The sequence below is a fragment of the Stenotrophomonas sp. KH_029 genome (assembly GCF_057839765.1).
In genome coordinates this window covers 3,711,677-3,765,215 of record NZ_CM174498.1, presented here as the reverse complement: position 1 = coordinate 3,765,215, position 53,539 = coordinate 3,711,677, and the positions used below count along the sequence as shown (strand labels likewise).

The window sequence follows — 53,539 nt, the reverse complement described above, 5'->3', positions numbered from 1 at the left end:
CCCCGTAGCCGGTCTGCACCAACACGGGCGCTACGAGCGCGGGGTCAGCCTTGGTGGTCATCGTGTAGAGCGGTTCGGCGCCGGAGCGCGGCTCCGACTGCCCGGCCCGGCCGCCGACCCCGGCGAGGATCGGGCTGACCACCGAGAAGTGGCCACCCTTGACCCCAGCGCAGACCGTGCGCAGCGGCTCGTCGCCGGCCATCGTGCGCTGATTGCTGGCATTGGCATGCTCGGCAATGAAGGCAGCGGCAGGTGCGCTGTTGTCCGCGCAGCGCGGCGGCACCGGCACCACGAAGGGATCAGCAGCCTGCAGCACGTGCCGCATCACGCCCTTGGCGACGCGGCGCATGGTGGCGTCCGCGAGGTCACGCTTGCGCCCGAAGATGGACGGGCAGGGGATGCTGAAGTCCAGGCAGTCGGCGGCGGACACGCGCGGCTTCTGGCCCGGCGCGGAGCCATGGCTGGCCGCCGGCCACACAATCGGCTCGCCGTCGCGGCGGCCGAGCAGGAACAGTCGCTCGCGGCTGGTGCCGGCGCCATAGTCGCTCGCGACCAGCTTGCGCCATTCGACCGCGTAGCCCAGCGCCCGCAGCGCGGCGACGAACTGACGCCAGGTGCGGCCGGTGTGCCTCTTGTCAGGCACCAATGCCTGGCGCTCGACGGGAACGCGCTCGCCCTTGTCGGCAATGCGATTGGTCAGTACCGGCTTGCCTTTACGGAACATCGGCTTTCCGGTGGCCTCATCGACGGCCTGAACCAAATCAAGGGTGACGACGCGGCCGGTCTTGCTGCACCGTTTGGCGACCAGCGGGCCCCAGGTCAGGATCTGCCACACGTTCTCCATCGAGAAGATGCGCGGCGCGGTGTTGGTGCCGTTGACCAGGTCAGCACGCAGCAGCATGCCAATCCACTTCAGCACCACCCATGACAGTGCGCGGGTCTTCCTGCTGCGCGGCTGGCCGCCCTTGGCCTGGCTGAAGTGCGTGCAGTCCGGCGAGGCGTGGAACCAGCCGATGGGGCGGCCGGCAACGTCTACGCGCGGGTCTGCATGCCAGATGTCCTCGCGGTGGTGGCTGGTGAGCGGGTGGTTCGCGGCGTGCATGCCGATCGCAAGCGCGTCGTGGTTGTAGGCCAGTGCCGGGTCTTGGCCGAGCGCCTGCTTGAGCGCCTCGCTCGCGCCGCCGCCGCCGGCGAACAGGTCGACCACGATCTCGCGCGGCCGCAGGCGGGAGCGCTGCGGCAGTGGGAAGTTGAAGGAATGGGAGCCGTCAGCCATGGTCGAAGCCCTCCTCGACGCAGCGCGCCGCCTCGGCCAAGTGCTCGACGGTGTCTTCATCGATCCGGTGAATTGCCTGCGCCATCGTGTAATCCATTTCCGTCAGCCAGTCGTGGCGGTTGAGCACCAGGGCAGCGGTCAGCGCCTCGCCGGTCGAGAGCGGGCCGGTGCGGCCCAGGCGCTTGGCGGCGAGCGCAACCTGAATAACGCGGTCGAGGTTCATGCGGCCATCCCCGTGCGACGCACGGCCATGGGGGTCCGGCGGCGCAGCTGCTGCGGGATCTGGCCCACGGCCAGGCCGCTGTGGCGCCGGCGAGCCGGGCGGGTGATCCACAGGTGGTGCAGAAATGCGCCGCCGGCGGCTGGGCCCAGCAGGATCATCAGCAGCTCAACCATGGCACACCGCCCCGGCGTTCGTGCCGATGCTGGCCAGTGCCTGTTCGATGTGAATGACCTGGGTGCCGAGCAGCGAGGCCGCGCGGTGGGCGTAGGGTTCGCTGCAGGACAGGTAAAGAAATCCATGCCGCTGCAGGCGCTCGCCCATCAGCTTCACGTCTTCCAGATCGATGACGCGGCTCAGGCCGAGCTTCCTGGCAATGGCGGCACCGTGGAGGGTCTTGCCGCTGCCCTGCGGGCCGTAGATCACGACGGACTTAACCATGGGCCACCTCCTGCGCTGCCTGCGCGACTGCGGCCGGCGTGGCTTTGTGGCCGGGCAGCATGTTGGCCACCTCGAAGGGGAAGGGCAGGCGGTCGGCCAGTTTGGCCAGTTCCGCCGAGATCCAATGCCCCTCATCGGCGAATTCATCGCGGCCCTTGACCAACACCCAGCCCGCCCGGCTGCTCTTTCGGCGCTCGAATACCCGCTGGGCCACCTTGTGGCCGCCCATGTTCAGGGTCGCGGTGGCGATCACCTGGTTGTGGGTGACGTGCAGCACCAGGGTGGCGCTGCACTCTTCCCCAGCCCCTCCATCAATCCCCACATTCCCCACACCCGTGGTAGCCTCCGCCCCGTGTCCGGTGCTGGAAACCTGCGGAAATGCGGGGGTGGTTGCGGCTTCGCCGTTCATCTTTTGCATTGCTCTCTCCTGGGCTTCTGTTGGTAGATGGCCTTGGGGTGGTGTTGGCGCACCGCCCGCCGGACCGTTTTGTTGCGTTTCGTCCTACTGCTTTTTGAATACCCAGCACTTCACCGTGAAGCTGCTGCCGAGCATGGTGTTGCGGATGTTGCTGTTGACGGCGGTGTTGGCGCTGATGAGCTTGTAGCGCCTCGAATCGGTCAGGTGCTTGCGCAGGTCGACCAGGTCAGGGACCGCCTGACCGTGCTTGCCGGCTTGCGCCACGAACTCGTTGAGGTTGATGGCGATCTTGTTGGGGTCGCGCGAGTGGTTGAGCAGCGGCCGCTCGCCGTTGGCCAGGCCTTCGAGGTACTCGTAGGTCTCCCAGAACTCGTTGACGATCTTGTGGTCGGCACTGATGGCCATCTGGCGTTCCATGGCCGCTTCCACCAGGGCATCGCGCGTGGCGACCACCATGTGTTCCGGGACATCGAGGACCAGGCGCAGGCAGTCCAGCAGGGCCAGCATCTGCGCGTGGTTCTTGATGACGCGCTCCAGCCGCAGATCCGTCTTCTCGCGCAGCCGGCCCTCGAAATAGGTCACGCGCTCTTTGAACTTCTCCAGCACCTGGCCCTCTGCGCGCACCGCCTTGATCAGGAAGTGGCTGAGGTCTTCCACCTGCAGGGCATTGAGGTTGTCGGCCGCGATGCGGCTCTCGGCGGTGACATTGGGCTTGCGGAAGTGCAGCTTGACGATACGCGTCAGGATCGCCTCGCTGGCATCCACGGCCGCGTTCTGGCTGATGACAATGGTCCCCCGGAAGGGCGGCTCGTACGTGTCATTGCCGCCGTTGCGCACGCCGCGCGTGGCCAGGGTGCCGCCGCCGAAGTAGTCCTTCAGCTCATCCCACTCAAACGATCTGGAATGCGCCTTGTCAGGCGCGTCGCGGTCGGCTTCCAGCAGCACCACCGGCATGCCCGAAATCTGGCCCATGGCGCGGGCGCGGCCGGCCTTGGACGACTTGGCCGGGTCGAAGCCTTCGTAATCGCTGCGTGCGAGCAGCTTCCACAGGAAGGTCAGTAGGGTGGTCTTACCCGCGCCGGCCTCGCCTGTGGCCTCAAGGAAGGGAAACGACTTGTGGGCGCTGCGGATCTGGTTGGCAAAGAGCGAACCGAACCAGAACGTGAGGGCGATCATCCCGTGGGTACCAAAGCACATCCAGAGCCACTGCATCCACTCGGTGCGGAACGCCTCGGCATCGCGCTGAATATCCATGCGGATGGACTTCTGCGTGGTCTTCAGGCGCAGCTTGTTGAACTCGAAGTAGTCCTCGGCATTGGCGAGGCTGATCTCGCCGTTGCGCACCGCGATGTCGCCGAAAATGTACGCGCCGTGGTCTGGGCTGTACCCGACGAAATCGACGGTGTCGACGGTTTTGATGTTGAACAACTGGTCTTCCATCATGCGGTCCAGCTGGTGCCCCGAGCCGCTGAACACCGCGCCTTGGGCCAGGCTGATGATCCGCTTCTTGAATTCGGTGGAGCTGGCGACCTGGGGGCCGGTGAAAGTGCCCTTGACCGAGGGGGCGTCGTGCGGGAAGTCAACCCGGAAGAAATACCAGCTTTCGTCAGTGGCCTCATGGCGCTGGAAGTACAGGGCTTCGGGATAGCAGTTGGCGATCTGCCGGACCGACGCGGCGGCGCGCTGGATCTTGGAGAGTTCCTCTTCCTCCAGTTCGTCCCCCTCGCTCAGGTCACGGTCAACGGCCCGCTCGCGGCACAGCTTTTCATAGCGCTGCGCGTCGAAATCGAACCAGTACAGCCGCGAGTGATGTTCCAGATGGAACTCGGTCTGCTTGTCGTGGCCGTAGACGATCAGGCCCTTGTCCATCGCGGTGCGCGCCATGAGCAGGTCGCCCTGGTAGCGAGCCTCGACCAGGTCGGCATCCCACTGTGCCTGCTGGTCATCGGCCGCCAACGCGCGCAGGTGCAGGTCATTCCAGTCGGTCTTCCTGCCGTCGCGCTGGACGATCTGGGCGGCCTTGGACTTGAAGCCGAGCTTCTCGGCGCGCTTGGCGTGTCGTTGGATGTAGGCGCGTGCGCCCGGCTCGTTGTCCAGCGCCCAGATTAGGGTTGGCAGGTTGCCCGGACGCAGCGCCTGCAGTTCACGCAGCGAGGCCTCCGGGTAGGCGTTGCTCGACATGGCCGATACGGCACAGTTGCCGCGTTGAAGATGGGCGATGGAGTCGAAGATGCCCTCCACGATCCACACCTCGCGCGCCTCGCGCATGGCGGTCAGCGCAGCGGGCGCCGCCCACCAGACGCCGGCGTAGCTTTGGCCCGGAGCGAACCGCGCTTTCTGCTTGCCGAACCGGTGCGGGCGGTCGATGAGGCGTTCCCACCAGCCGCCCTTGGCCAGCGGGAAGCGCACAGTGGCAGTGCCGGCGGAGATCCGGCGGTCGTAGTAGTTGTCCTGCGTGTAAAGGCCCTGCAGCGGCCGCAGGTCGAATCCCCGGGCGGTCTGTAGGTAGGCGTCGGCGGCGGCGTTCGGCTTGGCCTCGGTCTGCACATGGCGCTTGGAGTAGTCGTCGAAGAGATCGTCGTACAGGTCCTTGACGAACACTTCCTGGCCGCACTTGGCCTGTCGGCCACAGCGCAGCACCCACGGCTTTGAATAGCTGGTGTACAGCTCTTTCTTGCCGCAGTGAGGGCACTTGCCCCCCCGCATGTAGTCAGTGCTGCTGCGGTGTTTGAGGCCGTAGTCCCGCTCAACGCGCTGCAGGACTTGCTGGCGGATGTCTTCTTGCATGTCCAGGTCAGCCCTTGGCCGCGGTTGAGGCGGTGGTGTAGAGGTGGTGCATGGCTCTCTCCTGAGCGGGGTGTCCCGGGTTCCAGCGGCGTTGGCGCGCCGCTGGGCCGGGGCGGTGCGTCAGCTGTTCAGGGGCAGATGACCTTGCGGGGGATCAAAGCTGTCCAGCGGCAGGCCGATGGCGCGCATCTCCTCGTGCAACAAATTGGTGAAGGCAATGCGCTCGCGTTGGTCGCTCATGCCGTCCCGGGTTTTTGCCAGGGTCATGAGGTCGCGCAGTGCCATGTTTCGACCGCTCTTGAACGCGACTCCCTGCGTTTCGTAACGGTGCAGGACGCCAGCCCACTCGATCTGGAGGGCCAGTACCTGGTCGGCGGCGTCGATGTTGCCATTGGCGCGCATGCGGTCGGTGCTGATCCGGGCCAGATACATACGCGACCGGTCCAGGCGGAGGTACAAGACACCCTCAGGGGGGGACTTAAGTCCCCCCAAACCGGCGATTACGGGGGGATCAAGGCGGGTTGCGCCATAGAGAACGGCGCTATCGCCCTCTTGGAGGGTACGTCTTGCACCCCGCCAGTCGATGCCGGCGAGGTCTGTCAGCGGCTTTGCTTCGATGTATTCGATGCCGTTTTGTTCCACCACCATGAGCGTCAGCCCATGGAAGGTGATGAAGCTGACGGCACGGGTACTGCGGTCTTCAGTTTGCTGCATGGCTCTCTCCTGGTGGGTCGCATTGCCGATGGTGCGGCGTAGTGGGTGCATGGCTCTCTCCTGAGCGGGGTGTCCCGGGTCCTTGCGGCGTTGGCGCGCCGCAGGGCCGGGGCGGTACGGAGTTATTCGTCTGCGGGCCTGGAGCGGCTGAGAATTTGATACATGTCGTCGCGGATGTACTCGGAGACGGCAGCGGTGTGTTTCGGGTCTATGCCGTGTTCCCTGGCCACCTCTTCGGTGATGGTGGCCAGCAGGTCACACGCGTGGGCTGCGCGCCAAAGGCGCTGGTAGTCACCGCTGCCGATCAGCTGCGCGCCACGGTCGTCATCGCCACCCGGGGGCGGCGGTGGGTTGCGCGCCGGCGGGGTGTGGCTATTGGGGTTGGCCATCAGTGCACTCCCTTGGTGATGTCGCCACCGCTGTACAGCCATGCGAAGAAGCGCTCGGCTTCGCCAGGGGAGAGCAGGAAGATGGCCTGGCCGATCTGCAGGCTGTAGCCGGCTGCAGGGCGAATCAGATGGGAGTACGCCGCGACCATGGAGACGCACACATTCGACTCGGCATGTACGCAGGAGACGTACACGCAATTCTTGTCGGTGGAGGCGCGCACAACGATGCCGGGGCTGGGCGATGCCAGATCGATCACGGGGCGCAGGTTTGGGTGCTTGGTGGCAGACATCAGTGGCCACCCCGCTGGTCGGCAGCACGGGCATGCACTGCGGCGGTAGACGTGGCGATGTAGGCATCCAGTACGTCGCCGAGGGTGAGCGACAGGGCAGATTTGCCCGTACCGACAAGCCGGGCGATCAGCGCCTGGTAGTCGTCGTGGGACCATTCGAGGGTGTCGGCGATGAAGCCGAAGACGGCGGCAATCTGCCGCGAAGGGTTGCTGCTGGACGCAGTTGTGGCGTCTTTGCTCATGGTGCGCGTACTCCATGCGTTTAAGGAGTCCGCCACCGCCGAGTCCAATCGGAGGTGGTGGACGACGCGGAGTTGGACTACCGGGGAGACGCGCAACCCGGCGGGGCCGGGGCCCCCACCGCGCCGCCCACCATAGAAAGGCTGGGGGCACACGCGCCCGGCACGCTGGCCGGGCACAAAAAAAGCGCCAGCAGGTGTCATGGGCGCTTTCGCGCGCATCTCTGTCAGGAGTCCAATCCCGGTCGCCGAATTTGCGGCGACGGGTGAATAGTTGCTCCATCCGTGGGCGGGTGTCAAGGGGAATTGATGGGATTTGTGGAGAGTGTTCACAACGTTCACAGCGGTCATGCCTTCACCGGAGCGGGGAGGGGAGCGGTCAGCACCAGATAGGCACTGCCAGCGGCGATGTGCGCTGTGACAGCGGCGCGCAAGGCATCGGCATCGCGTTGTTTCTCAGCGAGCGACACGTGCTTATCGCGGGTGGGAGAGGTAACCAGGGCCGGCTCCATGGCCGTGGCCCAACCGTCACGATGTGTCTTCTGGCGAATCATTGGCAGCACTCCATCGCTGGCGACAGGGTCGCCAGTTCGTTTCCGTAGTTCATGAGCGCCTTACCTCAGGCGTTGGTGTGTTCAGTAGTGCTGCGCGCAGCGTCAATGGCGTCGAGCAGGTCCAGCTGGATGTAGCCCTTGCCTGCCTTCCACGCCAGGTGCATCTGAGTACGGAGAAAGCTGGGCGTCGGCGGCAGTTCACTCGGCAGGGCCGTAGGTACGCCGCTGGGGCTGGCGATGCCGGTAAGTTCAGAGTGGCCGCTGTAGCTCGCGCAGCACAGTGGGTTCTCGCACATGTAGATGTCGTTGCGCAGGTACTTATGCACCAGGGTGCTGGTGCGTTTGATGAGGCGCGAGCCACACGATTCGCATGAGAAGATCACTCGCCCACCAGCGACCGCGGTCATGCCGTCTTACCCCTCGCTGACTTCGCTGCGGGCTTCCGCGCGGGTTTGCTGGGTTTCGTGCAAGAATTGGGAACGTGCTTGATACCGAGTGCGACGGCAGCAGCGTGGGACTTTCCGAAATTCCCTTTGCCCAACCCGCGCAGCGCATCGTTCACAGCATGGCGGCAGAGGTCGTTTTGTTCGGCGAATGCGGTGACGGTAATACCGTTGTCGCGCAGCCACTGGCGGGCCTCCCCGGGAGTTCGCAGTTTTTGCCGAGTCGTGCGACGTGTTGCAGCCATTCCGTTTCCCCGTGTTAAGCGAATAGTGAAAAATGTTTCACTATCTTAGGTGAAAGATATTTCACCCGTCAAGGAGGTTTGAGCGTGAGTGTGGGTCTTAGGCTGAAGGAAGAAAGGAAGCGTCTGGGCCTTACCCAGGAGGCCATGGGCGTTGCCTGTGGTGTCAGCAAGCGCACACAGATCTTCTACGAGACAGACAGCGTGGGCGCCAGCGCGGCCTACCTGGCGGCGGCTCATGAACTTGGTGCGGACGTGGCATACCTACTCGTCGGGCAGCGCGAGCGACTGAGCGAAGCCGAAGCAGATCTGTTGGCCGTCTGGCGCAATGCGACAGCACCGGCACGCGTCGCGGCGATGGTAGCGCTGAACGGCGGCACATCCTCCGGCACCGGTTCGGCGCCGCGCACAAACTTCCCCAACGCCACGATAGGCCAGCAGTTCAGCGGTGACGTTGATCTGCGCGGGCAGAAGATCGTGGTCAAGGCGAAGAAGGCATCGAAGAAACCTATCGCGTAAGGCTCATCCCGCGCTCTATTCAGGCCGCTAAATCGCACGAACAAGGCGCCGGTGTGGCGTGCGACAGGGTGTGAAGGATTATGGGTTGCAGCGGTGGTGTTGAGCGTGGTGCGGTGGCGTGCGTCTGCAGTGGCCAGACCGTGTTTGAAGGGGCCGTGATCGGCCAGGTATTCACGGGTGACGTGCAGATGCAGTGCCCCCACGCGCAGCAGCACCATGCAGCGTGCCTTGAACGGCAAAGGGCGCCCGTCGAAACGGGGCGCCCCTTGTCCACCGCCCTGGTTGCCATTGCTATCTGGCAGGCCACATACCCAACGCCGGCTGTTGAATCCGTCTGCGGATCGTCGCTGTCGCACGCCGCCATGTTCCTTGTCGCTGGCGCCGTCACCCGCTATCTCAAGCCGAGGTTCCTGGGCTGGATTTGCCGCCGTGCTCAAGCTCTAACGCGGTCGTGAAACCGCTGCCGCCGTCGAGGGTGTGTGTGCCCCTGACCACAATCCAGTCGGTGCCGTCGATCTCGGGCTTGAAGCCGCTGACGTTCAGGGTCTGCCCGGGGTAGATGTCTGCGCGCCCCAGCGCCATCTTGTAAATCAGCTGGGCGGTACCGCGTCCTAGGCGCTTGAACTCCGCCTGGGCATGCTGTCTGGCCACGGCCTCAGTCGGGTAAGTGGCCTGCAGCTTCTTTTCGTTCTTGTCGCTGCCCACCAGCACGGACTTGCGCCGCGCTGCGCCTCGATCCCCCCAGTACGCGCGCACCCCTGTGACCTGGTCGCGGTCTGCAACGGTGTATCGGTGCGAATCACCTGAGGCGCGGGTGAGGCGCTGCACAGGCAGTTTCAGCCCGCTGGGAGTGGTGGTGCTGTCGATCGGGCTGAAGATCAGCGTTCCGGCCTTGATCGTTGCCACGGCATCGAACCGCCTGCCCAGCCGTGTGATGAGGTTCACATCGCTTTCGTTGGCCTGGTCCAGATGCGGAAGGGCCAAGGCATCCAGGGCAGGCGCCACGGCCAGCTTCAACGAATGGTCACCGGCCAGCGTGCGCAGCACCGCGCCCAGCGTGGTGTCGTGCCAGCTGCGTTCGCGCCGGGTGCGGATCGAATGGGTCAGGTCCGCGCTGCGGGCACGGATGGTGATGATGTCGGGCGGGCCGCTGTGTTCGGCCTCATCGACCTCGAAGGTGCCTTTGTTGATGATGCCGCTGTCGGCCCAGCCGAATGCCAGCGCCAGGCTGACGCCGCGCCGTGGCAGGGCCAGGCGGCCGTCGTGGTCGTGCAGGCGCAGGTCTACCTGGTCGGCTTCATCGCCCCGGTTCTCGGTGAGGGTCAGGTCGAGCAGGCGCGGGGCGATGCGGTCGGTGATGTCCTGGCCGTCCAGCGTGGCGCGCCAGATCGGGACCGGATAGGGCGCGCTCATGCCGCCTCGCCTACGTCGTCGTCGGGCGCGCGCCCCAGCTGCAGCTGGAAGTCGATGCGCCGAGGCGTGCCATCGGAGAAGAACTCTGTCCGGGTCTCGTTGATCGACAGGATCACATAGCCGCCGTAGACGGCGCCATTGCCCTCCACCAGCGCCAGCGGCCGGCCGGCGTCGGCCAGCTCGCGCAGCACGTCCAGGGTGAGCAGGTCGTCGGTCAGCTCGGCATGGATTACGCCGGACAGATCGATGGTTTCTTCGCCGGGGCCGACGTACTGTCGCGCGGCCCGCGCGCCGACGCGCTCGCTGGTGGGGTGGCGCCACGACATCTGGCGCTGCAGTTGCTGGTAGGCGGCGGTGGAGAGCGAAAACACGAACGTGCCAAGGGACATCATCATTGCGGGGGCCTCAGTCGGTCAGGCGGCTGTGGTGGCGCGAGGCGGTCTCGCGGTCGCGGCGGTCCAGTTCTGCGCGCACAGCCTGGGCGATGGCTTGGGCGTCGGCGCCGGCGCCGGCATGGATGGTGATTTGGTACGTGTTGCCGCCGGCAGCCGCGCCGCCGGCGCTGGCCGCCGATGGCGCCATGACCGGGCTGCTGCCGACCGGCACCACAGGCGCTGCAGCGGCCGCCATAGCGATACCGGCACCAACGCGCCTCATACGGTCGCCAAGGCCCGCCACGGACTGCAGGGCGCGATCCTGGCCCCTGTTCAAACCGCCGGCCAGGCCTTGCATGGTGTAATCGCCCAGCTGGGCGAACACGCGTGATGGGCTATGGATACCCAGCATGCCCTTGAACGAGTCGATGGCACCGCCGGCAACACCGGCGATGCTGTCGCGCACGGCGCCAGCCATCGAACTGATGCCGCTGACCAGGCCGCGCACCATGTCCACACCGGCCTGCATCATCCGCGCCGGCCAGCCGCCGAGCAGCGTGCTGATGCCGTTCCAGGTCTGGATGAAGCCTTCGCGCAGCTTGTCCCCGTTGCCGGTGAAGATGCCCACGATGATGGCCCACGCGCCTTGCAGGAACGTCCAGGCGCCGGTCATGGTGGCTTTGATCGCCGGCAGCAGGAACATGAAGGCGTCCACCAGCCAGCCGATGGCCTTGACTGCCGCGCGCAGGTTCATGGTCAGCACCGTGCCCAGGATCTGGCCGAATCCGCGGCCGGCGCTGGTGGCCCCGGCCAGCTGCTCAGTGGTTGCCTGGAACGGGGCGAACAGCTGCTTGACCCAGGCCCATGCCTTCCCCATCGCAGCGGCCACCTGATCCCATACCGGGCCCAGCGGCGCGAGCGCGGCGCTCAGTTCGTCAAGGATCGGCCCGACGACATCGCCGATGCCCTGCCACATGCCGATCATGAACGCCTTGATGGGGCCCCAGTATTTCCAGACCAGCACGGCGACCAGCGCCACGGCCGCGCCGATGGCAAGCACGGGCGCGCTGATCCCGCCCAGCAGCGGCAACAGCATGCGGCCGACGTTGAGCAACATCGGGAATGCGCGGCCGCCGAGGGACAGCACACGGGTGACCAGGCCGCCGATGCCGCCGGCCGAACTGAGCAGTGCGATGGCGCCATGGATCTGGGAAAACGCCATGGCGACCACACCGGCGCCCAGCAGCAGGCCACCCAGCACGGTGACCAGGGTGGTGCCGACGATGGCGGCCTTGGCGAGCGACTTCACCAGCTCCGGGTTGGCGCGGACCCAATCGATGATCCGCTTCACCACCTGCGATGTGCGCTCGGCCAGCACCTTGAAGTCCGGCAGCAGGGTCTCGCCGATGGCCTGCGCGGTCACCCCGGCCGCGTTCTTCAGCAGCTGCAAGGCGTTCTCGGAGGTAGCCACGCGCGAGGCGTACTCGGCGTTCATCGAGCCGCTGTACTTGGTGGCGTCGGTGACCTTGTCGAAGTTGGTCTTGAGCAGGTCCAGGTTGGTCAGCAGCGGGGCGATCGCGCCCACCGACTCGCGCCCGAATAGGGTGGTCATGGTAGCCGCCTGCTCATGCTTGGGCAGCTGCTTGAGCTTTTCCAGGACCGACAGGATCGCCCCACCGGCATCGTCCTGCATCGCCTTGGCCATGGTGGTGGCCTTGATGCCGAGGGTGTCGAACGCGGCCAGCTGGCGCTTGGTTGCTGCCGTGCCGGAGCCGAGCGTCAGCAGCATGTTCTTGATGCCGGTGGCCGATACCTCCGACTCGATACCCATGCCGGCCACGGTCGCGCCCAGCGCGGCCAGCGGCCCACTGCCGAGGCCGGCCACCTCGCCCAAGGCGCCGATGCGGTTCACCACCTCGCTGATCTTCTGCACACTGGCCGGGCCGGTGTTGCCCAGATAGTTGATCTTGTCGGCCAGCACCACCACGTCGTCCTGGCCCATGCGGAAGGCAGTGCGCCAGGTCGCCATCGTCTGGCCGGCGTCCTCGGCGGTGGAGTCGAACGCCACGCCCATCTTCGCCGCGTCCTGGGCAAAGCGCACCAGCTCATTCTTGGCGATGCCGGCCTGGCCGGCGGCGGCGACGATCTTGGCAATGTCGGTGGATGCCATGGGCAGAGCCAGCGACAGGTTCTGCACGTCGCGCGCCATCTTGGCGAACTGCTCGGGGGTGTCGAAGTCCACGACCTTCTTCACGTCGGCCATGGCCGACTCGAAGCTCATGGCCTCCCGCAGCGGCAATGCCTGGGCCATCAACGCACGCTGCCCACCGAAGGCCATACCGGCGCCCGTGGCGGCCATGCCGATGCCCGCGCTCTGCAGCTTCCCTGCGCGTTCCTTGGCCTTGGATGCCAGGGCCAGGTGCCGCTCCTGTTTGCGGATGCTCTCGGTGGTGCGTGCGATGTCGGCGCGCAGCTTGCGCTCTCCCGTGGAGAGATCACGGGTGCTGATTCCCGCCCGCGCCAGGCCGTCGCGCAGGCGCTGAAGCTCGGCGGCCTGCTGTCCCTGCTTGGCCTTCATCAGACCGGCAACACGCGCGGCGTCCTTGAATTCCTTGGTTAGCGCACGCGAAGGGCCGGCGGCCGACTTCATGCGGGTGGCCAGCTCGTTCACGCGGGCTTGCTGCTCGGCGTAGGCGACGGCGGACTGCCGCGATGCAGCGGCCTGCTGCCGAAACGCGCTCAGGTCGCGCTGGGTGGCGTTGAACTTACGCAGCGCATCGCGCGACTGCAGCAGCTGCTCGGCTACGCCCTTGCCGCCGCGCTGGATCTTGCGGAATGGCGCGGTCACCTTGTCCATTGCAGACAAGATGACCTGCATACGCAGGTTGTCGGCGGCCATCAGCGCAGCCCCTCAATGTGGGCCACCGGGAGGTCATGGTGGTGCGACGGGGAGAGGGCTGCGCTGCTGGGGGTCATTTGCTGTTTCCGCTACGTTCGACGGCTCGCTCCCGCCATTCCATCAGTTCGGTCACGCTCCAGCGGTCCATCTCGCTGGGCTGGAAGTGGAAGATGACGGCCACATCGGCCATCGCGTCCTCTACGCGGTGAGGGACGCCCGGTCCGCCTTCTTCATGAAAAAACCGGCAATCTCGGTGCCCAGCGACACCAGGTCGGCCGGGTCCAACTTGTCCACATCCGCGGTGGTCAGCGTCGGGAAGGTGATGCGCGGGGCAAGGGTGCGGATCGCCGTGACGTCCATCTGCAACAGGTCGAGCAGCTTCACGCCGCGCAGCGAGCCGGCGTCGGGCTTGCGGACCTGCAGCTTGTTGATGACCTGGTCACCACGGGTGATCGGGAAATCCAGGTCGATGCTGGCAAAGCCGGCGTCCGTCGTCTCCGGCACTGGCGTCGGAGCCGGTGCCGTAGCCACAGGCGCGGATGGGGCGGATTCGCCACGGCCGAGCGCGGCGTCGAGGATCGGATTGCCGGTGGAGGTGGTTTCGTTCATGGGGCTTTCCTTGTGGTGGGCGCGGCCCGGCAACATCGGGCCCCGCAGATGGTCAGACGCCGATGGCGCGGCGTTGTGCTTTCAGCAGGTCCACGCCGTTGACGATGAAGATCATGGCGAGCATGTCGATCTCGATCTCCACACGGCCGTTGATCGTCAGCTTGTAGTAGCTGGCCGAGGTTTTCACGCTGAACTCTGTGTCGTCGCCCGGTTTACCGGTGCCGGGATCGAGTTCGCTATGTCGGCCGCGGATGACGATCTCCACCGCATCGACGTCGCCGGTGTCATCGCGCTGGTAGGCGCCGGCAAAGCGCAGCTGTACGCCGTTATGGCGAATAGCGCCGTACTGACGCAGCACCTCGCGCATTAGGCCGCCACACTTCCACTCGGCCTCGATCTTCTCCTGGCCCAAATCGATATCGACGGGGCCGGCCATGCCACCGGCGCGGTATTCCTCCATCTTGCGGGTCAGGGTGGGCAGCTTGAATTCGGTCACCAGGCCGAGATAGCTGACACCGTCGTTGAACAGGTTGAGATTCTTGAGCTTGCTGGGCAGTGCCATATCGGGGATTCCTCAGTGGTGCCGCTCAACCGCTGATGCGGCTGGGGAAGTCGGCGAAGTAGCGGTCGGTGATGCGCTGGTTCAGCTGCAGGCTTTCCAGCGGCGGCACGTGGGTGTAGTCGTAGTCGATCACCAGCTGGCCGGCCGACAGCGTGGTCGGCAGGTTGGCCGCTTCGTCGTACCAGGCGTTGGCGTCGATGATGTAGCCGCCGGCCTTCAGCTCGCGGAACTTGGCGTTGATGCTCTCCAGAATGTCCTTGACCTGGCTGGGGTGCAGCGGCTTGTCCATGTAGATCATCATCGCCTCGGCGATGGTGTCGGCCAGGATCTGCGCGGTGCGGGTGGCTGGCTCGAAGGCGAACAGCACATCGTCGCTGAGCGTGCGCGATCCCCAGAAGCGGTAGCCGTTGGCGTTGACCAGCGTGGTCACGTCGGCCGCGTTGAGCAGGCCGGCGTCGGTGGCCGGGTTCTGCAAATCCCAGTGCACGTCGCGGCTGATCCCGGTGACGCCGGCAACGGTGACGTTGGACAGCGACTTGTGCCAGCCCTGTTCCTGATCGATCTTGGCGCGCAGGCCGACCGCCCGCGCGGTCGCGTAGGCCAGGTCTGCGGTATTGGTGGTGGTGTTCCAGGCGACGAAGTCGGGCCAGATCATCATCAGCTCGCGCTGGCCGAACTCGGCGCGGTAGGTCAGCACGTCGGCCACCTTGCCGTTTGCTGAGGCGCTGACGTAGGCCATCGCGCGCAGGCTCTTGGCGACGATGGCCAGGGCGGTCACCACCTCCTGATTGTCCAGGCCGGGTACGGCCAGGATGCGCGGCTTCACGCCCAGCTGGGCCTCTGCCACCAGCAGCGCATGCATGCCGGTATAGCTGCCGGTCTCGGTGCCGCCGATCACGTTGCTGGTGGTTGCCGGCTCGGTCGTGCCTTCGGCCACGCGGACAACGACGGTGACCGGGTTGGCCTGGTCGGCGATGGCACGCAGGCTGCCGGCCAGGGTGCCCTTGATGCCGGCCTTGGCGATGGCGCCGCGCACGTCGGTCAGCAGCACGGCCTTGTTGAGCGGGAAGGCGGTGGCATCGGCGTCCTCGGCGGTGCAGACGATGCCGACGATGGCGGTGGCGACGGTGCGGATGGGGCGGACACCGCCATTGACTTCAACGACGCGTACGCCGTGGTGGTACTGGTCCATATCGGGCTCCTTGGGGTCAGGTTTCGCGGTAGCGGAGGGGAACGGTCAGGCGGGTGAATTCGTTGGATCGCGGCGTGCGGACCCGGCGGCAGGTCACGTCAAGCACGAACGCGCCGGGCCGGGCGCCCTTGGCCAAGGCCAACTGGGTGATCTGGATGCGGGGTTCCCAGCGCATCAGCGCGGTGGCCGCAGCGCCGTAGAGACGCAGCTGGGTAGTGGGATTGAACGGCTGGTCGACCAGCTCGGGCAGCAGAGAGCCGAAGTCGCGGCGCTGCACGCGGGTGCCGATGGGCGTGGTCAGGATGCGGGCGATGGATTGCACCAGGTGCGCATCGTCATCCAGCCAGCGGCCGGTGGCTTCATCCATACCTCTCATCGCGCCGCGCTCCAGTGGGGCGTGCGCGGTGGCAAACGATGGGATTTTGCTGGGGTCCAGGCCATGACCTCATTGTCATGAGGTACACCGGAGATACAGCCGGGGACAGCGTGTAGCGGCTAGATAAACACCAGCGGCTACGGGTTGCCAGGCAGTTCCGGCAGCTCGGGGATTTCCGGTAGCTCGATCTCGGGCAGGTCGATGCTGCAGGAGCCGATGCGCGCCGATGCTGCGTCGATGGCGCTCTGCAGCTTGGCGATGGCAGCGGTGATCTGTGCGATCTGCAGCGGCAGCACCAGCATAGGCTTCACGTACGGTTGCAGAAAGGCCGTAACGAAGTCGGTGATCCAGGTCACGATCTGCGCCGGATTGGCGGCAGGCGGGGAGAGCAGCGCCATGATCGGCTGCAGCGCGGCCAATTGCGCGCCGATGCCGGCCAGCAAGGCATTGGCCGATTCCATCGCTTCGGTGGACAGCGCCTGCAGTTCAGCGCAGGTCTGCACGGCGTTGATCTGATCGGCCAGGCGATCAAAGGTCTCGGCATTGAAGGGGAGGGAGCCTTGCGGGTTCATGGATGCCTCAGAAGATGTTGACGACGATGCCGCGCTCGACGGTGACGACTTGCCCAGTTGGCGTAGTGAAGGTGCCCGAGGCGCCCGTGCCGGCGGCGAGGTTGCCGGCGGCCGAGGCGCTGCCGGTAGCGCGTGTGGTGGGGGTGTCCAGCACCACCGCCGCGCTGGCGTGCACCTCGGCCTGCTGGCAGTTCACGATCACCGTGCCGGTACCGACGTTCACGGCCAGCGTCGAGGTGGCGTGGTTGTACTCGACCACGCTGCCATCGGGGTAGGCGGTGCGGTCTACGTCCTCGCTGTCGGCCGGTTGCGGGAAGCCGTCCTGCGGGACGCTGCCCAGAATCACGGCCTGGCCGATGTCTCCGTCCGGGCACGCCAACAGCACCTGCTCGCCTACGCCCGGTACGTGCCAGGTGCGACCGTTCGGGCCGGCGCGGCGCTCCAGCCAGGTGATCCAGTCGGTTTCAATGCCACCGGTGCTGACCCGCACACGGGCAGGCCGCGCGGTGCGCACCGCCGTAACGGTGCCGAACCGCAGCATGTTGCTGACCTCGGCGGGCATATCACCGCGTGCCATAGCGATCAGCCCTGCCCTGCATCTGGTGCCGGCGGCACGGGCAGGATCTCCGCAGCCGGGACGATCTCCCAGAGGCCCAGGGTGTCGCTGTACCGCCACGGCCCTGGTCCATCCAGGGGTGGTGCCACGTCGATGGCCGTCGCCGGCAGAGGGACGCCAGCGGCGAGCATGGGCAGGGGCAGGGCGGTGTGTTTGTCCCAGATCACGGTCTGGCTGTAGTCCGGCACCAGCTCCCACCCCTGCAGCTGCTCGCTCCAGCGGCTCCGTGCCGGCGTCCCTACGTCCACCACCAATGGGGTGATGACGGTCAGTTCGCTGGGTGGCAGGTCGCCCACCACCAGGCGATTGGGGCAGGCTTTGCCGCTGGCCTTGTCCCACAGCGCCGCAGAGCGGTAGTCCGGCACTACCTCCCAGGCGGTGTGCTGTGTGTTGATTCGCCACGACTGGTACTCGCCCACCGGTTCAGTGGGTGCAAACGCCACCGTGTTGTCCGGCAGTGGGCACGTTCCGTCCTGCTCAGGAAATACCCGCACCGGCAGCAGGTAGGCGCCGGTGATCTCATCATAGGAGTGACCAAAAAACTGCACAGCGCGGTTGTCATTCATAGCGTTGGCCTTAGTGAACGATGCAATAGAGCATGCGAATGCCCGCCGCGAGGTTGCGGGCATTGCCGGTGGCCTCGACGGTAGTGGCGTGGGTGTGATCGCCGACTTCGCTTACAGATACGGTGTGGCTGTGGTTGCCAGCGCCGTCCATACCAATGTTGTGGCCGTGCACGCCGCTTCCTGCGACAGATACCGCGTGGCCATGTCCGCCGGCAACGCCGGTCGGACTGGTGTTGTTCTTCATTTGCACATCGCCGCGAGCGTAGCCACCGGTAAACGGTGGCTCTACGATCAGTGCCGGCGGCGACGTGTGGTTGTGGTCTCCGCCCCAAGTCGTTGAGCCTTCATGGCCGTGGTAGCCCTGCTCATCGGTCCAGCTGCGATGGTTGTGATCACCTGCTGCACCGGAACTGGCAGAGTGCGCATGCCGGCCACCGGCTGCCGTGCTGGCGGCGTGAGTGTGGTTGATCACGGCACCATCGCTGGCCTGGCCAACCTTGTCGGGGTCGCTGGTGTGGATGACGACGCAGTCCTCATCGACTGCAGGCAGCTTGAACCTGGTCGGGTCGCTGGGCTCGCCGTAGGTCGTGCCAATGGCAGCGAACAACTGCGGATAGTCATTCCGCAGCACCTCACGCCCATCGCACAGCAGCGTGCCGCTCGGGGCGCTGGTTCCAGCGAAGGTGATCACCTGCCCGGGAATGTGGGTGCTGGCGGGGACGCCGGTCATGTTCTCCCACGCGAGGTAGTAGAAGCCGTGCTTGCCGTCCAGCAGATCTGCGTCCAACCCATTGCCCGAACCCTCATCCTTGAGCGATGCGCTCTTGAGGCCGAGTAGCTCGCGCACGGCCTTATCGGTTGCGGCGGCAATCAGGCGCTTGGTCACTTCTGTGGGCGCTCCAACACCAAGGCGGCTGTCCAGCGCCGCCTGCAGGCCCTTCGGATGCACGGCCCGCCCGGCATCGGTGCCGTCGACCGTTTCAGCAGGCGTTGCCAGTTCCAGCGCACCGGGTACTTCCTCGGTGCCCACGTTCAACTGAAAATTCGTGTCGCCAAAGGTGATGTCGGCCGCGGCGATATCCGCAAACTGCAGGTCGGTGGCGAGCAGCAGCACGGCCTGGGTGGACTTCTCCGCCAGTACCGCCTGCTGGCCGTATACGGCAAACAGCGTGCCATCGTCCAGGTACAGGCCAATGCCGCGCACGGTGTAGTTGGCGTCGGTGGCATCGCGGGCGGTCACGTGGATGGTGTCTGCCGAGGTGGCGCCGCCCTTGAGTGACTCCAGACGGGTGTGTTCGCCGGGAAGGGCGAGCAGCTCGGGATGCGCCTCGATCACTGCAGCAGTAAGCCCCAGCGTGCGCGCCAGCACCGGCGTGGTTCCGTTCTGCTCTGCGTTGACGAGCGCCTCACGGCCACGGCGGGTAACGATGAATCTGAGAGCGTTCATGGGGTGAGAGTTTCCGTGGCTTGCAGGCGCACAAACACGGCGGCACGCGCGGCGGCGATGATGCCCACACGGCCGGCCAGGTTGATGCCCTGGGTGAAGGTGAAATGGCTGCGCACCGGTTTGGTCAGGTTGACCTCGGCAATCACGTCGTCCACGTACTGCGCCGTGGCTGTGTCGCCGTCCTGGCCGGACAGGGTGAGGGTTAGGGCGAAGGTGTACGGCGCCCCGCGCGGCGTGGTCTGCCACCACTCGGTGATCTCAACCACACCACCGAAGCTGTCCACCACGTCCGTGATGCTGCGGGCGGTGCCTTTGCGGCGCTGCACGATGAGCGCGTTGGCGATGCGGGCGCGCTTCACCGGCAGCGGCCAGGTGCTACGCCAGGTGTCGACCGACATGGTCCAGGCGAGCCACGGCAGCAGATCTTCCGGGCAGGTTGCCGGGTTCCACAGCAGGCCGACACTGGAATCGATCCGCGTGGTGTGCGCCGCGACCGCCTCGGCAATGCGCTCCAGGCGGCTTGCGTTCGGCGGCAGCAGGCTGTCGGGGGTGTCGACGCCCACGCAGCCGTCCCACGCAAGCGCCGCACCGACCGGGGGCGCCTCGGTCAGCCGGATGCGGCCGCGCGCATCCAACTGGTAATCGGGCAGGGCTCGCGGCCCACCACGGGTCTTGATGTAGGCCGTAGCGGCGTTGCCCGGCTCCAGCTGCGGCTGGGAGACGCGTAGGGTCAGATCGATGGTGCCGCCTGGCACGACTGCCATCCCGACGTAGCACTTGATCCCGGTCGTATCGGGGTGGCTCAGTTTGCGGGTGACCGCGCGGCGCTCCAGCTGCGTGGGGTTCGGCCCGTTGCTGGTGGAGCTGACCAGGTAATTGCCGGCCTCATCGTATTCTGCAAGCACCAACTGCCGCAGCGGCTCACGGAAGCCCGCCACCGGGTCGCCAGCCAGGATCTGCAGACCGACGCTAACCGTCCAGGTGCTGCCGCGCGCCGCCGGCACGGGGGCTGACTGGAACACCAGGTCCATGAACCTGACGCTCTGCGCGGAATTCGTACCGGCAATGCGGTAGTCCATGTAGGGCGTTCCGTCGTCCAGCACGCCAACGCCAACCACGCGCGTCCAGCCACCAAAGCCACCGGCAAGGCTGGTCCAGCCGGGCGGCAGTCGGCCCGCGCCGGGCATGCTGCCAGGCACGGCGGCCAGTACATCCGAATCGCCGAGGAGGTTGTGCCGTACCTGCCGGGACAGCAGTACGCGGCCACGCCAATCGCTGCGGTAGATCGCGGCGATCTCTATGGCCAGGCGGGTCGGTTTGCCCAGAAAGGTGGGCATGAACTCGGTGCGGACGCCATCGCCGGTACCCATCGGCTCATCGGTCAGGCGCTGGATGATGCGCTTACTCATGGGTGCCCAGGTGCACGATGTGGCTGGCGGCGCAGTGCGCCGCCTGATAGCTCTCGATGCTCAGGTCGGCGACCGGCTCGATCAGATCCACGCGCTGCACGCCCTCGACATGCAGGGCTGCATATAGGCCCGAGCGCGGCACATCGCGGCCGAGCCGGTGCGATGCCTCGACGTACGCGCCCAGCCGGCGCTTGGCTTCTTCCAGCACCACAGCGGCATCCGGGCCGGCGTAGGTGACGATGTTCGCCTTCACCGTGTAGCGGACGATGTCAGCAGCGCGGACGGTCACCAAGTCGGTGAGGGGGCGCACATTGCCGTCCATCAAGGCCTCGGTCACCCGATCAAGCAGCGCAGCAGTGGGCAGGCCGTCACCACTGCGGGACAGTACGGTTACCAGTACCTCGCCGGGGCTGGGGCTCAGGGCACTGGCGTCCAGCACGTCCGCGTCGGCCGAAAGCGAATGGAACAGGTAGGCGCCTTCTGGCCCGGCCACGCTGTAGCCCTCGGGCGCCAGCTGGATGCGGCGGCGGAAATCGGCGTCGCTCTCCATGACCGCCGGGGCGTTGTTCTCCGGGTCGGCCGGCGCCAGTTCGTGGCGGGCAACGGCAAAGAACGCCCCCAGGTTGTCCAGGTCCGCGCCGCGTGCATAGGCCAGCATCGAGCCAGTGGCGCGGACGTTGAACGATTCGCGGATATGCACCTCGCGGTAGGCACAGATCTGCAGCAGCACGCACATGGGGTCGGATTCGACCAGGGCGCTGTACTCGGGCGCCAACAGGTGCAAGATCCCCTTCAGGTCCGCATAGGACTGCTCGAAGCTGACCTGCTCGGTCAGGTCCGGCACTGGCAGCTTGGACAGTTCGACGGCAGTAAAGGTGGACATGACGACACCGGGCGCAGGGGCGTATCAAGGGTGTCACCGGGGCGCCGCCGCAACCATCTCCGCCGCGTGTAGCTGCTGCGCTTACGCCATCGCAGCGGCGAGGTGATCCATGATCGCGTCGCGGATCAGTGCCTGACTGGCGTCAGAGAAGCCCAGCAGGCGGCGTTGCTCGTAGCGCACGCGTGGACCGCCGCGGCTGACGCTGTCGGTGCGACCTTCCTGGTGGACCCTGGCGATGCGCGCCACGCGCCCGACAAAGCCCACCGAGACCTGCTGCGCGTCGGCGCGCACGCGCAGATGCTTTGTCTGCCGGATCTTGGCGAACATGGCCACCCGTTTGATGCGGCCGGCCTTCGTGCGCGCGGCATCGGGCTTCCGGCGCGGCGCGAAAGCACTACCGTCTGGATTGCGCTGTGCGGCGATGCGGCGCTGCTCCGACCGTCGTAGCACCATCCCCACCCGGCGACTCAGGCGCGCGCGTTCCTGGGGCTGCAGGCGTGCCAGCAGTGGGGCGACCCATTGTTCCAGCGAGCGCAGATCGTCAGTCACGCGGGATTTCCGGCAGCGTGGCGATCAGCGTGCCTGAAACATCCCTGACCTGGCCGCCGGCCAGGGAGCGGGCGTGGTCCTCTTCAGTCGGCGGCTCGGGGCGATGATCGATCACCAGGGTGCCGTCGTCGTTGGCGGTGACCACCACCCGCTCGCTCAACGGCAACTTGATGTCTACGTCCACCACGTCGTTGGCAAGCACATCGATCTCGAAGGCAATGCCGTCGCGCTTGGTCGGGTTGGCCAATACCTCGGGCTGGTTGCGCGTGAGCCACTGCAGCAGGGGCAGCATCACCGAGTCGGGGCTGCCGGCGTAGTCGGTCAGGATCAGGTTGAGGGTGTAGCGGTAGACGAAGGACAGGCCCGGGACGTAGGTACTTTCCAGCGTGCCGCTGTCGATGAACACCAGCAGCCGGTCCGGATTTGTCTGCAGTCCAGGCACCGCCGCCAACAGGTGGTCGCGCAGCAGCCCGGGCTTCTTCATTTGGTCAGCGCCTGGCGCTGCCGAACGAACTCCTGCAGGCCGAGCAGCTGCTCGGCGGTTTCGTGGCAGACGGTGTAGTTGCCGGCAATGGTGTCGGCGACGGCAGAGAGCGCAAGGCCGGGGGCGGGCGCATCATGATCTCCGGCACCTCCGACCACGGGTTCGTTCGCTGCGGCTGCGTCGTGCAGGCGGACAAAGCCAACAGGGATAGTGCAAGCGCGATCAGCTTGGGGCGTGACATAGACAGGAACCTCTTTGACGATGGTGGCGCCGACCTCGCGCACGACCTGCACGCGGTCCACGTACTCGGTGACGATTTTGGTATCGCCTCGGGCGGCATCCCGTTCGGTAACCGCCGTGTCGCGCTGTGACCTTGCCTGGTCCCGCTGCTGCACGGCGGCGTCGATGCGCCGCTGTTGCACCAGGGCGATGACGGCGGCCAGCAGCAGCACGATCAGCAGCAGCGCGGCGAGTATCCCTGCCACCTTGCGCGAGATCACGCCGCCCCCAGCACGCGCAGCGCACGGGTGGTGCGGTTGATGCGGTCGGTCATGCCCTCGGGGGTGGCGCGGGTGCTGGCCGAGCCGAGGTTGATGCGGCGGCTGACCGCCAGCACGTCGCCACCATCGGCCAGCACGTTCAGGCCGGCGTCCTTCCAGTAGGCGGCCGCCGCTGCCGCGCCAATGTCCACGTCCAGCAGTAGTTGCGGCTGCTGTTCCAGCGGCTCGCCGATCAGCCGGCCTACGTTGGCGTAGTTTCCGCGCCCGGTGACCTGAATAGGACCGCGCCCTCTGTAGCGGTAGCCGTCGCCGCTTGCCTCATCGCCGTTGCCGTTGCGATTGGCGTAGACGCGATTGCCCAGCTTCACCGGTTGGTGCACCAATGCAATCACTTCGCTCGGAGCAAGACGCTTGCCGAACACTTCCAGCAGCCGCATGCGGCTGTAGCTCATGCCTTCTTCCACCTTGGATAGGCTCAGGCTCTCATGACCCAGCTGTGCGAGGAAATGCGCCGCGCGCCGCCTGGTGGTGATGCCGAACCGCGCCATGGCCGCGTTTAGCGCGGGCGCCCAGCGCTGCGCACGCGGCAGCGGGCACTGCATGATCAAGCTCAACTGTTCGGCGGTGACCATCATTCGATCCTCAGAATCTGCGCCACATTGCCTCGGGCGCGGTAGGTCACCAACAGTAGGACAACAAGCAGCCCCAACTGCCACACGCTGACGTGTGCCGAGGCTCCCAACAGCGCGACGTGGATGGCAAGGCCACCGGTGCAGGCGATCAGCAGCCAGGCGCAGCAGGACACGCCGAACCGGTGACGGGCATCCGGCCCCGGTCGGTAGGTGATCAGGCGCACGCAGATGGCGATGCTGGCAATCAGCGTGGCGACGATAAGCAGGTTATGCACTGGGTGGCCCTCCACGGCGAATACGGGACAGGTCGAAGGTGCGGCCGCGCTCGATCAGGCCGAGCGTCACGGTGATGGCGCAGGCCGCTGCCGCGAACGCGGCCACGCCGGTGGACTGGATCGGTACCCAGCGCAGCACGTCCGACGCGGCGTAGTAGCCAGCCACCACGCTGATGCCCAGGTAGATCAGTCGCTTCCAGATCGGCAGGTTCTTGGCCGATACGACAAACAGCGTGCCGCCAGCAAAGGCGCCGACCAGGGCGTCGCCGTCGATGCCGGGCAGCAGCGAGGCCAGGCCCACGCCAGTGGCGAGCATTGCGGTGCCGGTGAGGGAAGTGGGTTCGGTCATCAGGTCAGTCCCAGAGCTGGATCAGCGGTCGCTCGGTGGCGATCGATTGGGAGGGGGGCAGGGCCGGCAGGTCTACCGCCGTCCCCATCGGGAGAATCGGGCCGTGCAACGACAGCCCTTGGTTGAGCGCGAACACCTGCTCGGTGAGGCCGGCGGTCGCGCCCAGGTGGCGCCAGCACAGCTGATCGACGGTGTCACCTTGCCGGGCATACACGCGCATCAGATCAGCGCCACGGTGACGCGGCGACGGCCGAGGAAGTCGCTGACCGCATAGCGCAGGTCGCGGCGCAGTTCATCAATGGTCGGGGTCAGGTCTTCGGCACGCTGGTTGCCCTGCGCGGTCGCATCGTAGGAGCGGTAACGCTCGGACAGTTCGACCGCCGCGGCGCACTGGATCGCCCGCAGGAACAGCTGCAGGTGACGGGTGGAGCCGTCGATCTCGTCGGAGGGAACATCGGCCAGGGCCGCGTATCCCTGCGCCTGCTGCTCGGCGCGCCACTGGGCCAGCTCGTCACCCACAGTGAGCACAGCGGCCACCACTGCGCCGCGCAGGCGGGCTGGGGTGACGCTGCCGTCCAGACGCATGGCCTCGCGCAGCGGGCGCAGCTTGACCGCTGGCCAGAAGCTGCCGGCGGCCACGTCCGGTTCGGGTGCAACTGCAGGTGCGTTGGCGGTGAATCCGCTCATGGTGGCCTCAAGAAAAGAAGCCGGTGGTCGGGGCGTCACACCACGGGATGGATACCTGGTGATCGGCCCCGAGCCGGCTGGGTCGCGGGGACGCTCTATCAGCCGTTGCTATCGCCGTTGGCGGCAGCGGTGGCCTGTTTCTTCTGGGCACGCAGGGCGCGTTCCAGATCCTTCTTCCCGCCGCAGCTGCTGTGCAGCTGCAGGGCGGCGTGCAGATGGTCGACGGCGCGGTTCACCGCCTCGCCTGGCAGCTGCTCGGGGTCTTCCACCCCAAGGATGTTGCGGGCCTGCGCCAGATGCAGCTTGGCGCGGACTTCGTCGGGCATGTCCTGATCGGTGGTCAGCAGCTGCGCCCGTTCCAAGATGGCGCCGTCGAACGTCCCGCCGACCTTCTGCAGGTTCAGCGCGCCCTCGGCCACTTCCTCGGCGACCAGGCACCCGGTGGTGCGCTGGAAGCGGTCGGGCATCTTCATCCCGTGGGCCAGGACGTACTCGGCCAGCTGCAGACCATCGGCATAGCGGCCGGCGTCCATGTTCCAGAGCATCAGGGTGGTGATGATCTCATCGGTGGCGCCCTTCCCCTCGGCCAGTACGCCTTCGACGTAGGGGTCGTAGGCGGGCAGCAGCTGCGCTTTCAGCTGTGCCTTGCCTTCGTTGGACTGGATCTGCTTGAGCCGCAGCCGGTCCTGGTGCAGCTGCATCATGGTCAATTCAAACTGGCCCGCGCCATCCATGGGCTGGTCGGCGTGGCGGGTGGAGGCCTCCTGCGCGGCGAGGACGCGGCGCAGGTGACGCTTGGCGGGACTGTCGGCCATTGCTTAACCCTCCGGCAGCTGGATGTTCTCGATCAGAGTGCCCAGGCCGTAGTCCTCGACCGCGTAGGCATCGTTGGACTGCTCGAAGTTGGCCACACGGTTCTTCTGCGGCTGCTCCTGAATGAACCGGCGGCGGCCGCCGATCTGCCAGTACAGCGACAGGTTGGCCAGGCTGGTGATCAGGATGGCGTTGTCGGGCATGTAGGGCACGTCGGCCGGCTGCAGGCCGCCGATGCGCTTGTTGGCCAGCAGCAGGTCGGTGGCGATCTTCTCGGTGGCCGGTTGGTCCTGGTTGACCATCGGGAAGTACTTGTCGTGGATCAGGTCGCGGCCGAGGATGACCACCAGGCCCGGATCGCGGCGGTGCCACGGGTCGATCAGGCTGCTGACCGCGTCCATCACCAGGGCGTCGAGGTTGGCATAGTCCGCGTCGGCGCCGCCGACCTTGATCACACCCTCGGTCTTGCCGCTGGCCATGACGCGCTCCGGCGCATTGTTGCGGTACTGCTGCAGCCAGCCGATGTTGACGTCCTGCAACAGCGGGTTGGCGGTGCGGTCGGTGGTCGCCGCCGCGCTGGTGCCTTGGAAGCCGATCAGCATCCGGTCCAGCGCCTGGCGCTGCACGATGCTGTCGCGGATCAGGGTCTGGAAGCTGGGCTGACGTGCCCAGGCATCGAGCGTGGCGTAGCGCAGGGCGGTATCGAAGTCGGTCTGCACCGCCCGGTAGCCCTTCTTGTCCAGCGCGGTCACATCGCGCGGCTGGCGCTCGGCGTTGCCGGTGGTGTCGGTGCGGCCGGCGATCGTGCCGGAGACGCCGACGCCGACCTTTTCGCCTTCCAGATCCGGCACGCCGACGATATTGATCGAGCGCAGGAACGCGCTGGATTCCTGAATCCGCTGTTCCATGATCTGCTGCACCGCCGGCACAACGGTGAAGGTGTGTGCGGTGGAGCCGACATTGTTCAGCTCGCCCTGGCGGCGGGTGTAGGCGTCAAATGCTACGCGGGTGTTGGGATGCATCGTGGTGTCCTTGGTTTTCGGGGTGTGCGCTGCAGGCGATCAGCAGTCGGTGAGTTCAGCGCCGGCCGGGCCGGTGACGGGTGGGCGCTGGGTGCTGAACTCGGGGGTCTTCTCGACCGTCGATTTGAGCGTGGCGAACTCTGCACGCAGGCCCTGGTTGACGCGCTCACTCTGGGCCAGGCGCGCGGTGAGCCGCACCAGTTCGTCCTGCTGACTGCCCATCTGCTCATCCATATCGGTGAGCAGGCTGGCGAAGCGCTGCATGCCTTCATCGCCCTCATCGACCGGGGCCGGCGCCGGAGTGGTCGGTTTGAACAGGCACTTGATGCGTTCGGTGAAGGAGCGGGGCGGCTGCGCGGCCGGAGTGACTTCGTCAAGCTCGATATCGACAAGCTCGGCCGCGCTGAACAGGGTGTCCGGGTTGGTCTTGCGTGCCTTGAGCGGGTTGGCGTCCGGGTTCTGCGCGGCGAAGGCCAGCATTTCGGTGCCCAGACTGGCGGGGGTGTCGGTCACGGCCACACCCATCAGGTAGGCCTTGCCGGTGCCGGCGAAGTTCTCCTGCACCTCGACCGAGGTGAACAGCTTCTGTTTCTGCACGTTGACCATGTTGACCAGGTCATCGGTCGGGTCGATCTGCACGAACAGCGCCAGCTTCTTCTCGCCGTTGACCGTGTCCTCTTCGGCCTTGGCCGCCAGCACGCTGCCGTAGGCGCGGAATGGGGAGTCGGGCAGCAGGCTGCGGATGTGCTCCACCCAGACGCGCGAGCCATAGGTGTCGGGGTTGTACGTTGCCGCCATCTGTTCGATCCAGCTGCGCTCGATCTTACGGCCATCAGTGGTGGCGCCCTCGACCGCCACGCGGAAGAACTTGGAACGGAACTTCTTGGACTTGTTGGACATGGTGCCCTCTGCTGGGTGGTCGAAAACATCGGCTGGCGATGCGATGACCCATGTTCGGCAGAGGGCAATTTCCCAGCAACGAAGTTGCCTTGTAGCTGACTGAACTACGCGGTACCTAGCTGTGCGGTGATGCGTGCGGTAGGCACCCTAATCCATGTGAATACAGTTGTCGACCAGATGCCGATCGATGTGCGCAGGCAAGCCAAGTTCCTGTACTGGATGGGCTGGCGTGTCTGCGATATCGCCGAAGCGACAGGGGAGAAAGAGAAGACTATTCACAGCTGGAAGGCGCGCGATGAATGGGATCGCGCCGACAACGTGGAGCGCATCGGTGGTGCCTTGGAAGCCCGCCTGATCATGCTGATCATGAAGCCGGAGAAGACCGGCGGCGACTTCAAAGAGATCGACCTGCTGCACCGCCAGCTTGAGCGCCAGGCCAGGATTCAACGGTACCAGGGCGGCGGCACAGAGACGGATCTGTCCCCGGCGATTGCCAACCGCAACGCCGGCCCGAAGAAGAAGGCCCGCAAGAACGATTTCAGCGAGGACCAGGTCACGCTGCTGGTCGATGCCTTCCTTGAAACGTGTTTCGGCTACCAGCGCGATTGGTACCGGGCGCGGGATCAGCGCACCCGCGCGGTGCTGAAGTCGCGCCAGATTGGTGCCACCTTTTACTTCGCCCGCGAAGCGCTGATTGACGCGCTGACCACCGGACGCAACCAGATCTTCCTGAGCGCCTCCAAGGCGCAGGCTGACCTGTTCCGCCGCTACATGCAGTCCTTCGTTCGTGAGGTACTGGACGTGGACCTTGCCGGCAATCCCATCGTGTTGTCGAACGGCGCCGAGCTGTTCTTCCTGGGCACCAACGCACGTACGGCACAGGGCTATCACGGCAACTTCTACTTCGATGAGTTCTTCTGGACCCACAAGTTCAACGAGCTGGAAAAGGTCGCCAGCGGCATGGCGATGCACAAGAAGTGGCGCAAGACCTACTTCAGCACGCCTTCGTCCATGGCCCATGAGGCCTACGACTTCTGGACCGGCGAGCGCTTCAACAAGGGCAAGCCGGCTGCGCAGCGCCATCACCTGGATGTAACCCACGCCGCCCTGCAGCGCGGTGCGGCTTGCGATGACCATATCTGGCGGCACATCGTCACGATCCTTGACGCGCAGGAGGGCGGTTGCGATCTGTTCGATATCGAGGAACTGCGCCGCGAGTACAGCCCGGACGCCTTCGCCAACCTGCTGATGTGCGAGTTCGTGGACGACAGCGCCAGCGTCTTCCCGCTGGCTCTGATCCAGCCGTGCATGGTCGACAGTTGGGAGGAATGGGGAGGCGAATACAAGCCATTCGCGCAGCGCCCCTTCGGCGACCGAGCGGTGTGGATCGGCTATGACCCCGCCGAAACCGGCGACAGCGCCGGCCTGGTGGTGCTCGCGCCGCCGGCCGTCGAGGGCGGCGCGTTCCGGGTGCTGGAGAAACATCAGTTCCGAGGCATGGATTTTGCCGGCCAGGCCGCGTTTATCCACAAGATCTGCCAGCGCTACTGGGTGACATACATCGGGATCGATACAACAGGCATGGGCACGGGTGTTGCACAGCTGGTCCGGGTGTTCTTCCCCAACGTCACCACCTTCCACTACTCCCCCGAGGTCAAGTCGCGCCTGGTCCTCAAGGCCTACGACGTGATCAAGAACGAACGCCTGCAGTTCGACGCGGGCTGGACCGACCTGGCCCAGTCGATCATGGCGATCCAGAAGACCATGACGGCCAGCGGGCGCCACATGACCTACACGGCGGGCCGGTCCAACGAAACCGGCCACGCCGATCTGGCGTGGGCACTGTTCCACGCCCTGCACAACGAGCCGCTGGAAGGCACCGCAGCGCGTACCAGCACCATGGAGATTTATTAATGTCCGACCCCGCCGATCAGGCAACCGCACCGGCAGGCGCGCAAGCGTTCACCTTCGGTGAGCCGACCCCCGTGCTGGACTCGCGCGGCATCCTCGACTATGCCGAATGCTGGCAGAACGGCCGCTACTACGAACCGCCGGTCTCGCTGTCCGGCCTGGCCCGCACGACGCGGTCGAATCCGACGCTGCAGAGTGGCCTGCTGTTCAAGCGAAACATGCTGTCGCTGACCTTCAAGCCGCATCCACTGCTGTCGCGCGAGCGCTTCAACCAGCTGGCGCTGGACTGGATCACCTTCGGCACGGCCTACGTCGAGCGCAGGAACTCTGTGATGGGTGCGCCGCTGGAGCTGCTGGTGCCGCTGGCGCAGTACGTCCGCCGGGGGGTGGTGCCGGGGGAGTTCTTCCAGGTCCGCGGCCACTGCCAAGAGCACGAGTTCAAGGCGGGCAGCGTCTACCAGCTGCGCGATGCTGACGTTGACCAGGAGATCTACGGCATGCCCGAATGGCTATCGGCCGTGCAGTCGGCGCTGCTCAATGAATCGGCCACGCTGTTCCGGCGCCGTTACTACAACAACGGCTCGCACGCCGGCTTCATCCTGTACCTGTCCGATTCCAACGTGAATGATGCCGACGTGACCGCGATGCGCCAGGCGCTGAAGGATTCCAAGGGCGTGGGCAACTTCCGTAACCTGTTCCTGCATTCACCCGGCGGGCAGAAGGACGGCATCAAGCTGATCCCGATCAGTGAGGTGGCGGCCAAGGACGAATTCAGCGGCATCAAGAACGTGACCCGCGACGACATGCTGACCGCGCTGCGCGTGCAGCCGCAGCTGCTCGGCATCGTCGCGCAGAATTCCGGCGGCTTTGGCGATATCGGCAAGGCCGCGCAGGTCTGGGCAGCCATGGAGCTGGCGCCGCTGCAGGCCCGCATGACCGCCATCAACGAATGGCTGGGCATCGACGTTGTCCGCTTCAATCCGTTCACCGTAGGGACGACCAGCGCATGAAGAACCTGCGCTGCGGCGACTGCGCCAAGCTGCTGGCCAAGGCCGGCGGCAGCTATGAGATCCAGATCAAATGCCCCCGATGCGGGGTGCTGAACCACATGAAGGCCGAGAGCCTCCCCTCGGATCGCCGCGAGCGACACCCAGAAGGCTCCACCCATGAAGAACGAACTGATCCACGGCGATGCCCTGACCGTCCTGCCGACCCTGCCGGCCGCGAGCTTCGACGCCCTCATCACTGATCCGCCGTACGCCAGCGGCGGTGTGCACGCGGCGTCGCGCCAGCAGGCGCCATCGGTAAAGTATGTCCGCAGCGGCATCCACGATGACTTTGTCGGAGACGAGCGCGACCAGCGTTCCCACCTGGCGTGGATGCGGCTGTGGCTGGCCGAATGCAGCCGCGTGCTGAAAGATGGCGCGCCGGTCGTGCTGTTCACCGACTGGCGGCAGCTGCCGCTCACGACGGACGCGCTACAGTGCGCCGGCTTCACCTGGCGCGGTATCGCCGTATGGGACAAGACCGAGGGCGTGCGGCCGCAGCTGGGCCGCTTCCGCAACCAGGCCGAGTACGCGGTGTGGGGCAGCAAGGGCAACATGCCGCTGGGCCGGCGCGCCCCGGTACTGCCTGGCGTCATCCGGGAGAAGGTACGCAAGGCCGACAAGCATCACCTTACCGGGAAGCCCACGGACCTGATGCGGCAGCTGGTGCGGATCTGCGAGGAAGGTGGCCGCATCCTCGACCCGTTCGCCGGATCGGGCACCACCCTGGTCGCCGCGGATCTTGAGGGCTACAACTGGACCGGCATCGAGATGACCGGCCACTACCATGACGTGGCCCGCTCGCGTTTGGCGCACCGCGTGGGCTGACTGCAAATCCAACTACGTCGCGCAGAAAAGGCCGCCCCATGGGCGGCCTTTTACGTTATCTATCCGGTCGCTTTCAAGTCAGGTCGTAGTCGACCTCGACAGTCACTGATGTGACTGCTGTCCGGGTTCTGGCCTCCGGCCATTCAATCGCGATTTTCTTCGGATCGGTGTGCAGACCGCTCACCCGGAACACGATGCGGATCCCTGGTGCACCGTCTGCGAGCAGCGCGGCCAAACGATCAAACGCCTCCGCCGACGCTCCATAGGTCACGCAAACGGACTCTGCATTCCCCGCATGAGGTTGGCTGCCGGCCGAGCCACGGTGTTCCGGAGGGGCGGTGATTTGCTTGCGGCATTCAGCTTCATCCAGGCGCTCGATGGTGATTTCCCACCCGAGGTTGGTTAGGTCTTCTCCCGACTCGCCGGTCAGATTGCGGCCGTTGTCGAGATGCCCCTGCAGATGCAGCTCGGGTTGTTCACCCGGTTCCAGCGGCAGCAAGAGCGAGGCCGTGGTGATCGCGATGGGAAGGGGATGGTCCATTAGCGGGCTGTTCATACGGCTCCTTGCCGGTTGTGATCGCCCATCCTACGACGAAGTGTTGAGCGAAGAGGATCAGTACGCATTGGCGCCCAGGCGTATGCAAACCCTCGTCGGAGCCCGGCGCGCGCACTCGTCTCCCCCCCACGCCTGCGCTCTTCGGACCCCTCTTTTTCCGCACCCCTGCTGCACCGCGCCGGGGGCCGCCGCAGCTGCTGCTGACGGCCCTCGGGGCGCTGCCCTGAACCCTGCGGAACCCTGCGCAGAGTGGGGGTCTTCCATGGGCGCTCAGGGGCGGCCAGCGATGGGGCCCAGAGGCCGAATTATTTGGAGTCCCATCGGAAGTAGGTAATCAGGTAATCCGGTCCCGAAAAACAACGGGCGCGCTTAGTGCCACAAAGGTTTCCAGAGGTTACCTGTTTGGGTAATTTGAGGTAATGCCAGCCCCCTATGGAAGTAATGTCATTGATTCATAAGGAAATTTTCAGAACCCAACATTACCTACTGGAAAGGTAATCAGGTTACCTCGGTGTTACCCTAAAATTACCTTTGATAAGATGTTCTATCTTATTGATTATATTGACTATTGGCAGGCTATTTCAGGGGTGGTTACCTAAGTTACCTGTTTCCGATGGTCACCAAAAAAATTGCCATTAGACGTGCCGGGGGGCGCCAACCCGCTTGCCGCCGCGCTCTCACTCTCGGTCGCTGCAGTCGCGCCGACTGTCGATCGCCGACGCTGGCCAGGCTCGGCGCCGGCTAATCTACTGGCCGCCGTCGATCAGGGAGACGACCATGCGGGATGGCTGGCAGTACCGCTACGGCCGCTGGGAGCTGTGGTGGTGTAACCGGGCAGTGGCGGTAGTGCAGGGCCAGCCGGACGGCACCGCACAGATGACGCTCAACGCACTGAAGATGTGGCAGGTGAAGCACGTCCGCGCCGCAAGCATCGACCAGGCGAAGCGTTACGGCGAGCGGTGGTGCGCAGCGCGGCTGTTCCCTGGGGTGCCGAGCCGGGAGGCCGTGGCCACCTTGCGTGGCGACGGCGAGGAAGACGGTGTCTAATGGGCATTGCGACCGGAAAAACAGCGCGTACAGCCCTTACGCATCAATGGTTCCACGCCGCACAACCGGAAAAATGCGCGACCCTATGTCATTGATACCTATCGTTTAGGGCGCTGCCTCATAATCCTTTGGTTCCAGGTTCGAGTCCTGGTGGGCCCACCACATTGGCGTCCATCGACGTCCAGCAATGCCCAAGGGCGGTGAAGCCTACGAAATTGGTCGGTTCTCCGTCCGTCAGCGTCCGAGGACATCCGCTTGCATCCACCAAGTGAGTCACGCCGTGAGCCAAGGGTAGAGGATCTCCGACCCTGACTCACTGGTGGAGCGGCAGGCATCTCGATATACGAAGCGCCGCAGTCCGCACAGCGTGCCTATATACCGACAGCCGCCAAACTAGGCTTGGGCGCACAGGTGCCGGGCAACAGTTGGCAGGGCTATATGCAGAGCCTCGGATCGGTTAACAACTTCGGCAGCGCCCGGTTTGGCAACGGCATGGTTGGGATTTCTGGCGGCTCGGGGGGAGGGCTGGGATGGGATCACCTACGTCATCTTCGCCGCCGAGCGACAGTGCCCGCCCGAGGCCCTAGAGGTGGCATGGAAGGCCCTAGGCGAGCCCTGGCGGGCCTATGACCTCCACGATCCGTATGCCCTCAGGATCGAGGGGCGGGACTGCACCTGTGGGTTGGTGAGCGTCTTCACGAACGGTCGCTGGGTGGCCTATGTGGACATGTTCCATTCCGTGCAGGCAGTCCACTCGGCTCAATGACCCTTCGCGGTATCTGCCGGCATGATGAATCCAGCCATCGCATCGCCCCCAATCGCTGTGCCCTTTGCCGGCAACGCACGAGAAGACCGTCGATTGCTATGAAATTCAATTAGATAGGCGGGAATTAGGGCTGTTGGCGGAGTGTGTGGACTGCCTGGTTTGTTAAAGAAAGTGACAGCAGACCGGTCGCTAATAGACAATTGAGTTCCATGACGAAGAAACGGCCACCCTAGGCCAATCAGCCTTCACGTCGGGAGCTGGCTGGGCTTGGGAAGATGGCTAGGAACTATCACAGTCATTTGCGGGTCGATAGGGGAAGGTTATGGGAGACAAACGTGGAACATAGGCGAACAACCGAGGGGCTGCGCGTGGAGCGCGTAACCCTGGTGGGGGCATTTCGTCCAGATTTGAATGCTGCGCTGAAGCTGGGTACCTCGCTTTCCGTGATTGCTGACTCTCAAGGAGGGCAAGTCGCACAAATTCCCGTGCCGGCCTCGGCGCCTCCCCATATTCCGAGAGTGATGCTTGGCACCGGCCAACAGGTGGTAAATGTCTGCCTTGATCGTGTTCAAGTAACTGTTTCACCTCCCAGCCAAGTTGCTAACTCGATTGATGAAGCCTTCGATTTTGTAGCGGGAATAGCGGAACGCTTGTTGTCGCCATTACTTTCTTTGGATTGGATGAAGGAACAGTGGTGCGGAGTAATCGTTGAGATATGCCTGCCGTTTGACACATTCGATCAGACGGAAGCCACAAAGTTTGCTGCAATGATGATGACCCAGATGGACTGGGCCGGCGACGATATAAAGTCTTTTGAGATGCAAATTGGCCGGCAGAAAGGGCTATTTTTTAACACCTTCCGCGTGTCGACGTATGAGAAGAGGACGGCTCAGTTAGCTGTTTTGCCCGGCGAAAGCGTGTCGTTTGCAGAGTTGCATGAAAAAAGCGAAGTGTTAGAGGTTGGACTGAGTCTTTCAATAGACGTAAATAATCGACCAGATCCTGGGCGTGGCTCTAACGTGGAAGAGCTGTTGCGGGTTTTGGGAGAGGCAAAGAAGGAAATCGGAGTGGCGGTCACTGGATTGATGCCAACGGAGACGCTCCTATGAGTGCAGTATTGACCACCCAGTACGGCGAATCGGAGTCAAACGTCTTGTCCTTCCGGCCCATAGGTGTGAGGACGTCTCCGGAGCGTGCGTTCGATCCTCAAGAGTATTTCCAAGGCGGGAATACTATTGAACAGGCTGCCGCTATGATTCACGCCATGGTGACTCAGCAGGTCATGGAGGGGCAACTTCGCTCTCGCCCATCTCCTTTCGATGCAGTTTATTTTTCGGCGCTTCAGCCGGACGCCGTTTCAGTTCGGGCGCTGAACGCGTTGCAGCGCTTCCGGAGCATCGTTGATGCCTCCGACGAAATTGAGTTTGACGACGGGATGGACTGATGAGCTACGAAACGGGGATAATTGATGGCGCCAGTCTGAGGCAGGGCGACATCATCGCACTTGCCCAATTGATAGGTGCGATTTGCTATCAGGACATAGGCGCAACCAGGAACGCGCAGAATCAGCCCATGAAGTTCTGGACGGTCGGTGCAACTCTTGAGGAGGGTCCTGTTGCCATCCTTTCGCATTGCTGCGAAATCTCGAAAGAGAACGGTGTCAAGATGACTAGCATTGTCGCCGCGCCCGTGCGAGATTTGTCTAGGGCTACCAAGCCAGACAAGGTTCAAGAGTTGATCGATTCGAACGTAATCCGCGACGGTGTCGCGCGTTCGTACCTCAAGTATTTCTACTTGCCGCCTGCGCCGGGTCTCCCATTTGCGGGTGGTGGTGTCGTTGATTTCAGCAAGCTCTTCAGCCTGCGCAAAACCAGTTACGACAGTCTCCTGGCCCAGAAGGTGCTTCAGCTCAATGTCGAGGCTCGAGATGCCTTTTCATTGAAGCTGGCGATGTACTTCCACAGAGATGAGCAGGCAGCATAGCGCTTTTATCGACGGGGAAAGATGTGCCAAAACAGTTGCGGAACGGCTGAAATACGGTTCCGCCTTCTGTGACGTCACCGTTGCGTTGTCCGGCGGTGTGGCGATCTACTCCCAGGATGTGCCCCGGAACCAGCCACACCGGCATGCGGCCATGGATGTCCGCCGGCGTCTGCGCGTTCATCGAGACCGAACGGCTAGCCGGTGACTCGTCGGAATGCCTAACCCTGAGTGACGTGTCGTTGCCAGGGGCCCGCCATAACAGCTGATCCACTATTCGCCTTGGGGTGGGGATGAAGGAGGGCGGACTTGGTGCAGCAGAGCCCGATCCAATATTCGTTGAATTTTGAACCAGTTTGTAAAGCCAAAGAGCATTAAGGTGGCTCCCACGAATGCCAAAACCAGTCCGCCTAAATAATACGTTCTCGCGTGAGAATTTAGAATTTTGAGACGTTCTGTTTGTCCATTTTGTTCGGTTAGTTTAATCAGTTGCTCGTCCTTAAACTGGAAGAGCTTTTCCCAGTCTCCTCTTGAAGCGTCATCGCGGGAGGAAAGGCGATCTACAGCTTCTTGGAAAGCCTTTCGGCGCTCGGAAGAAATATCAATGCCGGTCTTGACCTCGTTAATCTGAAGTTCGATTTCATGGGTTTTCAATGCTGGGTATCCAAATCCCAGCACGAGGAGAACTAGGCCGGATATCGCGGAGAACTTGTAAAGATTGTCAGTGGGGGGAGTAATCGAGAGCACGCGATTGAAGTCCTTTCAGGCAGTTCATGTGTTGGTGGAATTAAATTGTTCCTGTTCAGCAACTTACCGTGGGAAGTTCGTATAGGAGGTGGTGACGTTCGCGAGATCATGTGCTGCCACATGCCACATGCCACATGCCACATGCCACATGCCACATGCTCCACGCCGCCGCGGACTGCCCGGCAGCGGCAGCGGTCGCGCAGGTGCAACCTATCCCTATGAGGCCGGGTGGTCTATGGTTTCCTTGGTGATAACCCGAGTTCCATCTCTCGCACAGCCGCCCTATGGTTTTCGACCGACTCCGCGCCATATCTGAACTGCTCTTCTGTCACCTCTTCGATAGGGGGGAGGGTTGACATAAAATTCTCAAATCTACGCCCCATGCCGTTCATGCTGATCCCGTCTATCATAGATCTACGGAAGATCTTCCTCGACAGATTGACCAGCTTCGGATGGAGGTTGCCGTTAACCATGCGCTGCGCGATCCAAAGGTATACGTCGACTATCTGAAGCCCAATGGAGCCAGCGCTATCGGAAACGCGAACTTCGCGCTTGGGTAGACTGACATTGAACAGTTCATCCTCAGCCATATGCCTGTAAAGAGGGTGGTTCAAGAACAACGCCTTCTCCTTCGGAGATGCCGTCTTCCAACTCTCTGCCATCAGGCTTTGAACACGATGAGTCTCAATTTGAGCCTTGTTGAATTGAAGTTGCTCGTCGACCACAATGGATGCGGCATCCTTGAGTTGCTTTGCCCGAAGCCGTCTAGCCATAGAGCTGACAACGAACTGAAATCCGACCGCATTCGGTGACACGAGCTTTCTGTCTGGTTGCCCGAAATCAAGAGCGCGCGGGTTTTTGATCCCGAAACTGACAGCATCGACGATCACCTCCTTGCTGCGGCTATCCCAGTCTGTCGCAAGTGCCCGATCTCGAATTTTCATCAGAAGATCAACGATATCACCCTCCCTATCTTTGGCCTTCTTGTCCGTGCAGAGATCCCATGCGGTTCGAAGGAGCGGCTCATCCATGAGGTACGCCAACTTGTGGATTATCATGAATCGCATGGGTGTCCAGTAGCTTTCCCACTTAACAGCAGGGTTGATGCCGGCATCAAAGATTGCGTCGAAAAGGACCACCACAGCTAGCGTCGGCTTTTCGATGAAATAGAAGTCGAAGTCAAAAGACATCTTTTCTTGCAGTGCAAGTAGATCGTTGGAGATCGATACGATGCCCTCCTCACGCAGATTCTTAGCGTGTAGCTCAGTCTTTCCCGTCCGTCTGAGCATGCTTCGGTGCAAATCGACACCAAGGGCATCTACATTGGTTCGGCTCGAAAGTACCCCGTAGCTGAGTTTCGGTTGGTCAGGGTTAAACAGGTCGTTGCCAGTGTTTCCAGACTCGTCAATGTGGAAGTACATGGGATTTAATTCGCTAGGCTGGGGTGGGTGAAATTCTACGCCGAACCATAAAGCCATATGAGCGTCGGTCGTTGGCCGAAAAGATTTATTCTCACCGACGTCGCCGGGGCGACTTTACCGCTGGGAGATCGTGCACAACGACCTGGAGCGCCTGGCAGAACCTCCCTGTTTGCGAGAAGCCTTGGCTGGGCGTGGAGTGGCCGATTGGGCGCACGCTGGAAAACAGTTGGCCGACACAGGGTATTTCACCCCATGCTCACCGCACGCGATTGGATCGTCTGCTGCTCGCGCTCATCATGCAGCTGCTGTTCCAGTTGCTGGGCCTGCACGCGTTGCTGCTGTTCGCGGCTGACCACGTCGAACTGTTGCAACGATTCTTCCACCGGAATCTGTATGGCCTGCTCGGTCGGCATCCGCGCACGCTGGTGGGCCGGGTCGTTCAGCTCGCCCTGTACCACGAAGACATTGTGCGCGGCCGGCAGCTGGGGAGTGGCATTGCTGAGCAGCACATGGTCCACTCGTTCCAGCCCGCTGCCCTTGGCCAGCACCAGCAGGCTGGCGGTCATCCGTTCGCTGGTCTCATCGAATTCGCGCCCATGTTTGGCATCCAGAGCGGCCACGCCGTCGCGTACCTGCTGGTAGAGCGCGTGATCGGGATGGCCTGCCTGCATTGGCGTCATTGCAGGCTGGGGTGCGGCTGGCTGATCGGAAGGCGTTACTCGCTCGGTACCGTTCGCCGGCAGGTCTTCTACGGTATTGGATGGGATATCCGCCGCCGGACGCACTGGCGCAAGCTGCGGCGTTGCGTGCGTCTGGCGAACCTCGTTGGTGCCGGACTCCATCACGGGGTGCTGCGCAGCTGGCCATGCCTCAGGTTTCGGCGTCGAAGCAACCTGCACCCGCTCGGCCGATTCAGTAGGCAGCGCCTGATTGCGGTGGTGCTGGTCTTCGCTGGCATGGCGCTGCGTGGAATCAGGCAGGCTGCTCGCTGGCTGAGGCGGGATGAGCGACTCGGTTGAACGGGGAGCAGCTTGCTGCGAAGAAGGTTGCTGGGCCTGGGTATCAACGAGTCGAGCTTCCTGCTCACGCGGCACCGATGACGCGGGAAGTACGGAAGACGACTGGTCGGAACGCGCATTCCGCTCGGCAGAATCCTCGGCCGGCTTCGACACTGTCCGTACTTCCGGCTCGGTACGCGGCGGGTCGGTATGTACGACGGGCGCGCTCTGTTCGGTGCGCCCTGCAGCTATCGACGGCGCAGTCGCAGCCTGTGCCGAGGCCGCCTGCATCAGCACATCGGGAGTTGGGGTGGTTTCGCGTTGCCGCTCCACATCAACGGCGGCTTGCGGCGCCCTGGACTCATCGGGTGTTGGCGTGTGCAGGTTGGCCGCGGCGAAACTGGCAATCTGCTGCGCTTCCTGGGTGGAGACGCCTTGCCGATTGGCTTCGCGCAGCGCCTGCTGGAACGTCTCACGCTCCTGTGGCGACAACGCCGCAATACGCAGTTCCGGGGCGTCCGGAACGGGCGCCTGCTCGCGTCGCTGCGCCTGGATCTCGTGCCACGCCTGGCGCAGTTCATCGCTGCTGGTGACGGCGACCTTGTGCGCCACGCCATCCGGCCCGGCCTGATAGTGGGCAATGGGGCAGTCGTAGCCATACAAGCCCTGCCCTTCGGGCTGGAGCTGCTGCATGGTGCGGCCAGTGATGCCGTGAGTCTCCAACGTACGTTGAACCGCCAGTGCGATGGCCTGCTGGGTCTCCGGGTTCACGTTCAGATTGATGCCTGCACTCGCATAGCGGTGCAGCATTTCATTCTTTTCGGTCTGGGCAGCGGTCGGTGCCGGCGCGGCCTGGAGGGCGGCCAGCTGCTGCTGCGCCTGCTCCAGCGAGGGTTGGCGCATCTGCTGAGTCAGTCCCAGTTCGACAGCCAGGTTGCCGGTGGCCGCCCCGTCGTGGCCGATCCACTGCCCGCCGCTATCGCGCTGGTAGAGCCGGTTGTCCGAGCCCAGCACCGCATCGGGCCTGGCCCGCGCCGATTCCACGGCGGCCGGTACGTCGACGCCATGCTCGTGAGCGCGCTGGGCGGCACGCCCTTCCAGGTACGCCGTTGCAATGGCTTCGCGGCCGGTGGCGATGTTGCTCTCGATGCGGCCCAGTGCCTCCTGGTTGAGCTGCCGGGCACGCTCCGGCGTGGCGATCTGGGTTTCATAGGAACCGCGGTCGTTCGCACCGGACACGCTGGTTTTGACCTGGCGCTCCCAGAGCAGGGTGTCGGCGTTGCGGCGCCAGTCCTGGTTGTCCAGGCCGCGCTGGTCACTGGCCTGCGCGGGGATCTTGAGCGGGTCCTGCGGCGGCGGTGCCTTGCCCAGCGCCAGCTCCACCGCCTTGGCACTGGCCATCGCCCCGAGTTCCTGGGACTTCTCATAGCTGGCCACCACGTCGCGCTCGCCCGGGTTGCCAGGCCCACCGGGCGTGGGCTCGAATACCGCCTGACGCACCCAGCTGCGACCGTCGAACAGCCACTCCACATCGGCCTTGTCGATCTGGCGGTAGATGGCGCGGTTGTCCGCCAGGTCGGCGCCCTTCTCGAAAGCCTTGCTCAACAGAAGAGCATCGGCCGCCACCACAGCGGCAGGCAGGAATCCACTTCCGCCAAGGGCCAGAGCGGTGGAGCCACCGCCGATCCATCCGCCAGCGTTGCGGGCAAGCGCGTGGTTGAATTCCGATTGTGCGGCGGTGGTGTTGCCCTGCTCGAGCAGCTCTGCAGCGCGACGGGCGGTCATGATCGCGTCCGCTCCGGTGGCGAGCAGGCCGCCGGAGCGGACCAGGTTGCGGGCGGAGGCTTCGCCCATGAGCAGTTCGATGGATGCAGCACCCTGCTGGCCGCGGGGTGCCCGGATGTGATGAGCGGATTCTTCACCCAGTACCAGTTCAACAGTACGGATGCCTCGCTCGGACAGAACCGTTCGACCATCGTGATGTGCGTTGGCGATGGCCAGCGACAGACCGTTGCGTTGCAGCTCGATGCCACCGCCCCGGGTCAGCGGCATATCATCGACATGGATCTGGTTGAGCATGGTGACGATGCGCGATTCGGAATGCGCGATGGCACCCCAACCGTGGTCGACACCGGTGAAGCCTTTGAGGGCAGTGATCTGCTGGGCGTGAGCCTGATAGTAGGTCGGGATGTTGTCGAAGAAGTGCCTGACCTTCTGGCTGGTCAGTTCACGGGTCTGACCAAGCGGCGTGTTGGTGTTCAGATCTCCGTTGATCAGTCCGACTTTGACCGTGTCGCGCAACTGCTCCACGCGCTTGGCCACGCGATCCATGGCTTCTGGGTCGCCTCTCAGGGCAGCTTTCCCGTCTTTCGTTCTCGCCAAGTCATCCAGGTTTTCCAGCATTCCGTCTTGATATGCACCAAGCGGGCCGCCGCTGTGAGGGGTGATTCCCAGGGCATGTGCGAACTGAGGCTTGGCTGGAAGGAAAAGACGATTCTCCGGTGCGTGGATGTCGAACTTCCCTGCCTGTTCCAGCTTGGCAAGCAATGCGCTGTTCTTCAGCGTCTGCTGCTCGATTCCATGATGGTCCTGGAGGTGTGTCCGGTAGTTGGGCATGGATCAGACTCCTTCCTCGTTGCCGGGTTTCTCGGCTCAGCAATTCACGACGTCATCGAACCAAAGCCCGCTGGATCCACTTGCTGTAACGATGCCTGCTGCCTCTACAGCGTCCTTGAACGTCCGGTCACAGAACACTCCTCCATGAAATGGCAATCTGAATACGTGCGCCTCGCCTAAAACGTCCTGCTTGAACGCCAGTCGCACATCGCCAGTGAGGCGGTAGTACTTGCCCTCCTCGTAATCGTCACTGATCACGATGTTGAGCTGAGACGTTTCCTCATCCAAGGCATCTACCGTCCGGATCACATCACAGAGAAAGTACGCTGGTCCCTTGGAGCCATTCGCCAAACGATAGTCGGTGTCAACGAAAGCAAACGCTTCAGGATCGACCGCTTCCATCACCCGGCGGAGACGTTCGGAGACCAGCCAGTAGCCGCTCATTCCGCCTTCCAGGTCTTGAGGGGGAGGGCCTTCGCTGGGGTCATAGACCAAGCGCGGCGTTTCACTGAGTGGCGGAAATCCACCGCGCTCAGGCTGCAGGATCAGTCTTGGCGGCGTCAGCAGAGCTTGCTCATTCTCAAACACCACCCCGTGGCCCCTGCCACCGCGACGGGCGTCCGGCCGCAGTTTGAAGAACTCCCCGGCCCTAGGCTGATTAGTCGCTGTCGATTCCATGGATTGGTTCCTGTCCATATGCTGCTGCTGTTGTCGTACTCCAACAGCCTAACCCGAACGGTGGATAGCAAGTCAATCGGAGCGACTTTTCCCTTGTTCCGGCTGGGTCTGCTCGTAACTCCTTGAAGCTAAAGAAGATGGATGGGATTCGCGATTCTAATGAGTCCCTGTACTGACGCAATTTTGAGATCTTTGAGGTGTCGCATTGAGCCCATATGCGTCTGTCTGCAATCCGGGTACGCCATTGGCTTGAACCGGGGCAACGATGGAGTGCAACAGGGCTTTTTGCACCCGTGTACCTCCACCATGTGCAGCGCAATGGCGAGATTCGCGGGATACCCAGTGCGTTCGGCGAAGGGGGGATGCCCGTCCAGGCGTGGGAAATGGACGGGGAAGAACCATCAAACGTGCTTGAGTTTGGCCCGTATGCGTGGGGCCACTTGAAGAAGGGACCTTGACCTCCTCCCAGTAATTTAGACCAGCCAGAACTATAAAATTCGGCGACACTCAGGCCCAAGGAGGCCCGTCGCCATGAAGAAGTCGAAGTTCACTGAAGAGCAGATCGCGTTCGCCCTGAAACAAGCCGAGAGCGGCACGACGGTCGAAGAGATTTGCCGCAAAATGGGTATCAGCCAAGCTACGTTCTACGCTTGGCGCAAAAAGTTCGGCGGGTTAGGCGTGTCCGAACTACGCCGGCTACGTCAGCTTGAGGAAGAGAACCGCAAGCTCAAGCAATTGGTCGCCGATTTGAGTCTGGACAAAGTTATGCTGCAGGATGTGCTCTCAAAAAAGCTCTGAGGCCCACGCAGCGCAAGACGCTCGTGGGCCACTTGGTCGACCGTTATCGAGTTGGGGTTCGCCGGGCTTGCGAGGTCGTAAAGCAAAGCCGTTCGGCGTGGTATTACCAACCCCGTGAGAATGATGATGCGCCACTACTTCTGCGGATCGAAGAGATCGCTGCCACGCGGGTTCGCTACGGCTTCTGGAGAATATTCGTGCTGTTGCGCCGGGAAGGCTGGAAGGCCAACCACAAACGCGTCTACCGGCTTTACTGCCAAGCGGGCCTCAATCTGCGGCGTAAGCGTCCTCGCAGACGCAAGGCCGCAGCACACCGCCTGGAGCGCACGATGCTGACGGCTCCAAATCAGGTTTGGAGCATGGATTTCGTGGCCGATGCCCTATTCGACGGACGCCGCTTCCGGGCGCTGACCGTCGTGGACAACTTCACCAAGGAAAGTCTAGCCATCGAAGTGAATCAGCACCTCAAGGGCGAAGACGTGGTGGCCGTGATGGAACGCCTACGCCACCAGCGCGAGCTGCCGCAACGCATCCAGACAGACAACGGCAGCGAATTCGTCTCGATCGTGATGGATCGCTGGGCCTACGACAATGGGGTGACCATGGACTATTCCCGACCTGGCACACCGACCGACAACCCCTTCATCGAGTCGTTCAATGGCAGCTTCCGGGACGAGTGTCTCAACACGCACTGGTTCCTGTCGCTCGATGACGCCCGCCAGAAGATCGAAAGCTGGAGGGTCGATTACAATCATTTCCGGACGCACTCATCAATCGGCGATGTCCCACCAGCCGAGTTTGCCGCCCAATTCACGTCCCCACCCAACGCCGAATTTTCCACTTCTGCTCGGGCCTAACGCGGGGAGGAGGTCACATTGACGATGGCAAAGTCCAGGTGCTCGGCTTAGATCGCTCGAACGAGGAGTTGCACGGCATCGCGATGGCTGAGGAATACGCTGACATCCCGAGCCGACTGGTTTTCGCCGCGGGCAAAGCTCGCGAAGTTCGCAATCCTCACTTGCGGGCGTTTGAAGATCACGATCATGGCGGCGCTGGTGAACGGCGATCCGATGCTTGCCTGGCCGGCACCGCCGCATGCGACGCGCGCGCCCCTACGCGCCCGGCGGCAGTCGCCCATGCCGCCGTCGAAAATCCTCGAAGCGGACCAGGCTGATGGCCTGGTGCTCGCCGCAGTCGGGGCAATCCAGCGCCGCACCGCCCGGGATCAGGGTGAGGCCGGCGGCCGGCGTGGCGGTGAATGCACGGTGGCAGCGCAGGCACCGGCAATAGATGCGCAGCAGTTCCAGGATGTGATCGTCGCTGTCGGTCACAGCTTCCACGTCCAGCAGATAGAAACGGCCTGTGTCGGGCATGGTGTCCTTCTCCGGCGGTTGCGGGCGCGGGGTCACCGCGCACCGGCGACAGGTGCGGATCAAGGCTTGGGTGGCGCCTCGTAGTCGTCGGGCCTGGCGGTGTGCTCGGCCTCGGGCATGTCCCTGTCCTTCCAGGTCGCCTTGTCGTTGCGGAGCTTGTCCGGCGTGTGCGCCTTTTGCTGGTCGTCCTTGCCTTCCAGCGGATGGGAGGATGGCGTGTTGTTCATGGAATATCTTCCGGCTGCGGACCGTGTGGCAGGTGGATGAAGCTTGAGCGCACACAGGTGAGCGCAGCGTCCGCGGCGTGTCGTCGCCGGGTCATCGCGCCAGGTAGCTGTCCAGCCGCAGTACCTTGGCCGCCTTGGATTCTTCCAGCAGGCGCAGCGCGGTGGCCTTGCCGGAACCGATGCCGGCAACCGCCTCGCGGATCACCACGGTGCGGTACTCGCGCGCATTGCTGTCAAAACAGGTGGCTGCCACGCAGGACTTGGCGGTCATGCCGGTCACCACCAGTTCGTCCACCCCCAGCTTGGCAAGCAGTACCACCAGCGGCGTGGCCAGGAACGCCGAGTGTTTGGGTTTGAGGATGAAGTAGTCGCCCGGCTCGGGTTGCAGCAGGCCGGCGATCGTCGACGATGCACCTTCGGTGCCCAGGCAGGCGCGGACCAGGTCCTTGAAATCCATCTGCCAGTTGGCGAAGTTGTCGTTGGCGTGAATGACCGGGTGCCCATGGGCGCGGAAGTGCCTGCACAGCCGCGCGATCCCGCGCGCGGCCCGCATGGCGCTGGGCTTGAGCTGTTCGGCGTGCGGGAAGTCGAACAGGGTGAACATGTCGATGATCAGCAGGGCGGGCTGTTTCATGAAGGCTCCGGCGGGTCTCCGTTATCGGGCTGGCGGTGCAGCGCCAGCCGTTCTCCTCCACGCGCTGCGGCGTCATCGTGCGCTTGAACCCGACCCCGTCAGCGGCCGTGTTCCCGGCGGACGCGCCACGCCGCGCCGGCGTCCGCTCAGTCACCGCAGGCAAGGGACTGCCGACGCTACGCGCAGGTTCGTGATGGCCACGCGCACTGCCGTGAAGAACGGCTACACGCGCGTCGCCGCGTCCCCGCGCGGCAACCAGCCGTTGCTTCGGTACCAGGCCACCGTGTCGGCGACGGTCTGTTCGATCGGGCGGAACACCAGCGCCAGTTCCCGCGCGCTTTTGGCGTGGTTGAAATGGCTGCGGCCGTCTTCCCTGCGCATCAGTTTCACCGTGGCCAGGCTCAGCAGGATGGGCTTGCCAGTGAAGCGTGCAAACAGTTCCTGCAGCGTGGCCATGACGTACAGCAGCGGGTAGGGCAGCTGGCGGGTGGGCGTTTTGACGCCGGCGATGCGGCCCAGCAGCGGCACCAGCGTCTGCATGGTCATGTGCCGCCCCGCGGCCAGGTAACGCTCGCCGCGTCGCCCGCGCTCGGCGGCGGCGATATGCGCCTGCGCCACGTCGCGCGCATCCACGATCGAAAACGTGCCCGGCGGCAGGCCGGGCAGCTTCCCGGAGACCACGTCGTTGACCAGCTGGCCCGAGGAGGTGGGGCCGATATCGGCCGGGCCCCACATCCAGCCGGGCAGCACGAAGCTGGCCTGCATGTCCGGGTGCGTGTCCAGGAAGTCGGTGACGACCTGGTCGGCCAGGATCTTGCTGCGGTAGTAATCGTCGTGGGCATCCTCCAGCCGGCGCAGGCTGGTTTCATCCATGGCGATGCCCGCAGCGCCGTTCAGCACGGCGATCGAGGAGGTCTGCACGAAACGGCGGACGCCGGCCTGGTAGGACGCCTCCAGCAGCCGGCGGGTGCCGTCCACATTGATGCGCTGCAGTTCATCCCAGTGCCTGCCGCCCTTGAAGCTGTCGCGGAAGAAGGCGGCGGTATGGAAGACGACATCGCAGCCGGCCAGCGAGGCTGCGAACCGGCTGACATCGGCCATGTCACCCTCCACCAGCTCCACGCCCTCCATCGCCGCAAACTGCGTCTGCCCCTTGGCGGCGGTGCGGACCAGGGCGACCACGGTGATGCCACGGGCAACCAGCGTGCGTACCAGGTTGTTGCCCAGCAGCCCGGTGGAGCCGGTGACGAAGGCGCGGGTGAGGGTTGGTTGCGTTTGCATGTCGAGTGAATTCCATATGTCACATGAGATATTTATGGACTGTAGCGGCTGGCCAACCAAATATCAACTGATATATGAAATGTCATGGGCCATCCGGCTCGGGTGGTGGCGGCACCGATATCCAAAGTTCATGTGATATTTTTAGACCATGACCAGCTCCCCCGACCGAAAGCGCCTGACCCGCGAGGAAAGCCGCGCCCAGACCCGTGAACGCCTGCTCGACGCAGGCAGGCAGCTGGTGGTGGCCAATGGCTATGGCGGCGCGTCCCTGCGCGACATCGCCGAGCAGGCCGGCTATTCGCAGGGGGCGTTCTACTCGAACTTCGCCAGCAAGGAGGCGCTGCTGCTGGAGCTGCTGCGGCAACACATGGGCGCGCAGGAGGCCCAGTTGGCTGCCTTGATGGCTGCGCCGCAGACGCCCGAGCAGATGCTCGCGCAGATGGATCGCTGGGCCCAGACGCTCAACCAGGATGCCGACTGGTGCACGCTTTCCATCGAACTGCAGCTGCACGCCCACCGCAGCCAGGCCTTCGCGGTGGAATACCAGAAGGTATGGGACGCGCACCGTGCGGCCCTGGGTGGGTTCATCGGGCAGTTGTTCGACGCGCTCGGGCACGCCCCGCCGGCCAGCCCGGAGGAACTGGCGGCCGGCTTCATGGCCCTGTCCCATGGCTTGGCCCTGCAGGCGGTGGCAACCCGCACCGAGACCTCCGGGCGGCTGATCATGGTGCTGCTGCGCGGCTTGATCGCCAGCGCGGCCGATGCACGGGGCGGTGCTGGCCGCGCCGATCGCTAGCCGATTTCATCGGCGACCTGGCCCCGGGGTGACGGTTTCGCCACCGACGCCAGCGTCCATGACCAGCGCGAGGTTCACCAGGGGACGGCGGCCATCGCCGGCTGGATGGCGTGGGCACGCGTTGCTTACCAGCACCGGGCCGAACCGTTGCAGCTGGCGCTGCATGACGGACGCCATGTCGTGACCTGACCGGTCAGCGGCAGCCTCCCCGGCAGCGCGGTGGTGTTGAAGCATGCTTTCGTGCTGCCCGAAGGCCGCTTCGCCGCGGTGGAGATCGCCTGACGCAGCCGGCCCGCATCGGCCCGGCGGGGTGGTTGCGGCCGCTCCACGGCAATGTTCGCCCATGCCCGACAGGCCGTGATCGAAGGCGACCGGCACGCAGCCGAAGCGGCCGGCTAGCCGCCCACCTTGCGCCGTGGCCGCACCGACACATTCGCATCACCAGGCACATGCCAGCGCCAGGGAAACTCCTGGGCGCGGCTGATGCCGATGCGCGGGCCGATGATGGGGTCGCTGCATGGCGCGGTGCCGTCGCTGACGATGCGGATGCCGCGGTCATCGGTGACCAGGTCCGCGCCGTCCAGGGCGCCGGTGATGCCCATCGCCTGCGACAGCCGGCCCGGCCCGCTGGCCAGCTCGCGGTCGCGGCGTATCGCCGGACGTGCGGCGCGGATCCGGTCCAGGCCGGCCAGCGGCGCCAGCGCGCGCAGCAGCACGCCCCAGCCCTGGCCGACCTCGCCGCAGACCGCGTTGGCGCCCCAGTGCATGCCATAGGTGAAGTAGACATACAGGTGGCCGGCCTCACCGAACATGGTGGCGGTGCGCGCGGTCATGCCCTTGAACGAATGCGCGGCCGGGTCCTGGTCGCCGGCATAGGCTTCCACTTCCACGATACGCCCGGCGCGGCCATCGTCGCGGACCAGGATCTTGTTCAATAGGGCCGGTGCCACCACGGTGGGATGGCGCTGGTAGAAATCGCGCGGCAATGTAGTCCACGCGGCAATCGGAATCGTGGGCGGCGGTTGGTCCGGGCGTGGCACGGTGCATCTCCTGGCGATGCCCGCAGCATGCACTCCATGGCGTGGGCGGGGCATCAACATTGCCGCCGGGACGCTGGCCAGCACCCAGTGTGAGAGGGTGAGGCAGCACGCGCCACGTCGACGACAAGGGGGCGTCGAGCGCGACGCGTGCGCCTCATGGAGGCGTTTCAGCCATCGCAGACCAGGTCGGCTTCGGTCTCCCACAGGCCGTCCGGACGCTGCCGCGCCACCGGCTCGAACTGCCATTGGCATTCCCGGTCCACGTCGTAGCCTGCGTTGCGGGCGAACTGAACGGCCTGGGTGATGGCAAGGCTGCGGGACGTGGAAGGATAGGCATGCACGCCCATCCCGATGAAGTGCGCCGGTGCGGCGAGGGCTGCAGGCGTACCCAGGACCAGGCACATGGAGGTGAGTGGCAGCAGCAGGCGGGTGTGCAAGCGCATGTCGGTTCTCCCATCAGTGGTGTCGGGTTGACACTTGCGCAGGCTGCGCCTGCGTCGCAGGCGCGCCTATGCAACTATTCCGAAAATGGCCGGTGGCTGCCGGGTGCTGTCGTGATCTGTGATGCCTGGCGCCATGCCGACAGCACTGCGACAGTCATTGCGCATGGTCCCGGCAGGGCCGTCAGAACCGATATCCCAGCTCGGCGCCGATGATCCGCGGGCGATCGACCGGGCCGTAGTAGTTGCCGTCGCGGCCGAAGGCCAGGTTGTCGAAGATCAGGCCGTTGATGCGGCGCTTGTCGGTGAGGTTGTCGACGAAGACGCGGGTGGTCCATGGGCCCTGTTCGTAGCCCAGCTGCACGCCGATGATGGCCACCGCCGGCTGGAACGCGCGGTTGCGCTCGTCCAGCGCCATGCGCCCGTTGAACGCCGATTCCACCCGCGCGAACAGGCCCGAGCGGTGCTGGTAGCGCGCGGCCAGGTAGCCGGTGTACTGCGGGGTGAGCTTGACCCGGTTGCCGGCCAGGCTTTCGTTTTCGCCTACCTGCAGGCGGCGGTAGCGCGCGTCTACATAGCCGGCGTTGGCGGTCAGGGTCAGCCCCGGCAGTACCTGCAGCACGCCTTCGATCTCGGCGCCACGCGAACGGATCGCGGCATCGGAGCCGACGTAATCCGACGAGATCGGGCGGCCGTTGGCATCGGTGGCCAGCTGGATCTCCTGCCAGTTGTCCGAGTCGATCTGGAACACCGCCGCGCCGACATGGCCGCGGCCGTCGAGCACGTTGAGCTTGAAGCCGGCTTCATGGCTCCACATCATTTCCGATTCGTAGCGCAGCACTTTGTCGTTGACCACATCGCTCTGCGCGGCGGCCAGGTTGAAGCCGCCGGGGATGTAGCCCTTGGCCGAGGCGGCATAGAAGGAGAGCGTGTCCGAGGCGTCGTAGCGCAGCGATACGCGCGGCAGGGTGGCGTTGAAGGTGTGCGACAGCCCGGCATCGCGGTAGAACACCAGCCCGCCGGGGCCGAGGTCGAGCTGGCCGGCGCTCTGCCGGGTCGCGCGTCTGGCCTGCTCGTATCGCAGGCCGAGGCTGGCGGTCAGTTTCGGCAGCGCCGGCAGGGTGTAGCTGAGCGTGCCGAACGCACTGTAATCCCGGCCCTGCGAGCCCTGCCGCGGGGCCAGCACATAGCTTTCCAGCGCACGCGGCGGCGGGCCGACCAGGGTGCCCAGCACCGATTGCTTGTCCACGCGGTAGGTGGATACCCCGCCGATCCAGGTCAGCGGCTGGTCGTTGGGCGAGGTGAAGCGCAGCTCGCCGTTCCAGTTGCGCTGGGTGTCGTGGATGCGCCCGGCCAGGGCCGGGCTGGCGGTCATGTCGAAGTCGTAACCGGCCGACGTATCGGCCTGCTCGCGGTAGGACAGCGCCGCGTCCAGGGTACCGGCGGCAAGCTGCCATTGCGCGCTGGCGCCGGCGACGTTCTCGGTCTTGCTGGTGCGCTTGGGCGCATCGTTGATATAGGTGAAGTCGCCGGTCTGGCGGCCGTCGTTGTAGCGCGCACCATAGCTGCGGTTGTACCGGCCCACGTCCAGCGGCAGGTACTCGTACTCGAACATGCCCGGCGCGCGCGTGCCCAGGTGGTAGGCCAGGGCGTTGATGCTGAGCGTGTCGGTCGGCTCCCAGCGCAGCTTGCCCTGCAGGTAGGCCTGGCGGACCTTGCCGTTGACCCCGCCATACGGGGTCAGGTTCTTCAGGTGGGCGTCCTCGTCGGAGGCCATGAAGGCCAGCGAGCCGAACAGGCGGTCGCCCTTGCCCAGTGCGCCACCGAGAAACCCATCCAGGCTGCCGCCATGGCCATTGCCGAAGGTGGTGGCACGCAGGTTGAGCTCGCCTTCGGTGCTGGCCGACGGTGCGCGGGTGCGCACCAGCACCAGGCCCGATTCGCTGTTGGCGCCGTACAGGGTACCCTGCGGCCCGCGCAGGATTTCCACCGATTCGACCTGGTTGAGCACCGCGTTGCTGAGTTCGCGGAACGGGATGCCGTCGATGTAGACCGAAGCGCGGTTGACCAGGAACGGGTTGGATTCGATGCCGCGGATGGAAATGAACATGTCGCTGAGCTGGCCCATCACGTTGAACTTGACGTTCGGAGCCAGCTTGTCCAGGTCGCGGAACGCGGTGACGTTGGCGTCCTTGAGGGCCTGGCGGTCGAGCACGGTGACCGAGATGTCGCTGCGCAGGTAGGGCGTATCGCGCTTGCTGCCGGTGACCACGATACCGTCCAGATCGGTGGCCTTGGCGGGCGGCGTGGATTGGGCGCGGGCGGGCGCGCTGGGCAGCAACTGAAGCGCGGCGAGCACGGCGCCGGCAAGTACAGCGTGTTTCACGAGGAGCCTCGGGGGGTGGTGGCGCGCACCACGTTGATGGGGGAATTCTCGAATGTTAGTGTGTAACATTGCGGTGCCGCTGCTCCATTTCCGGCGTGGCTGCTCCAGAACTGGACACGTGATGACCCGCTCCCTTGCCCCGCGACCTTCCGTAGTGGCCGAACGGCTGGCCGCTGAAGCGGGCCGTCCGCTGGAGGCCTGCGTCGGCAACGCTGACGGCTCGGTGTTGATGCTCCGCCACACGTTCGCCGCAGCGCAGGGCATGCTGGCTGAGGGCAGCGCGCTGCGCATCGGGCTGCTCACCGCGGGCGGCGGCGCGCTGTATCAACACACGGCGCTTGGGCGTATCGCGCAGCCCTGGCGGGCAGGCACGTTCAATCTCGTATTGCCGGACTGCCCCGGCGAGTTCCGCAGCCCACCCTTGGCGCTGCTGGGCCTGGTGATCGATGCGCGCCATCTGCAGGCGCACGGCCTGCGCATGGAGCAGTTGCACCCCGCGGCATCGGCGCTCCAGGCCGACCCGGTGATTGCCTCGGTGATGGGGGCGCTGTGGCACTGCGCCGAGGCCTATGCCGGGTCCGCCGCGTTCTTCGAGCACGGTGTCGATCTGGTGCTGAAGCGTTTGGCCGGGCTGCCCGCAGCTGCGCCGGCCCCGGGGCGCGCGTTGTCGCCGGGGCAGCTCAAGCGGGTGCAGGATCTGATCGAAGTCCATCTCGGCCAAGACCTGGGCGTTACCCGCATGGCGCAGGAAGTCGGGCAGGAGGCCAGTGGATTCAGCCGCCGGTTCCGGATCGCGACCGGCATGACGCCTTTCGCGTATCTCACCTGGCGCAGGATGGAGGCGGCCAAGCCGATGCTGCTGGCAGGCCGCAGCGTGACCGAGGTCGCCTTGGCGATGGGCTATGCCAACCCCGGCAAGTTCGCCGCGGCGTTCCGGCGGGTGACCGGGCAGGCGCCGTCGCACTGGGCAAACAGCGCGATCGGCTGATCAATGCCGTCAGGTTCCGCTGCCCGGACCCCCCACCGGCTCGGTCTCGAACCGCTCGCCGAATCCCGTGATCATCGGCCGCGCCTTCACGATCGCGGCCTGGACGGACGGCAGTGCCAGCGAGGCACGGTGCAGTTCCTGGCTGTCCCAGACCTCGGTGATCCAGATCGCGTCCGGGGCCGTGGGATCGCGCGCCACCACGTAGCTGTGGCAGCCGGGCATCGCGACGGTGCCCTCGAGCAGGATCGCGATGACTGCATCGCGCTGGCCGGGCGCGGTCAACATCTTGCCGATCAAACCGTACATGAAGGCACCTGAAAGGAGGACAGGCACGCATCGTGGGCGCCGCCACGTGAAGGGTCAACCACCCAGCCGGTTTGAGGCCGCCCGGTGACTGCGCTATCCTGCGCGCCGCTTCCGCTGCCCCGGCAGGACCCTTGTGATGACGCCACCCTGATACCGCGTTGACGACGCGCCGGCCGTTGCGCTGGCTCAGGGAGTGCCTTGTCCTCATCACACAACGTGCCGTGCGCATCGCCGGTGCGTGGAGTCTGTCCATGTCTGTTTCCTACCCGCTGCGCCAGCAATGGCTCGGCAATATCCGCGGCGACCTGTTGTCCGGCGCGGTGGTCGCGCTGGCACTGATCCCCGAGGCGATCGCGTTCTCGATCATCGCCGGGGTCGACCCCAAGGTGGGGCTGTACGCCTCGTTCTGCATCGCGGTGGTGACCGCCATTGCCGGTGGCCGGCCGGGCATGATCTCGGCGGCGACCGGGGCGATGGCGCTGGTGATGGTCGACCTGGTCCGCGACCACGGCCTGCAGTACCTGCTGGCGGCCACCCTGCTGGCCGGGTTGCTGCAGCTGCTGGCCGGCGCGCTGAAGCTGGGCGTGCTGATGCGCTTTGTGTCGCGCTCGGTGATCACCGGCTTCGTCAATGCGCTGGCGATCCTGATCTTCCTGGCGCAGATGCCCGAGCTGATCGGGCGTTCGTGGCAGGTGTGGGCGGTGTGCGCGGCCGGGCTGGCGATCATCTACCTGCTGCCGCGGCTGACCCGCGCGGTGCCGGCCCCGCTGGTGGCGATCGTAGTGCTCACCGCGCTGTCGATCGGGCTGCACTGGGACATCCGCACCGTGGGCGACATGGGCGCGTTGCCCGACAGCCTGCCGGTGTTCCTGTTCCCCGACGTGCCGCTCAGCTGGGACACCCTGCGGCTGCTGTTGCCGGTGTCGGCCACGCTGGCGGTGGTGGGCCTGCTGGAGTCGATGATGACCGCGCAGATCGTCGAGGACATGACCGACACCCCCAGCCAGCGCAACCG

General features: G+C 64.7%; 65 protein-coding genes (2 of these 65 cut by a window edge). 13 read left to right on the top strand and 52 right to left on the bottom strand.

Annotated elements, in window-relative coordinates:
- The 13 genes from AC3ITM_RS16920 to AC3ITM_RS16860 form a co-directional block, all read right to left on the bottom strand.
- Positions 1-1,276, bottom strand: the 5' portion of a protein-coding gene (locus AC3ITM_RS16920; protein ID WP_489266683.1) for a DNA cytosine methyltransferase. Its footprint begins 722 nt before the window's first position; 1,276 of the gene's 1,998 nt are visible here — the first part of the coding sequence; its start codon is at positions 1,274-1,276; the stop codon falls past the left edge of the window.
- A complete protein-coding gene (locus AC3ITM_RS16915; protein ID WP_489266682.1) occupies positions 1,269-1,499 on the bottom strand; it encodes a hypothetical protein in 231 nt (76 codons plus the stop codon). Before AC3ITM_RS16915 ends, AC3ITM_RS16920 begins: the two co-directional genes overlap by 8 nt.
- Complete coding sequence (locus tag AC3ITM_RS16910) at positions 1,496-1,672, bottom strand: hypothetical protein (RefSeq protein ID WP_489266680.1); 177 nt, start codon at positions 1,670-1,672, stop codon at positions 1,496-1,498. The genes AC3ITM_RS16915 and AC3ITM_RS16910 overlap by 4 nt, the downstream gene beginning before the upstream one ends.
- Positions 1,665-1,937 carry a hypothetical protein gene (locus AC3ITM_RS16905; RefSeq protein ID WP_489266678.1) on the bottom strand — a complete coding sequence of 91 codons (273 nt, stop codon included), beginning with the start codon at positions 1,935-1,937 and terminating at the stop codon, positions 1,665-1,667. The genes AC3ITM_RS16910 and AC3ITM_RS16905 overlap by 8 nt, the downstream gene beginning before the upstream one ends.
- A complete protein-coding gene (locus AC3ITM_RS16900; protein WP_489266676.1) occupies positions 1,930-2,355 on the bottom strand; it encodes a hypothetical protein in 426 nt (141 codons plus the stop codon). Before AC3ITM_RS16900 ends, AC3ITM_RS16905 begins: the two co-directional genes overlap by 8 nt.
- Before the next feature lie 84 nt (positions 2,356-2,439).
- The gene (locus tag AC3ITM_RS16895) at positions 2,440-5,142 is read right to left on the bottom strand and encodes a toprim domain-containing protein (RefSeq protein WP_489266675.1); all 2,703 of its coding nucleotides are present in this window, start codon (positions 5,140-5,142) and stop codon (positions 2,440-2,442) included.
- 120 nt (positions 5,143-5,262) lie between these two features.
- Positions 5,263-5,907 carry a hypothetical protein gene (locus AC3ITM_RS16890; RefSeq protein WP_489266673.1) on the bottom strand — a complete coding sequence of 215 codons (645 nt, stop codon included), beginning with the start codon at positions 5,905-5,907 and terminating at the stop codon, positions 5,263-5,265.
- A gap of 71 nt (positions 5,908-5,978) precedes the next feature.
- Complete coding sequence (locus AC3ITM_RS16885; protein WP_489266672.1) at positions 5,979-6,245, bottom strand: hypothetical protein; 267 nt, start codon at positions 6,243-6,245, stop codon at positions 5,979-5,981.
- A complete protein-coding gene (locus AC3ITM_RS16880; RefSeq protein ID WP_489266670.1) occupies positions 6,245-6,535 on the bottom strand; it encodes a hypothetical protein in 291 nt (96 codons plus the stop codon). The genes AC3ITM_RS16885 and AC3ITM_RS16880 overlap by 1 nt, the downstream gene beginning before the upstream one ends.
- Positions 6,535-6,777: a hypothetical protein gene (locus AC3ITM_RS16875; protein WP_489266668.1), complete on the bottom strand. Its 243-nt coding sequence runs from the start codon at positions 6,775-6,777 to the stop codon at positions 6,535-6,537. Before AC3ITM_RS16875 ends, AC3ITM_RS16880 begins: the two co-directional genes overlap by 1 nt.
- A gap of 344 nt (positions 6,778-7,121) precedes the next feature.
- The gene (locus AC3ITM_RS16870; RefSeq protein ID WP_489266666.1) at positions 7,122-7,328 is read right to left on the bottom strand and encodes a hypothetical protein; all 207 of its coding nucleotides are present in this window, start codon (positions 7,326-7,328) and stop codon (positions 7,122-7,124) included.
- 65 nt (positions 7,329-7,393) lie between these two features.
- On the bottom strand, positions 7,394-7,735 hold the full coding sequence (locus AC3ITM_RS16865) for an ogr/Delta-like zinc finger family protein (protein ID WP_489266664.1): 342 nt from the start codon (positions 7,733-7,735) through the stop codon (positions 7,394-7,396).
- Positions 7,732-8,016, bottom strand: a complete 285-nt coding sequence (locus AC3ITM_RS16860; RefSeq protein ID WP_489266663.1) for a helix-turn-helix domain-containing protein — start codon at positions 8,014-8,016, stop codon at positions 7,732-7,734. The genes AC3ITM_RS16865 and AC3ITM_RS16860 overlap by 4 nt, the downstream gene beginning before the upstream one ends.
- Before the next feature lie 84 nt (positions 8,017-8,100).
- On the opposite strand from AC3ITM_RS16860, the gene AC3ITM_RS16855 reads away from it, so the two are divergent.
- Positions 8,101-8,532 carry a helix-turn-helix domain-containing protein gene (locus AC3ITM_RS16855; RefSeq protein ID WP_489266662.1) on the top strand — a complete coding sequence of 144 codons (432 nt, stop codon included), beginning with the start codon at positions 8,101-8,103 and terminating at the stop codon, positions 8,530-8,532.
- 396 nt (positions 8,533-8,928) lie between these two features.
- Here the strand turns inward: AC3ITM_RS16855 and AC3ITM_RS16850 are convergent, their stop codons facing one another.
- From AC3ITM_RS16850 to AC3ITM_RS16730, 25 genes are all read right to left on the bottom strand, one after another.
- Positions 8,929-9,945 carry a phage late control D family protein gene (locus tag AC3ITM_RS16850; protein WP_489266660.1) on the bottom strand — a complete coding sequence of 339 codons (1,017 nt, stop codon included), beginning with the start codon at positions 9,943-9,945 and terminating at the stop codon, positions 8,929-8,931.
- Entirely contained in the window at positions 9,942-10,340 is a 399-nt protein-coding gene (locus AC3ITM_RS16845; protein WP_489266658.1) for a phage tail protein, read from the bottom strand. Before AC3ITM_RS16845 ends, AC3ITM_RS16850 begins: the two co-directional genes overlap by 4 nt.
- A gap of 10 nt (positions 10,341-10,350) precedes the next feature.
- Positions 10,351-13,221, bottom strand: a complete 2,871-nt coding sequence (locus AC3ITM_RS16840; protein ID WP_489270128.1) for a phage tail tape measure protein — start codon at positions 13,219-13,221, stop codon at positions 10,351-10,353.
- A gap of 70 nt (positions 13,222-13,291) precedes the next feature.
- Positions 13,292-13,408, bottom strand: a complete 117-nt coding sequence (locus tag AC3ITM_RS16835) for a GpE family phage tail protein (protein WP_489266657.1) — start codon at positions 13,406-13,408, stop codon at positions 13,292-13,294.
- 8 nt (positions 13,409-13,416) lie between these two features.
- Positions 13,417-13,827, bottom strand: a complete 411-nt coding sequence (locus AC3ITM_RS16830) for a phage tail assembly protein (RefSeq protein ID WP_489266655.1) — start codon at positions 13,825-13,827, stop codon at positions 13,417-13,419.
- 52 nt (positions 13,828-13,879) lie between these two features.
- The gene (locus AC3ITM_RS16825; protein WP_489266654.1) at positions 13,880-14,389 is read right to left on the bottom strand and encodes a phage major tail tube protein; all 510 of its coding nucleotides are present in this window, start codon (positions 14,387-14,389) and stop codon (positions 13,880-13,882) included.
- A 25-nt stretch (positions 14,390-14,414) separates the two neighbouring features.
- Positions 14,415-15,581 carry a phage tail sheath protein gene (locus AC3ITM_RS16820; RefSeq protein ID WP_489266652.1) on the bottom strand — a complete coding sequence of 389 codons (1,167 nt, stop codon included), beginning with the start codon at positions 15,579-15,581 and terminating at the stop codon, positions 14,415-14,417.
- 16 nt (positions 15,582-15,597) lie between these two features.
- Positions 15,598-15,957 (bottom strand): GPW/gp25 family protein, encoded by a 360-nt coding sequence (locus AC3ITM_RS16815; protein WP_489266650.1) that lies wholly within the window; start codon positions 15,955-15,957, stop codon positions 15,598-15,600.
- Between the two features lie 137 nt (positions 15,958-16,094).
- Positions 16,095-16,529 (bottom strand): hypothetical protein, encoded by a 435-nt coding sequence (locus tag AC3ITM_RS16810; RefSeq protein ID WP_489266649.1) that lies wholly within the window; start codon positions 16,527-16,529, stop codon positions 16,095-16,097.
- Between the two features lie 7 nt (positions 16,530-16,536).
- Entirely contained in the window at positions 16,537-17,106 is a 570-nt protein-coding gene (locus AC3ITM_RS16805) for a phage baseplate assembly protein V (RefSeq protein WP_489266648.1), read from the bottom strand.
- A 5-nt stretch (positions 17,107-17,111) separates the two neighbouring features.
- The gene (locus AC3ITM_RS16800) at positions 17,112-17,711 is read right to left on the bottom strand and encodes a hypothetical protein (protein ID WP_489266647.1); all 600 of its coding nucleotides are present in this window, start codon (positions 17,709-17,711) and stop codon (positions 17,112-17,114) included.
- Between the two features lie 10 nt (positions 17,712-17,721).
- The gene (locus tag AC3ITM_RS16795) at positions 17,722-19,158 is read right to left on the bottom strand and encodes a phage tail protein (RefSeq protein ID WP_489266645.1); all 1,437 of its coding nucleotides are present in this window, start codon (positions 19,156-19,158) and stop codon (positions 17,722-17,724) included.
- The gene (locus tag AC3ITM_RS16790; protein WP_489270127.1) at positions 19,155-19,721 is read right to left on the bottom strand and encodes a phage tail protein I; all 567 of its coding nucleotides are present in this window, start codon (positions 19,719-19,721) and stop codon (positions 19,155-19,157) included. The genes AC3ITM_RS16795 and AC3ITM_RS16790 overlap by 4 nt, the downstream gene beginning before the upstream one ends.
- An 838-nt stretch (positions 19,722-20,559) precedes the next feature.
- Positions 20,560-21,450, bottom strand: coding sequence for a baseplate assembly protein (locus tag AC3ITM_RS16785; protein ID WP_489266644.1), 891 nt, complete (start codon positions 21,448-21,450; stop codon positions 20,560-20,562).
- A gap of 81 nt (positions 21,451-21,531) precedes the next feature.
- On the bottom strand, positions 21,532-21,999 hold the full coding sequence (locus tag AC3ITM_RS16780; protein ID WP_489266643.1) for a phage virion morphogenesis protein: 468 nt from the start codon (positions 21,997-21,999) through the stop codon (positions 21,532-21,534).
- Positions 21,992-22,483, bottom strand: a complete 492-nt coding sequence (locus AC3ITM_RS16775) for a phage tail protein (RefSeq protein ID WP_489266641.1) — start codon at positions 22,481-22,483, stop codon at positions 21,992-21,994. Before AC3ITM_RS16775 ends, AC3ITM_RS16780 begins: the two co-directional genes overlap by 8 nt.
- Positions 22,480-22,983: a hypothetical protein gene (locus AC3ITM_RS16770; protein WP_489266639.1), complete on the bottom strand. Its 504-nt coding sequence runs from the start codon at positions 22,981-22,983 to the stop codon at positions 22,480-22,482. The genes AC3ITM_RS16775 and AC3ITM_RS16770 overlap by 4 nt, the downstream gene beginning before the upstream one ends.
- Positions 22,980-23,615 carry a glycoside hydrolase family 19 protein gene (locus tag AC3ITM_RS16765; RefSeq protein ID WP_489266638.1) on the bottom strand — a complete coding sequence of 212 codons (636 nt, stop codon included), beginning with the start codon at positions 23,613-23,615 and terminating at the stop codon, positions 22,980-22,982. The genes AC3ITM_RS16770 and AC3ITM_RS16765 overlap by 4 nt, the downstream gene beginning before the upstream one ends.
- Positions 23,615-23,890 (bottom strand): phage holin family protein, encoded by a 276-nt coding sequence (locus AC3ITM_RS16760; protein ID WP_489266636.1) that lies wholly within the window; start codon positions 23,888-23,890, stop codon positions 23,615-23,617. Before AC3ITM_RS16760 ends, AC3ITM_RS16765 begins: the two co-directional genes overlap by 1 nt.
- Positions 23,883-24,239 (bottom strand): putative holin, encoded by a 357-nt coding sequence (locus AC3ITM_RS16755; RefSeq protein WP_489266634.1) that lies wholly within the window; start codon positions 24,237-24,239, stop codon positions 23,883-23,885. The genes AC3ITM_RS16760 and AC3ITM_RS16755 overlap by 8 nt, the downstream gene beginning before the upstream one ends.
- Positions 24,240-24,243: 4 nt before the next feature.
- The gene (locus AC3ITM_RS16750; protein ID WP_489266633.1) at positions 24,244-24,459 is read right to left on the bottom strand and encodes a tail protein X; all 216 of its coding nucleotides are present in this window, start codon (positions 24,457-24,459) and stop codon (positions 24,244-24,246) included.
- A complete protein-coding gene (locus AC3ITM_RS16745; protein ID WP_489266631.1) occupies positions 24,459-24,926 on the bottom strand; it encodes a head completion/stabilization protein in 468 nt (155 codons plus the stop codon). Before AC3ITM_RS16745 ends, AC3ITM_RS16750 begins: the two co-directional genes overlap by 1 nt.
- A gap of 98 nt (positions 24,927-25,024) precedes the next feature.
- Positions 25,025-25,741, bottom strand: a complete 717-nt coding sequence (gene gpM, locus AC3ITM_RS16740) for a phage terminase small subunit (protein WP_489266629.1) — start codon at positions 25,739-25,741, stop codon at positions 25,025-25,027.
- 3 nt (positions 25,742-25,744) lie between these two features.
- Positions 25,745-26,761, bottom strand: coding sequence for a phage major capsid protein, P2 family (locus AC3ITM_RS16735; RefSeq protein WP_489266627.1), 1,017 nt, complete (start codon positions 26,759-26,761; stop codon positions 25,745-25,747).
- Positions 26,762-26,800: 39 nt separating this feature from the next.
- Entirely contained in the window at positions 26,801-27,661 is an 861-nt protein-coding gene (locus tag AC3ITM_RS16730; protein WP_489266625.1) for a GPO family capsid scaffolding protein, read from the bottom strand.
- Between the two features lie 129 nt (positions 27,662-27,790).
- Between AC3ITM_RS16730 and AC3ITM_RS16725 the strand changes: the two genes are divergently transcribed.
- The 4 genes from AC3ITM_RS16725 to AC3ITM_RS16710 are packed head-to-tail and all read left to right on the top strand — an operon-like array spanning position 27,791 to position 31,446.
- On the top strand, positions 27,791-29,575 hold the full coding sequence (locus AC3ITM_RS16725; RefSeq protein WP_489266624.1) for a terminase ATPase subunit family protein: 1,785 nt from the start codon (positions 27,791-27,793) through the stop codon (positions 29,573-29,575).
- Complete coding sequence (locus tag AC3ITM_RS16720) at positions 29,575-30,582, top strand: phage portal protein (RefSeq protein ID WP_489266622.1); 1,008 nt, start codon at positions 29,575-29,577, stop codon at positions 30,580-30,582. Before AC3ITM_RS16725 ends, AC3ITM_RS16720 begins: the two co-directional genes overlap by 1 nt.
- Complete coding sequence (locus AC3ITM_RS16715) at positions 30,522-30,821, top strand: Com family DNA-binding transcriptional regulator (protein ID WP_489266621.1); 300 nt, start codon at positions 30,522-30,524, stop codon at positions 30,819-30,821. Before AC3ITM_RS16720 ends, AC3ITM_RS16715 begins: the two co-directional genes overlap by 61 nt.
- On the top strand, positions 30,739-31,446 hold the full coding sequence (locus AC3ITM_RS16710) for a DNA-methyltransferase (protein ID WP_489266619.1): 708 nt from the start codon (positions 30,739-30,741) through the stop codon (positions 31,444-31,446). The genes AC3ITM_RS16715 and AC3ITM_RS16710 overlap by 83 nt, the downstream gene beginning before the upstream one ends.
- Positions 31,447-31,519: 73 nt before the next feature.
- Here AC3ITM_RS16710 and AC3ITM_RS16705 read toward each other — a convergent pair whose 3' ends face one another.
- Complete coding sequence (locus AC3ITM_RS16705; protein WP_489266618.1) at positions 31,520-32,002, bottom strand: hypothetical protein; 483 nt, start codon at positions 32,000-32,002, stop codon at positions 31,520-31,522.
- A gap of 777 nt (positions 32,003-32,779) precedes the next feature.
- Here AC3ITM_RS16705 and AC3ITM_RS16700 point away from each other — a divergent pair.
- The 4 genes from AC3ITM_RS16700 (at position 32,780) to AC3ITM_RS16685 (ending at position 35,798) form a co-directional block, all read left to right on the top strand.
- Entirely contained in the window at positions 32,780-33,049 is a 270-nt protein-coding gene (locus tag AC3ITM_RS16700) for a hypothetical protein (protein WP_489266616.1), read from the top strand.
- A 1,134-nt stretch (positions 33,050-34,183) separates the two neighbouring features.
- On the top strand, positions 34,184-34,924 hold the full coding sequence (locus AC3ITM_RS16695) for a hypothetical protein (protein ID WP_489266614.1): 741 nt from the start codon (positions 34,184-34,186) through the stop codon (positions 34,922-34,924).
- Positions 34,921-35,259, top strand: coding sequence for a hypothetical protein (locus tag AC3ITM_RS16690; RefSeq protein ID WP_489266612.1), 339 nt, complete (start codon positions 34,921-34,923; stop codon positions 35,257-35,259). Before AC3ITM_RS16695 ends, AC3ITM_RS16690 begins: the two co-directional genes overlap by 4 nt.
- Positions 35,259-35,798: a hypothetical protein gene (locus tag AC3ITM_RS16685; RefSeq protein WP_489266611.1), complete on the top strand. Its 540-nt coding sequence runs from the start codon at positions 35,259-35,261 to the stop codon at positions 35,796-35,798. Before AC3ITM_RS16690 ends, AC3ITM_RS16685 begins: the two co-directional genes overlap by 1 nt.
- A 270-nt stretch (positions 35,799-36,068) precedes the next feature.
- On the opposite strand, the gene AC3ITM_RS16680 is transcribed toward AC3ITM_RS16685, so the two are convergent.
- The 4 genes from AC3ITM_RS16680 to AC3ITM_RS16665 all read right to left on the bottom strand — a co-directional run bounded on the left by AC3ITM_RS16680 (position 36,069) and on the right by AC3ITM_RS16665 (position 42,255).
- On the bottom strand, positions 36,069-36,542 hold the full coding sequence (locus AC3ITM_RS16680) for a hypothetical protein (protein ID WP_489266609.1): 474 nt from the start codon (positions 36,540-36,542) through the stop codon (positions 36,069-36,071).
- A gap of 233 nt (positions 36,543-36,775) precedes the next feature.
- Positions 36,776-37,963 (bottom strand): DUF3800 domain-containing protein, encoded by a 1,188-nt coding sequence (locus AC3ITM_RS16675; RefSeq protein WP_489266608.1) that lies wholly within the window; start codon positions 37,961-37,963, stop codon positions 36,776-36,778.
- A gap of 245 nt (positions 37,964-38,208) precedes the next feature.
- Complete coding sequence (locus AC3ITM_RS16670) at positions 38,209-41,577, bottom strand: XVIPCD domain-containing protein (protein WP_489266606.1); 3,369 nt, start codon at positions 41,575-41,577, stop codon at positions 38,209-38,211.
- A 36-nt stretch (positions 41,578-41,613) separates the two neighbouring features.
- Positions 41,614-42,255, bottom strand: coding sequence for a DUF1629 domain-containing protein (locus AC3ITM_RS16665; RefSeq protein WP_489266604.1), 642 nt, complete (start codon positions 42,253-42,255; stop codon positions 41,614-41,616).
- A gap of 531 nt (positions 42,256-42,786) precedes the next feature.
- Between AC3ITM_RS16665 and AC3ITM_RS16660 the strand changes: the two genes are divergently transcribed.
- A protein-coding gene (locus AC3ITM_RS16660; RefSeq protein ID WP_489264972.1) for an IS3 family transposase occupies positions 42,787-43,910 on the top strand; the annotation gives its coding sequence in 2 pieces (ribosomal slippage) (positions 42,787-43,039 and positions 43,039-43,910; 1,125 coding nt in all).
- Between the two features lie 47 nt (positions 43,911-43,957).
- Here AC3ITM_RS16660 and AC3ITM_RS16655 read toward each other — a convergent pair.
- The 5 genes from AC3ITM_RS16655 to AC3ITM_RS16635 all read right to left on the bottom strand — a co-directional run bounded on the left by AC3ITM_RS16655 (position 43,958) and on the right by AC3ITM_RS16635 (position 46,568).
- Positions 43,958-44,098, bottom strand: a complete 141-nt coding sequence (locus AC3ITM_RS16655; protein WP_489266603.1) for a hypothetical protein — start codon at positions 44,096-44,098, stop codon at positions 43,958-43,960.
- Between the two features lie 67 nt (positions 44,099-44,165).
- Entirely contained in the window at positions 44,166-44,426 is a 261-nt protein-coding gene (locus AC3ITM_RS16650) for a hypothetical protein (protein WP_489266602.1), read from the bottom strand.
- Between the two features lie 59 nt (positions 44,427-44,485).
- Positions 44,486-44,653 carry a hypothetical protein gene (locus tag AC3ITM_RS16645; RefSeq protein ID WP_489266600.1) on the bottom strand — a complete coding sequence of 56 codons (168 nt, stop codon included), beginning with the start codon at positions 44,651-44,653 and terminating at the stop codon, positions 44,486-44,488.
- Between the two features lie 91 nt (positions 44,654-44,744).
- The gene (locus tag AC3ITM_RS16640) at positions 44,745-45,287 is read right to left on the bottom strand and encodes a cysteine hydrolase family protein (protein ID WP_489266599.1); all 543 of its coding nucleotides are present in this window, start codon (positions 45,285-45,287) and stop codon (positions 44,745-44,747) included.
- Between the two features lie 222 nt (positions 45,288-45,509).
- Positions 45,510-46,568 carry an SDR family oxidoreductase gene (locus AC3ITM_RS16635; RefSeq protein WP_489266597.1) on the bottom strand — a complete coding sequence of 353 codons (1,059 nt, stop codon included), beginning with the start codon at positions 46,566-46,568 and terminating at the stop codon, positions 45,510-45,512.
- A gap of 148 nt (positions 46,569-46,716) precedes the next feature.
- Between AC3ITM_RS16635 and AC3ITM_RS16630 the strand changes: the two genes are divergently transcribed.
- Entirely contained in the window at positions 46,717-47,364 is a 648-nt protein-coding gene (locus tag AC3ITM_RS16630; RefSeq protein ID WP_489266596.1) for a TetR/AcrR family transcriptional regulator, read from the top strand.
- Positions 47,365-47,759: 395 nt separating this feature from the next.
- Here the strand turns inward: AC3ITM_RS16630 and AC3ITM_RS16625 are convergent, their stop codons facing one another.
- The 3 genes from AC3ITM_RS16625 to AC3ITM_RS16615 all read right to left on the bottom strand — a co-directional run bounded on the left by AC3ITM_RS16625 (position 47,760) and on the right by AC3ITM_RS16615 (position 51,230).
- On the bottom strand, positions 47,760-48,404 hold the full coding sequence (locus AC3ITM_RS16625) for a DNA-3-methyladenine glycosylase (RefSeq protein ID WP_489266594.1): 645 nt from the start codon (positions 48,402-48,404) through the stop codon (positions 47,760-47,762).
- Positions 48,405-48,571: 167 nt separating this feature from the next.
- Positions 48,572-48,847, bottom strand: coding sequence for a hypothetical protein (locus AC3ITM_RS16620; RefSeq protein ID WP_489266593.1), 276 nt, complete (start codon positions 48,845-48,847; stop codon positions 48,572-48,574).
- A 181-nt stretch (positions 48,848-49,028) separates the two neighbouring features.
- Positions 49,029-51,230 (bottom strand): TonB-dependent receptor, encoded by a 2,202-nt coding sequence (locus tag AC3ITM_RS16615; RefSeq protein ID WP_489266592.1) that lies wholly within the window; start codon positions 51,228-51,230, stop codon positions 49,029-49,031.
- Between the two features lie 121 nt (positions 51,231-51,351).
- On the opposite strand from AC3ITM_RS16615, the gene AC3ITM_RS16610 reads away from it, so the two are divergent.
- Positions 51,352-52,218, top strand: a complete 867-nt coding sequence (locus tag AC3ITM_RS16610) for a helix-turn-helix transcriptional regulator (RefSeq protein WP_489266590.1) — start codon at positions 51,352-51,354, stop codon at positions 52,216-52,218.
- Positions 52,219-52,227: 9 nt separating this feature from the next.
- Here the strand turns inward: AC3ITM_RS16610 and AC3ITM_RS16605 are convergent, their stop codons facing one another.
- Positions 52,228-52,524: a putative quinol monooxygenase gene (locus tag AC3ITM_RS16605; RefSeq protein ID WP_489266588.1), complete on the bottom strand. Its 297-nt coding sequence runs from the start codon at positions 52,522-52,524 to the stop codon at positions 52,228-52,230.
- Positions 52,525-52,775: 251 nt separating this feature from the next.
- Between AC3ITM_RS16605 and AC3ITM_RS16600 the strand changes: the two genes are divergently transcribed.
- A protein-coding gene (locus AC3ITM_RS16600; protein ID WP_489266586.1) for a SulP family inorganic anion transporter crosses the window boundary here: on the top strand, positions 52,776-53,539 show its 5' portion. It continues 715 nt past the right edge of the window; the window shows 764 of its 1,479 coding nt (coding positions 1-764); its start codon is at positions 52,776-52,778; its stop codon lies off the right edge, out of view.

Coding starts and splice junctions, on each gene's coding strand:
- AC3ITM_RS16810 (WP_489266649.1), bottom strand. CDS start 16,529: ATGAACCCGCAAGGCTCCCTCCCCTTCAATGCCGAGACCTTTGATCGC.
- AC3ITM_RS16635 (WP_489266597.1), bottom strand. CDS start 46,568: ATGCAAACGCAACCAACCCTCACCCGCGCCTTCGTCACCGGCTCCACC.
- AC3ITM_RS16735 (WP_489266627.1), bottom strand. CDS start 26,761: ATGCATCCCAACACCCGCGTAGCATTTGACGCCTACACCCGCCGCCAG.
- AC3ITM_RS16620 (WP_489266593.1), bottom strand. CDS start 48,847: ATGCGCTTGCACACCCGCCTGCTGCTGCCACTCACCTCCATGTGCCTG.
- AC3ITM_RS16650 (WP_489266602.1), bottom strand. CDS start 44,426: ATGCCCGACACAGGCCGTTTCTATCTGCTGGACGTGGAAGCTGTGACC.
- AC3ITM_RS16860 (WP_489266663.1), bottom strand. CDS start 8,016: ATGGCTGCAACACGTCGCACGACTCGGCAAAAACTGCGAACTCCCGGG.
- AC3ITM_RS16720 (WP_489266622.1), top strand. CDS start 29,575: ATGTCCGACCCCGCCGATCAGGCAACCGCACCGGCAGGCGCGCAAGCG.
- AC3ITM_RS16715 (WP_489266621.1), top strand. CDS start 30,522: ATGGCTGGGCATCGACGTTGTCCGCTTCAATCCGTTCACCGTAGGGAC.
- AC3ITM_RS16870 (WP_489266666.1), bottom strand. CDS start 7,328: ATGATTCGCCAGAAGACACATCGTGACGGTTGGGCCACGGCCATGGAG.
- AC3ITM_RS16605 (WP_489266588.1), bottom strand. CDS start 52,524: ATGTACGGTTTGATCGGCAAGATGTTGACCGCGCCCGGCCAGCGCGAT.
- AC3ITM_RS16755 (WP_489266634.1), bottom strand. CDS start 24,239: ATGACCGAACCCACTTCCCTCACCGGCACCGCAATGCTCGCCACTGGC.
- AC3ITM_RS16800 (WP_489266647.1), bottom strand. CDS start 17,711: ATGAATGACAACCGCGCTGTGCAGTTTTTTGGTCACTCCTATGATGAG.
- AC3ITM_RS16690 (WP_489266612.1), top strand. CDS start 34,921: ATGAGTGCAGTATTGACCACCCAGTACGGCGAATCGGAGTCAAACGTC.
- gpM (WP_489266629.1), bottom strand. CDS start 25,741: ATGGCCGACAGTCCCGCCAAGCGTCACCTGCGCCGCGTCCTCGCCGCG.
- AC3ITM_RS16765 (WP_489266638.1), bottom strand. CDS start 23,615: ATGGTCACCGCCGAACAGTTGAGCTTGATCATGCAGTGCCCGCTGCCG.
- AC3ITM_RS16675 (WP_489266608.1), bottom strand. CDS start 37,963: ATGTACTTCCACATTGACGAGTCTGGAAACACTGGCAACGACCTGTTT.
- AC3ITM_RS16610 (WP_489266590.1), top strand. CDS start 51,352: ATGACCCGCTCCCTTGCCCCGCGACCTTCCGTAGTGGCCGAACGGCTG.
- AC3ITM_RS16640 (WP_489266599.1), bottom strand. CDS start 45,287: ATGAAACAGCCCGCCCTGCTGATCATCGACATGTTCACCCTGTTCGAC.
- AC3ITM_RS16705 (WP_489266618.1), bottom strand. CDS start 32,002: ATGAACAGCCCGCTAATGGACCATCCCCTTCCCATCGCGATCACCACG.
- AC3ITM_RS16835 (WP_489266657.1), bottom strand. CDS start 13,408: ATGGCCGATGTGGCCGTCATCTTCCACTTCCAGCCCAGCGAGATGGAC.
- AC3ITM_RS16700 (WP_489266616.1), top strand. CDS start 32,780: ATGCGGGATGGCTGGCAGTACCGCTACGGCCGCTGGGAGCTGTGGTGG.
- AC3ITM_RS16825 (WP_489266654.1), bottom strand. CDS start 14,389: ATGGCACTGCCCAGCAAGCTCAAGAATCTCAACCTGTTCAACGACGGT.
- AC3ITM_RS16890 (WP_489266673.1), bottom strand. CDS start 5,907: ATGCACCCACTACGCCGCACCATCGGCAATGCGACCCACCAGGAGAGA.
- AC3ITM_RS16685 (WP_489266611.1), top strand. CDS start 35,259: ATGAGCTACGAAACGGGGATAATTGATGGCGCCAGTCTGAGGCAGGGC.
- AC3ITM_RS16905 (WP_489266678.1), bottom strand. CDS start 1,937: ATGGTTAAGTCCGTCGTGATCTACGGCCCGCAGGGCAGCGGCAAGACC.
- AC3ITM_RS16815 (WP_489266650.1), bottom strand. CDS start 15,957: ATGAGAGGTATGGATGAAGCCACCGGCCGCTGGCTGGATGACGATGCG.
- AC3ITM_RS16875 (WP_489266668.1), bottom strand. CDS start 6,777: ATGAGCAAAGACGCCACAACTGCGTCCAGCAGCAACCCTTCGCGGCAG.
- AC3ITM_RS16865 (WP_489266664.1), bottom strand. CDS start 7,735: ATGACCGCGGTCGCTGGTGGGCGAGTGATCTTCTCATGCGAATCGTGT.
- AC3ITM_RS16880 (WP_489266670.1), bottom strand. CDS start 6,535: ATGTCTGCCACCAAGCACCCAAACCTGCGCCCCGTGATCGATCTGGCA.
- AC3ITM_RS16785 (WP_489266644.1), bottom strand. CDS start 21,450: ATGTCCACCTTTACTGCCGTCGAACTGTCCAAGCTGCCAGTGCCGGAC.
- AC3ITM_RS16885 (WP_489266672.1), bottom strand. CDS start 6,245: ATGGCCAACCCCAATAGCCACACCCCGCCGGCGCGCAACCCACCGCCG.
- AC3ITM_RS16670 (WP_489266606.1), bottom strand. CDS start 41,577: ATGCCCAACTACCGGACACACCTCCAGGACCATCATGGAATCGAGCAG.
- AC3ITM_RS16655 (WP_489266603.1), bottom strand. CDS start 44,098: ATGATCGTGATCTTCAAACGCCCGCAAGTGAGGATTGCGAACTTCGCG.
- AC3ITM_RS16750 (WP_489266633.1), bottom strand. CDS start 24,459: ATGCGCGTGTATGCCCGGCAAGGTGACACCGTCGATCAGCTGTGCTGG.
- AC3ITM_RS16630 (WP_489266596.1), top strand. CDS start 46,717: ATGACCAGCTCCCCCGACCGAAAGCGCCTGACCCGCGAGGAAAGCCGC.
- AC3ITM_RS16795 (WP_489266645.1), bottom strand. CDS start 19,158: ATGAACGCTCTCAGATTCATCGTTACCCGCCGTGGCCGTGAGGCGCTC.
- AC3ITM_RS16830 (WP_489266655.1), bottom strand. CDS start 13,827: ATGAACGAAACCACCTCCACCGGCAATCCGATCCTCGACGCCGCGCTC.
- AC3ITM_RS16915 (WP_489266682.1), bottom strand. CDS start 1,499: ATGAACCTCGACCGCGTTATTCAGGTTGCGCTCGCCGCCAAGCGCCTG.
- AC3ITM_RS16910 (WP_489266680.1), bottom strand. CDS start 1,672: ATGGTTGAGCTGCTGATGATCCTGCTGGGCCCAGCCGCCGGCGGCGCA.
- AC3ITM_RS16730 (WP_489266625.1), bottom strand. CDS start 27,661: ATGTCCAACAAGTCCAAGAAGTTCCGTTCCAAGTTCTTCCGCGTGGCG.
- AC3ITM_RS16850 (WP_489266660.1), bottom strand. CDS start 9,945: ATGAGCGCGCCCTATCCGGTCCCGATCTGGCGCGCCACGCTGGACGGC.
- AC3ITM_RS16820 (WP_489266652.1), bottom strand. CDS start 15,581: ATGGACCAGTACCACCACGGCGTACGCGTCGTTGAAGTCAATGGCGGT.
- AC3ITM_RS16645 (WP_489266600.1), bottom strand. CDS start 44,653: ATGAACAACACGCCATCCTCCCATCCGCTGGAAGGCAAGGACGACCAG.
- AC3ITM_RS16725 (WP_489266624.1), top strand. CDS start 27,791: ATGCGTGCGGTAGGCACCCTAATCCATGTGAATACAGTTGTCGACCAG.
- AC3ITM_RS16745 (WP_489266631.1), bottom strand. CDS start 24,926: ATGAGCGGATTCACCGCCAACGCACCTGCAGTTGCACCCGAACCGGAC.
- AC3ITM_RS16665 (WP_489266604.1), bottom strand. CDS start 42,255: ATGGAATCGACAGCGACTAATCAGCCTAGGGCCGGGGAGTTCTTCAAA.
- AC3ITM_RS16845 (WP_489266658.1), bottom strand. CDS start 10,340: ATGATGATGTCCCTTGGCACGTTCGTGTTTTCGCTCTCCACCGCCGCC.
- AC3ITM_RS16805 (WP_489266648.1), bottom strand. CDS start 17,106: ATGGCACGCGGTGATATGCCCGCCGAGGTCAGCAACATGCTGCGGTTC.
- AC3ITM_RS16710 (WP_489266619.1), top strand. CDS start 30,739: ATGAAGAACGAACTGATCCACGGCGATGCCCTGACCGTCCTGCCGACC.
- AC3ITM_RS16775 (WP_489266641.1), bottom strand. CDS start 22,483: ATGAAGAAGCCCGGGCTGCTGCGCGACCACCTGTTGGCGGCGGTGCCT.
- AC3ITM_RS16895 (WP_489266675.1), bottom strand. CDS start 5,142: ATGCAAGAAGACATCCGCCAGCAAGTCCTGCAGCGCGTTGAGCGGGAC.
- AC3ITM_RS16900 (WP_489266676.1), bottom strand. CDS start 2,355: ATGCAAAAGATGAACGGCGAAGCCGCAACCACCCCCGCATTTCCGCAG.